The sequence below is a fragment of the Marinobacterium sp. xm-a-152 genome, assembly GCF_013282965.1.
Lineage (GTDB): Bacteria > Pseudomonadota > Gammaproteobacteria > Pseudomonadales > Balneatricaceae > Marinobacterium_E.
Genome location: NZ_WBYI01000009.1, coordinates 57,672 through 114,704 on the forward strand (window position 1 = coordinate 57,672; position 57,033 = coordinate 114,704).

The following is a 57,033-nucleotide window of genomic DNA, read 5'->3' on the forward strand; positions in this document are numbered from 1 at the left end:
GTTACAACAGAAACCTTTGAAGGTACTCACCCTGCCGGCAACGTAGGTACACACATTCACTTCCTTGATCCTGTTCACCGTAACAAGCAGGTATGGTACTTGGGTTACCAAGATGTGATCGCGATCGGTAAGTTATTTACAACGGGTCGTTTGAGCACTGAGCGTTACCTATCTTTAGCGGGTCCCCAAGTTGAGGTGCCTACGCTGCTTAAAACACGTGTTGGTGCGTCACTTGATGAGTTGACGGCTGGTCAGCTTAAAGCTGGCGATAACCGTGTGATCAATGGCTCTGTTTGGAATGGTGCTAAAGCGTCTGGTCCAACCGCTTACCTTGCGCGTTACGCCAACCAGGTAAGCGTTCTTCGTGAAGGCACAGAACGTGAATTCATGGGTTGGGTAGCACCAGGCACAGAGAAATTCTCTGTGATGAACATGTTTGTATCTATGTTCAAGCCGGGTAAAAAGTTTGCCTTTACTACAACAACAAACGGTTCAGAACGTGCCATGGTTCCTACTGGTCAGTTTGAACGTTTGATGCCCCTAGATATTCTTCCAACTCAACTGCTTCGTTCACTGGTTGTCGGCGATATCGCTGTTGCTATGGACCTTGGTTGTCTTGAGCTGGAAGAGGAAGATCTGGCGCTCTGTACTTTTGCCTGCCCAGGTAAATATGAGTACGGCGAGATCCTTCGTGACAACCTTTCTCGTATAGAGAAAGAAGCCTAAGGAGGAGAAGATTATGAGCTTACGTGGTTTTTTTGATTCTTTAGAACCTCACTTCCACAAAGGTGGTAAGTACGAGAACTGGTACGCACTCTACGAAGCGGTAGATACCATTTTCTACACGCCAGGTGCCGTGACTAAGACAGCCTCACACGTTCGTGATGCGGTTGACCTAAAACGTATGATGATCCTGGTTTGGATGTGTACCTTCCCTGCGGTATTTGCTGGCCTGTACAATGTTGGCTTCCAAGCAAACAGCGCAATGGAAGTGCTTGGCCTGACCGAAGCGGAAGGCTGGCGGGGTGCTGTAATTTCTGCTCTTGCAGGTTACGACGCAACAAGCGCCTGGGATAACATCCTACATGGTGCCATGTACTGGCTACCCATCTATGCAACGACCTTTATTGTAGGTGGCTTCTGGGAAGTCCTATTTGCAATGAAGCGTGGCCATGAAGTGAACGAAGGTTTCTTCGTAACTTCGATCCTTTTCTCACTGATTCTTCCTCCGACTGTTCCGCTATGGCAGGTCGCACTGGGCATCAGCTTTGGTGTTGTTATCGGTAAAGAGGTGTTCGGTGGTACTGGTAAAAACTTCCTTAACCCAGCACTGACAGGCCGTGCATTCCTATTCTTTGCTTACCCAGCACAGATGTCAGGTGATGCGATCTGGACCGCAGTTGATGGCTTCTCAGGTGCAACACCGCTTGGTCTAGCCGCTGCCGGTGGTATCGAGGGCGTTCTTGCTGCAAACGTGACTTGGATGGATGCTTTCCTAGGCTCGATTCAAGGTTCAGTGGGTGAAACCTCAACATTGGCGATCATGATTGGTGGTGCAGTGTTGCTGTTTGCTCGTGTTGCCGCGTGGCGAATTGTTGCCGGTGTTTTCCTCGGCATGGTTGCGACCACGTTACTGTTCAATGCGATCGGTTCTGAAACCAATCCAATGTTCAGCGTTCCTTTCTACTGGCATCTTGTTATGGGTGGATTCGCGTTCGGTATGTTCTTTATGGCGACCGACCCAGTTTCTGGCTCAATGACGGATAAAGGTAAGTGGGTTTTTGGTGCTCTAATCGGCGTGATGGTTGTTCTTATCCGCGTGGTTAACCCAGCATTCCCAGAAGGTATGATGCTCGCGATCCTATTCGCGAACCTCTTTGCGCCGCTCATCGATAATTTCGTGGTGCAAGCGAACATCAAACGGAGGATCGCACGTAATGTCGGCTAATAACGATACGATTAGCAAAACGGTTACGGTAACCGTTCTGCTATGTGTAATCTGTTCGGTAGTGGTGTCAGCAGCAGCTGTCATCCTTAAACCCAAACAGGTTGCTAACAAAGATCTTGACCGTAAGACAAACATTCTTGCGGCAGCGGGTCTTCTTCAACCAGGCAAATCGGTTGATGAGCTGTTCGCACAGATCACAACCAAAGTTGTTGATATGGAAACAGGCAAGTTCACTGATGCAGTAGACGGTGCTAAGTTCGATATCCAGAAGGCGGCTAAAGACCCTGCGCTATCAAAATCACTGTCGCGTGAAGATGATAAAGCGTCGATCAAGCGTCAGCCTAACTTCATGCCAGTCTACGTTGTAGAAGGCAATAACGGTGCACTGGATAAGATCATCCTGCCTGTTCACGGATACGGTCTTTGGTCAACGCTGTACGGCTTCCTAGCATTGGAAGGTGATCTAAATACAGTGGTCGGTCTAGGCTTCTACTCACACGCAGAGACTCCGGGTCTTGGTGGTGAGGTGGACAACCCAGCTTGGAAAGCGATCTGGCCGGGCAAAAAAGTCTACGCCAATGACATGCAGAAGCCAGAGCTTCAGCTGATCAAAGGTAAGGTTGATTCATCGACAGTTAACGCTGAGTACAAAGTTGACGGCCTTTCAGGTGCAACGTTGACGGGTAACGGTGTCACTAACCTTGTTCAATTCTGGATGGGCAAAAACGGCTACGCTCCGTTCTTGGCTAACCTTCGTGCAGGAGACGCTTAATCATGGCTAAGTCAAAAGAGATCTTGACGACCCCTATCTTTAAGGACAACCCAATTGCACTGCAAATCTTGGGTGTATGTTCTGCACTAGCGGTTACGTCAAACATGGCAACGGCACTGGTTATGTCGTTGGCTGTTATTGTGGTTACCGCATTCTCGAACATGTTCGTGTCGATTATTCGTAACCATATCCCGGGTAACATCCGTATCATCGTTCAGATGACGATCATTGCATCCTTGGTAATCGTTGTTGACCAGTTCCTGAAAGCCTACGCTTACGATATCTCTAAGCAGCTTTCGGTATTCGTTGGTTTGATCATCACTAACTGTATCGTAATGGGTCGTGCAGAAGCCTTCGCGATGAAGAACCCACCACTACCAAGCTTCTTAGATGGTATTGGTAACGGTCTTGGTTACGGCGCTGTATTGATGTTTGTCGGTTTCTTCCGCGAACTCTTTGGTGCAGGTTCACTGTTCGGTATCGAGATTCTTCCGCTAGTCACTAATGGTGGTTGGTACCAGAGCAACGGTCTATTGTTGCTTCCTCCAAGTGCCTTCTTCCTAATCGGTATCTTCATCTGGATCATCCGCTCTTGGGATCCAAAACAAGTTGAGGCGCCAGATTTTGAAATGGCGGCTAACACTAAAGGAGGTTCTCACTAATGGAACAGATGATCAGTCTTGCCGTTAAGGCGATCTTCGTTGAGAACATGGCGCTCGCATTCTTCTTGGGAATGTGTACCTTCTTGGCGATCTCTAAGAAGGTTCAAACAGCCTTTGGTTTAGGTGTAGCCGTTATCGTTGTATTGGCGATTACGACTCCAGTAAACAACCTGATCTTCAACCTATTGCTTCGTGAAGGGGCATTGGCTTGGGCGGGTTACCCAGAAGTTGACCTTAGCTTCCTAGGTTACATCTCTTACATCGGCGTTATCGCTGCGATCGTTCAGATCCTAGAGATGTTCCTAGATAAATTCGTTCCAGCGCTTTACAACGCGTTGGGTGTCTTCCTACCACTGATCACAGTTAACTGTGCAATCATGGGTGCTGCGCTGTTCATGGTTGAGCGTGACTACACCTTTGGTGAGAGTGTTGTTTACGGCACGAGCGCAGGTATCGGTTGGGCACTTGCGATCACAGCCTTGGCTGGTATTCGTGAGAAGCTGAAGTACTCAGATGTACCAGAGGGTCTACGTGGTCTAGGTATCACCTTCATCACTGTAGGTCTGATGTCACTGGGCTTCATGTCGTTCTCTGGCGTACAGCTGTAAGTGGTCTTCTAGGAGAGGAATGAATTAGCTATGAATGCAGAAATCATCCTAGGCGTGGTGATGTTTACAGTCGTGGTATTAGCACTGGTTGCTATTATCTTGGCTGCCCGCGCTAAGCTGGTTAGCTCCGGCAACGTAACAATTGAAATTAACGGTGATCCTGAAAAGAGCATCACTGTTCCTGCAGGTGGTAAATTGCTGCAGACTCTAGCAGACAAGGGTGTATTCCTTGCCTCTGCTTGTGGTGGTGGCGGTACTTGTGCCCAGTGTAAGTGTGAAGTTCATGAAGGTGGCGGTTCCATGCTACCTACAGAAGAGTCACACTTCACAATGCGTGAAGCAAAAGAGGGCTGGCGTCTAAGCTGTCAGGTGCCTGTTAAACAGGATATGAAGATTCATGTTGAAGATGATGTCTTCGGCGTTAAGAAGTGGACCTGTACGGTTGACTCTAACCCGAACGTTGCTACCTTCATCAAAGAGCTGACGTTGCGTCTGCCTGAAGGCGAGAACGTCGACTTCCGCGCAGGGGGTTACGTTCAGCTAGAGTGTCCACCACACACCGTAAACTACAAAGACTTCGCAATCGAGGAAGAGTATCACCCAGATTGGGATAAGTTCGATATTTGGCGTTACGTCTCTAAAGTCGACGAGACAACGATTCGTGCTTACTCGATGGCGAACTACCCTGAAGAGCGCGGTGTGGTTAAGTTCAATATCCGTATTGCAACGCCACCTCCAGGTCGTGACGATGTGCCACCAGGCATCATGTCATCGTACGTATTTAGCCTGAAACCAGGTGATACTATTGATGTTTACGGACCATTCGGTGAGTTCTTCGCTCGCGAGACTGACAATGAGATGGTCTTCATCGGCGGTGGTGCAGGTATGGCACCAATGCGCTCACACATCTTCGATCAGCTTAAGCGTCTAAACTCTAAGCGTAAGATCTCTTTCTGGTACGGTGCACGCTCTGTTCGTGAAGCCTTCTACACAGAAGAGTTCGATAAGTTGGCTGAAGAGAATGAGAACTTCGAATGGCATCTAGCACTGTCTGATCCACTTCCAGAAGATAACTGGGAAGGTCTGACTGGCTTCATCCATAACGTCCTTCTAGAGAACTACTTGAAGGATCACGAAGCACCAGAAGATTGTGAGTACTACATGTGTGGACCACCCATGATGAACGCAGCGGTGATCGACATGCTACTCAACCTAGGTGTTGAACGTGAGAACATCATGCTTGACGACTTCGGTGGCTAATTGATGATCTCAGGTTTTCAAAGCCTTATTAAATGGCCGGTAGCTATGCTACTGGCCGTTTTTGTTCTGACGGGCTGTAACTTTTTTGAAAATGAGAAGGTGGTTGGCATTGATGGTCAAACCATGGGCACTACCTTCAGTATGCGTTGGGTTGATCTTAACGAAGATCGTATCACTGATATTCGCAATCGTGCCGGTAAGGTTCTAGCAACCGTTAATCAGCAGATGTCTACCTACATTCCTAATAGTGAACTCTCGACCTTTAACAAGCTTCCTGCAGGCAGTGAGATGGAAGTCTCAGACGCGCTGGCAGCGGTTGTCGAGCAGTCATTGACGATCAGTGAGCGATCCGGCGGGGCGTTTGATGTCACTGTGGGACCTTTGGTTAACCTTTGGGGCTTTGGGCCCAATGGCCGTATCGAAAAGGCACCCACCGAGGCAGAGATCGCTTCGTTAAAGGATCGCATTGGTTACCAAAAAGTCGAGGTTTTAAAAGACCCCTCTCGTCTGCGAAAATTAGGACAGCAGCATGTTGATCTCTCTGCCATCGCTAAAGGCTACGGCGTTGATCAACTGGCTGAGATTCTCGAAGCCGAAGGTATTCATAACTATCTGGTTGAGATCGGCGGTGAGCTTCGCGCTAAAGGTTTGAAGCCTGATGGTTCGCATTGGCGCATTGCCATTGAGTCACCGGCATCAATGGAGCGCAGTATCGGACGAATCATTAATGTTAAGGATACTGCGATTGCTACATCCGGTGATTACCGAAACTACTTTGAGGAAGAGGGTGTCCGTTTTTCGCACACCATCAATCCAGAGACAGGAAAACCGATCACCCACCGCCTAGCATCAGTGACCGTACTGACATCGACCTGTGCTGAAGCAGATGCCATAGCGACGACCCTGATGGTGATGGGCGAAACTAAAGGGTTTGAGTTCGCCAAAGAAGAGGGCATTGCAGCCTACTTCTTATATAAGTCAGAGCAGGGTGATACATTTATCGAACAGGCGACAGCAGAGTTTGAAGCCTTTGTTCAAGAAGGGGAGTGAGCCATGGAAATTATGGTGATTACATTTATTGTTCTACTGGTTGTCATCGTTGGTATGTCAGTAGGCGTTATCTTCTCGAATAAGCCAATTAAGGGCTCTTGTGGTGGCATGAGTGCACTTGGCATGGATACCGTTTGTGATATCTGTGGCGGCCGCCCTGAAGATTGTGATGGCGAGCAAGACGCAGTGCAAAAGAAAGAGATTAAAAAAGACGATCTCTCTTACGAAGTTAAGTAGATCGATCGACGATAACGACAAGGAAAGTTGAGGTACTAAATGGCAGCCTACGAATACGATGTAGTGGTAATTGGCTCGGGTCCTGCGGGTGAAGGTGCTGCAATGAATGCAGCTAAAAAAGGTCGCCGTGTTGCGGTGATCGAAGAGCAGTCCACGGTCGGTGGTAACTGTACTCATAAAGGTACCATCCCTTCTAAAGCGCTGCGTCACTCCGTTAAACAGATCATTGAGTTCAACACCAACCCAATGTTCCGTGATATCGGTGAGCCACGTTGGTTCTCATTTCCTAAAGTGTTAAGCCGTGCCGAAAAGGTGATCTCAAACCAGGTTATGCTGCGCACTAACTTCTACGCGCGCAATCGTGTTGATCTCTTCTTTGGTGAAGCCAAATTGTTGTCAAACAATGAAGTCAGTATTGTGGGTAATAACGGCAGCGCTGATACACTCAAAGCTAAAAACATCATCATCGCAACGGGTTCTAGCCCATACTGCCCGCCGGATGTTGATTTTACCCACCCTCGTATCTACAACTCAGACACTGTGCTTAAACTCTGCCATACACCACGTAATATGGTGATCTACGGTGCCGGTGTTATCGGCTGTGAATACGCCTCTATCTTCAGTGGGTTAGGGGTAAAAGTGGATCTGATCGACAATCGCGATCGTCTTCTATCCTTCCTAGATGGCGAGATCTCTGATGCGTTGAGTTACCACTTACGCAACAACGGCGTCATGATTCGTCACAACGAAGAGTATGACAAGATTGAAGGGACTGAAAACGGTGTGGTCATCACCATGAAGTCAGGGAAGGTGCTTCGTACAGATGCTTTCCTATGGTGTAACGGTCGTACCGGCAATACCGCACAACTTGATCTAGATAAGGTCGGGTTGAAAGCGAATGGTCGTGGTCAGTTGGATGTTGATGATCACTACCGTACTGAAGTCGATGGTATCTACGCTGTGGGTGACGTGATCGGCTGGCCTGGATTGGCATCAGCAGCGCTTGATCAAGGGCGTGCCGCTTCAGAAGATATGTTGGATGCCGATGATTTCCGTTTTGTTAGTGAAGTGCCTTCAGGTATCTACACCATTCCAGAGATCAGCTCGATCGGTAAAACCGAAGAGGAGCTGACCTCTGCAGCGGTACCTTACGAAGTGGGCCAAGCCTTCTTCAAAGATACTGCACGTGCTCAGATTTCCGGTGAACCCGTCGGTATGCTGAAAATCTTGTTCCATCGCGAAACTCTGGAGATTCTGGGTATCCACTGTTTTGGTGACCAAGCATCCGAGATCATCCACATCGGCCAAGCGATCATGGCACAAGAGGGTGAAGCGAATACTGTGAAGTACTTTGTAAACACCACCTTCAACTACCCAACCATGGCTGAAGCCTACCGTGTTGCTGCTCTAGCGGGTCTTAATCGTCTAGAGAGTAAATAATCCTTTTACTGATCATTATGAGCGCCTTAGGGCGCTCTTTTTGTTTAAGCCAAAGATCTATAACGGTATAACCAAATTAGCTACAATGGTTCATTACTTCACCGAATGGGTTTGAACCGTGAGCGAGCTGACACCACTGCATGAGTTAAGGTCTAAAATCGAAGAGATCATCGTCGGACAAGAGTCTGTGATCGATCGTCTTCTTATTGCGTTACTCAGTGGCGGGCACGTGCTCCTTGAAGGCCCACCGGGGCTGGCTAAGACAACTCTGGTTCATTCGCTTGCCGCGGGAATGAATGCCCGTTTTCAGCGTGTTCAATTTACACCGGATTTAATGCCGGCGGATTTGACCGGCAGTGAAGTGTTCGATGCCAATAGTGGCAGCTTCCGTTTTATCGAAGGACCTCTGTTTCATGAGGTGTTACTGGCTGATGAGATCAACCGTGCGCCACCTAAGGTGCAATCTGCACTGTTGGAAGCCATGGCTGAGCATCAAATAACAGTGGCCGGTAAAACCTATTCTCTGCCTCCTGTCTTTATGGTGTTGGCGACTCAAAACCCGCTAGAGCAGTCGGGAACCTACCCTCTGCCTGAAGCTCAACTGGATCGTTTCTTATTCAAGATCGTACTGGACTATCCAAGCATCGATGAAGAGATCGAAATCACTCGTCGTGCGCGTGCTGCCCAAGAGGGACACGTCGAGGCCGACATGCAGGCCCTACTGACACCCAGTGAACTTCTTGCCTTAAGAGAGACGTTAAACCATGTCTATATTGAAGAGCGGGTAGAGCGGTTTGCGATAGAGTTGGTCTCTGCCACTCGTCGATTAAATCAATACATCCCAGAGTGGGGTGGTTATGTGAAAGCGGGTGCTTCACCTCGCGCGTCGATTGCACTGATTCAGGCAGCGACCGCAAGAGCACTTCTAAATCAGCGTGATTTTGTGCTTCCTGAAGATATTTATGCGCTTGCCGTTGATGTACTTCGTCATCGCTTGGTACTCAGCTTCTCTGCTAAAGCGGACGGGGTAACCGAAGAATCAGTGATTCATCGTCTTTTAGAGACGCTCCCGGCGGTCTAACAGGTCTGTTGTGAACAGCTTAGTTGACCAACCACTTCTAGGTCCTGATGAGATAGCGCAACTGATTGCCTCTGGTGCTGTCTTGGCTTCACAGGTAGCGGGTCAGATTAATCAACGTCTAAACAGTGGTTCTAATAAAGCAGCTTTATTGGGCAGTGGAACTGAATTTGATGATCTGCGCGTTTTTCAGTTTGGGGATGACCCTAGAAAGATCGATTGGCGTGCTTCTGCTCGATCTCAAGAGAGGTTAGTTAGATCATACCGCAGTGAATTTCAGCAACCTCTTCAGTTGGTCGTTGATCGCAATTCAACCATGCGGTTTGGCACAAAGAAGCGTCTGAAAGTCACTCAAGCTGCTAGATTGTCACTCTGGTTAGCAGGTATTTACCATCAGCAAGATTATGCACTGGGTGCTTTTTTATTAGAGCAGAATTCCAGTGTGTTTAACTCTAGGGTGGGGGACGACTGGCTCAACCTTCTCAGTGAGGCTTTGGTCTCGCCTGCACCGCCTTCGCAGAATTCAGCGATTAACTGGGGTGCTGTATTCACCCAGCTTCTAACTGAGTCTCCTACCGGTGCTAAAGTCATTTTGATTTCAGACTTTAGTTCTTTGAACTCAGAACACCGGGCGCTTTTAACTGAACTATCAGAAAAGAGATCATTGAGCGCGTTCCTCATTTCAGACCCCATGGAGAGAGATCCTAATGCGCTAATAGGTCGTGATTTGATCTGGGGTCCTAAGAGGTTCTGTGTCGATGGCCAAGAGTCCATCGCTCGTATTCATCAAGCCTACTTGAATCGGTTGTTAGAGATTCAGGATCTAATGTCACAATCAGGCATCCCACTGATTGAGGTCTGTAGTTCGCTCGATCAGTTTACCCTGAGCCTGTTAGGTGGTGAGTATCATGAATGAAGCACCGTTAAGGCTGTTCGATATTTTGCCAATGGTTGACCACTCATCCAATCTGGCACTGACGGCTATACTCTCTCTGACAGTACTATTTACCCTATTTATTGCAATTTGGTACCGCTTTTTTACACCGCTGGCAAAGTTGCAGCGCGCACTATCAAATCAGTCAATGACGCCGCGTCAGGGCTGTCATCAATTAGCGGGAATCATGGTCATTGACACTGCCTTACTACAGGAACTGAACAGGTTGCGGTTTCAACCTGTTGAACCGACACTTGATGAAGTTCAAACATTGATCAAGAGGGCGCGACATGTTCTCTGATTGGGGAATGTTACAACCTCTTTGGTTGTTACTAACGCCTCTGATTTTGATTCTCTTTTGGCGTCGAAGAGACTCTGATGCGCCTTGGCCAGACCTACTGCAAAGAGAGAGAGTTCGTTACCCTCTTTATGGCGAACTGACTAATGAACAGCCGGAAGCATCGCAATACCAGCCTCGTCGTGAACGGCTATTGTTGATGTCGATGACATTATTCGTATTGGCTTTGGCGCAACCCGTTGTCTACCGTGACACCATTGAGCTACCAGATCAGAAAGATCCTGTAGACCTAGTGCTATTGGTGGATACTAACATCACGATGGTGCTGAAAGACTATTTTGACGGTCAACAGTCGATTGAAAGAATGAGCCTTACCAAAGAGCTCTTATCAGAGTTCGTTAATGGCTTTCAGGGTAATCGTATTGGCCTAAGTATTATGGGTAACCCTCCCTATCATTGGTTGCCGTTTACCGATGATCGAGACGCCGTGACACAAGCCATTGCTCGTATTAGGGTGACACTCGGCGGGCGTTTAAGCGACATGTCGGCGTCACTCAAGCTGGTCAGTGACAACTATCCAACGGATCTTAATCCTGTCGTTGTGATGGTGACCGACAGCGGTATGCAGTTGGGTGAAACCTCTCCACAAGCTGCTGCGAAAGCCCTAGCTGATGCCGGCTATACTCTCTATGTCATTGCGATAGGCTCGACTGAGCTCTCTCAGGAACAGAAAGCGCGTGCCGGATTTGTCTATGATCCCGTGGACCTCGCTCTGTTGGATGAAGTGGCTAAAGCGGGCGCCGGCAAGATGTTTCACGCTCTGAACATCGATGCTTTTGAAGAGGCTCTGCAAACCATTTCACGTGAGCAGACGACTCAGAATCGATCGATTAATACATTGCCCTTGGTGGAGCCGCTCTACCCCTGGTTTATTCTGTCTGGACTCACGCTGCTGATACTGATCTTTGTTAGGAGGAGCGTCTGATGGTTTATTGGCGCGAACCTCTTCTGCTATGGCTAATGCTATTGCCATTGGCGATTCTCGTTATCTCTACTGTTAGAGAAAAAAGGAGACTGACACAGCTGGTCGATGATGAGCTGCTCCCTTGGGTTCAGCCACCCAGTCGCTCTGGACAGGAGGGGTTAAAGCCGCTCTTATTGTCATCGGTTTGGGCGCTTTTGATCCTCTCATTAGCGGGACCTAGAACCCCCCAATTCATACCAAATGATCTTACATCAGCGCAGGATCGAGTCATTATCCTGTTGGATTATTCAGACTCCATGCGAGCGATAGATGCGCGAGGTATTCAGGGTGTGGTGCCTCGCATAACTGCAGCCACCGAGCTGGCAAACTCTTGGCTGGACCCTGATGTACAGATCGTTGAGACAGGTCTATTAGCTTTTTCTGGCAGTGCACACTGGCTATTAAAACCGACCATGGACAGTCATCTAATCCAACATTTTCTAGCTCAAGGTGATGAGTTTTATCTGCCCACTCTTGGGAGTAACCTAGTTGAGGCATTGTCGGCCATTCGGTCTCTGCCAAGGGGGCCTGATACAAAAAGCCATATAGTGCTTTTAACGGATGGAGATGTGCCTCTGGAAAACAGCGAGAGCATAGAGTCCGCTCTAGTATCGCTGCATGCCTCTATGCCGATGACACTGAATCTAATCGGGTTGGGCGGTGGAGAGCCTACTCAAGTACCCGGTCACCCTTCGGCAAACACTCAAATGAACATCACCTTTCTTAAATCGCTGGCGTCACTGCATCCTGATTTAAGCTACAGGACACCGGAATCCTTGTTAGGGCAGCCCTTGCTAAAGTGGCTCAATATTGAGTCTAGGCGTATCACTCCAGAGAACTACGCCCGAGTTGTCTGGTCTGAGTGGTTTTCGATACCGCTATTGATAGCACTTCTGCTCATAGTCGTTCTCATTCATCGTTCACCAACGAGGTGGTCGAATGGTTAGTCTAAAACGAGCTGCGCTATTCGGTTATGGCTTACTTTTGCTGTTAGTGATGCTGACCTATTGGGTGGTTCCGCAGTTTATTGAACCTTCGAAATATGAATCACAGTTTCAGCAAGCAGAAGCCTGCTATCGTCAGCAAGATTGGGAGTGCGCGCAGCTCAATTTTGCGTCGGCTGTCTGGTCCTCTGAATCGAATATTGATCGTGGGATTGCACTGTTTAACCTGGCGAATACTCACTTCTACCGAGGCGAATACACACAAGCTAAGTTGCTCTACCAAGAGGCAGAAGAGTTTGGGGTGGATGCGAAAAAAATAGCGGTGAACCTAGCCTTTGCGCGTTCACTCGAAGCATCAATGAAGCAGCTGTTATTGGATATTCAAAAGAGTGCCGATAAAGCCGATTGGCATAACGCTTCAGGTAACCTACCGATCGACCTTTTGGATCAGGTGGCCGAAGGTGTCTACCTTGGTGTCAGTCAGGAGCTTCCGGAAAATATACTTAACCTATCGGCCGATCAGGTCAAACCCCTGTTAATGGCCTCCATCGATCAGCATTTAGGCAGGCAGAGCGAGCTGGAGTACCAGCCACGCTGGATCAGAACTGAATCGACCGACTCCGGAACGACTGCAGAGTTATTGAGTCGTGTGATGCGCCTTGAGTTAGATTTACCTAATAGCATCTATCCAACTCCTATCAAAGTGGAGGGGGAACGGCCGTGGTAAAACTGTTATTGATGCTCGTCTTCAGCATCGGGCAGCTTCATGCGGCCAGCTTGTCTATCCTGCCTGAAAAAGCTCAGATCGAGCAGGGCCGCTCTGTGATAGTCAATATCCTCTATGTTGGCCCCACCTCGCCAGATGAGTTGAATGTTAAGCGTTGGCAAACTCAGGTGTTTACAGAAAAAGGTTATCGTAAAGAGAGAGAATTGCCCGATGGGCAGGTAGAAGTAAAGCAGCGCCTTACACTCTTTCCAAGACAATCAGGTCTGCTAACCTTGGGCCCCCTAGCATTGGGTGGGGCTAAATCGCAGCGTTTTAATCTGATGGTGACACCTGCGGTGGTTAATAATGTAGACATTACACCTATCTGGGACACACTGCCGGAACAGATCTGGCAAGGCGAATCCATTGAGAGTTGTGTGAGTATGCCGTTATCTGAGCAACGCAACCGTATTAAGATTGAGTCGCTGGAAATTCCGGGAATCTCTACAGTGCAGACACTATCCAGAACAGGTTTATTTGAGGAGCAGCTCATCGCAAAACGGTGTTGGCGCTTCTCTGCCCAACAGTCTGGAAATTACCTCATTGAGTTACCACCCATTATCCAACGAGGGCGTGGCCGGTGGACTTTCTATCTACCAGCTCAGGTTATTGAAGTCTTACCTCTGCCAAGCTATCTGCCAAACAGCATCAGTATCGGCAAGCCGAATATTGAGGTACAGCAGGGTGAGCTTGGTTGGCGAATCAGTGTCCAGGTGGTTGCAGGGTCTTCGGCGCAAACCTTATGGGGTGTAAGAAGTGCGCTAGCCAGAGCGATGGCTATTTCTACAGATCAAATCATAGATTCTGAGGGTGAATTTTTTGTCCCCTATAAGCGCTGGTCGTTTGGCCAGATTGTCACAGTAAAACTCCCTTTTTTTAATACACTAACGGGGCGATTAGACACAGTTGATCTGCTGCTTAAAGCGCCCTGGAAATTACCAATGACCGCCATTGTGCTCTTATCGTTAGTCGCTGTCGCTATCCTCATTAAAGTGACTCTTTTAGCGGGAGCATTTAGGCAAAGAAGAGCGAGAGTGCAGGCGTTTAAACGTGCGATCTACTCAGCAACGACGGCTGATCAGCTTAGATCACTCGTGTTAGCCTGTGGTTGTGCTGGGGCAGAGCGTAGCGAGCGTTATAAAACCCTTCAACACTGGGCCGATGCGCAAGGTGATCAAGAGGCGACTTGGCTAGCTCACAGCATTAACCAATTGGCTTTTTCTAAAAGCGATCAAGCGCCTCTTGAAGAGATAAAACGAGCATTGATCAATCGATTAACTCTTTAGGTTTACCAATTGATCGCTCTTTTTAGAGTTCGCCTTTGATGACAATGTCATCTTTTGAAACGGAGGCAATGTCACGATGCCCCATAAAGGCCATGGTCAATTCTGCCTCTTCATGGAAAATCTCTAACATCCTTGTCACACCGGCTTTACCCATAGCACCAAGGCCATAGACCATAGGACGGCCGACCAACACGCCTTTAGCACCCAGTGCGCGAGCACGAATCACATCTTGGCCAGAGCGGATGCCACCATCCATCCAGACCTCGATCTGATCACCAACAGCATCAACAATCTCTGGGAGAACACTGATCGATGAGCGAGCACCATCTAACTGACGGCCACCGTGGTTTGAGACGACAATGGCGTCGGCACCTAGCTCGATACATTTCTTCGCATCCTCAGCTTCTAGAATGCCTTTGATGATCAAAGGGCCATCCCAAAGTTCACGGAAGAACTTCAAGTCGTCCCAATCTAGGTTGGGATCAAAGGATCCAGCGGTCCATTTCATTAGATCGTTCATGTCATCAACGCCGGTCGCACAGCCTTGGATGTTGCCAAACTCACGATTTTTAGTCCCCAACATGCCGAATGCCCAGCGTGGACGACGTGAAATATCTAAAATGTTAGGGATAGTCAGGCGGGGAGGTGCGGTCATACCGTTGCGGTGGTCTGCGTGGCGCTTACCTATCATCTGCAGATCCAGTGTAACAACCAGAGCGGAGCAGCCTGCAGCTTTGGCACGTTCGATCAGCTTCTTAGTGAATTCACGATCTTTCTGAACGTAGAGCTGGAACCAGAAAGGTTTGGTGGTTGCTTCGGCTACCTTCTCAATGGAACAGATACTCATGGTAGACAGAGTAAAAGGAACGCCAAAGGCCTCTGCAGCTTGCGCTGCTTTGATCTCACCATCGGCGTGTTGCATACCCAAAAGACCAACAGGTGCCATGGCTACCGGCATGGTGACGTCCTGTCCTACCATTTGAGTCGCTAAGGTCCGGGGTGCAAGATCGCGCGCCACGCGCTGACGAAACAGAATCTTGTTAAAGTCAGAGTCATTCATTGCCAGCGTCTGTTGCGTCCATGATCCAGACTCACAGTAGCCTTGGAACATTTTAGGGACACGTTTGTGGTAAAGACGACGTAGGTCAGATAGTTCGCAAATGATACTCATTGATGGGCTCCTTAACTTTTTTTGCACTCTATCCTGTTGCAGCGTACTCTTGCAGAAAATAAACACCACTTGTCAGACCAGTTATGTCGATCACTTCTTCTCTGTTATCGCTATTGATGGATACCACTCGAGCAGGCGAAACCCTTCCGTCTGAGTCAAGGTTGGCCGCTCACTTTTCAGTATCACGAAGTGCGATCAGGGAGGCTATGTCAGAGTTGCTTGCCGCCGGTCTGCTCATTAAACAGCAGGGACGTCTTACTCGTCTGGTTAACCCCTTAGAGAGTGTGGTTCTTAATTTACCGGTGAAAGCGGAGCCGACATTGAATGACGTTAGGGATGTGCTTGAGTTAAGAGCTTTTATTGAATCTGTGGCCGCTGGATGTTGTGCTGAAAACGCTTCGAAAAAGCAGATTGCAATCATTCGATCTGAGTTCGAGAAGATGCAGCTGCGGAGTCAAAAGAACACGACATTGATTCGTGCAAAAGCGGATCTTCAGTTTCATATGCTGATCGCTAAATACAGCCACAACCTCGTAGTCGCTAGTTTAAGCGAGCTCTTCTACAACCGTTATTTTTCTTCTATTTACAAGGCTTTAGATCTAACACTTAAACGATATGGGCGATATCCTGAGAGGATTAATCCACAGCATCAGCAGATATTCTCGGCTCTTGAACAAGGGGATCGGTTAGCCGCGCAGGAGGCGGCAAGAGAGCATGTGCTTTACACACGCTCTTTGTTAGCGTTCGCCCGTCAATAGACAATTCTTTTATTCCATACTGTTAAGCTTTCTTGTGAACTTTATGAACAAAATGCTGTTTATAAAATTAATAATCCTTATCGCCACAAGCTTTTTCTTAAGAGTGGATTTTTTTAAATTCCCGTTAACTGTTCATCAAACTGCGATGTCAGTGTTCATAACAAGGAGAAGAAAATGAAACTAGCAAAAATTAAATTTCTAGCAGCAGGCGTTGCAATGAGCGTTGCCTCTTCTGCAATGGCGGCTGAGTGTATTGCACCTGCTAACCCAGGCGGTGGTTGGGACTTCACTTGTCGTCAAATCGGCAAAATCATGCATGACATCGGTGCCGTTAAAGATCCCGTTCAAGTCACTAACATGGCCGGTGCAGGCGGTGGTCTAGCGTACGCGCACGTGGTTAACGAGCGTAACGACGACGGTGATCTTATTGTTGCTGCTTCAACAGCTACTGCAACGCGTCTAGCTCAAAACGCTTACTCAGGTATGACGTCTGATCAGGTTCGTTTCCTAGGTGCTATCGGTGCTGACCCTGGCGTTATCGTGGTTGCTAAAGACTCGCCATACCAGACTCTGAATGAGCTTCTTGATGATGTTATTGCGAACCCAGGTAAGCACGCATTTGCCGGTGGATCAGCTGCAGGCGGTTACGATCACCTTAAAGTCCTAATGGCATTGAAACGTAAAGGTTTCACGGATATCCGTAAGGTTAAGTACATTGCTGTTGATGGTGACGCTGATGCGATCACTCAGACAGTTGGTGGCTTTACGTCAGCAATGACAGGTGACATCTCAGGTGTTGTAAGCTTCATCAAAAACGGCGACGTTCGCGTACTGGCTTCATTCACTGACGAGCGTATCGAAATTCCAGGTCTAGATGCTGTGATTCCAACGGCTAAAGAGCAGGGTATCGATGTTGTCGCGGTTAACTGGCGTGGTCTGTACACTCCAAAAGGTGCGTCTGAAGCTTCTTACAAGCAGTGGTCTGATGCGCTAGCTCAGGTTGCAGCCTCTAAAGAGTGGGCGGACGCTATGGAAGCAAACGGTCTTGTTAAGTTCACGAAAGTGGGCCCAGACTTCCAGAACTACCTAAACGGTGTGATGCAGGAAGTACAAGATATGTCTAAAGAGCTTGGTGTAATCAAGTAATGACAGATCGCATAACGGGGTTGATCGTCGTTGTGCTGGCGCTCGCGTATTTCGCGGGCGCCACTCAACTGCAAGAGCCTTTTTTCTCTGATCCTCTCGGCCCAAAAGCCTTCCCGATGATGATTGCGTCGGTAGCGGTAATCTGTGGTCTTGTGATGATCATGAAACCGGATCAAGAGCCAGAGTGGCCAGGTTTAACAACCTTTATGCACATTGGCTTTGCAGTTGTAGCGCTGGTTTTCTATGCCTACACACTTAAACCGCTGGGTTTCTTAGTTTCAACCGCGATAGCCGGTACCGCTGTATCCTATCTGATTGAAGCTAGAGCAAAAAATGCTGTGGTGACTGGAGTGCTTTTCTCAGGAGCGCTGTTCCTGATCTTTAAGTTCATCTTCGGTTTAAGTCTTTTCGCGCTACCGCGCTGGTTGATGGGGTAGGGTATGGATATCTTTGCAAATTTGGCCATTGGTTTTGATGTGGCGCTCTCGCCATTTACCCTGGCCCTTGCTATAGCAGGCTGTATCCTTGGAACGATGATCGGCTCTCTGCCGGGTCTAGGTCCATCGAACGGTGTTGCGATACTAATTCCTTTAACATTCTCATTTGGTCTAGATGCAACTCAGGCACTGGTGTTAATGACGAGTGTTTACTACGGCGCCATGTACGGCGGTCGTATCTCTTCGATTCTTCTGAATATCCCGGGTGATGAGCCGGCTATGATGACCTGTCTTGATGGGTATCCAATGGCCAAAGCAGGTCGCGCCGGAGATGCGTTGGTACTCTCAGGTGTCGCTTCGTTTGTCGGTGCACTGTTGGCGACCATTGGTTTAATGCTGCTTGCGCCGTTGTTGGCTCGTGTGGCTTACCAGTTCGGCCCGGCCGAGTACTTTGCGCTCTACATGCTGGCCTTTGCCACCTTAGGTGGTATCGGTTCTAACAACCAGGCTAAGGCAGCATTAGCCGTCTGTATCGGTCTGGGAATCGCGACTATTGGTGTGGATGCTTCAACGGGTATGACTCGCTTTACCGGCGATAACATGCACCTGTTTGATGGTATCGACTTCTTGGTAGCCATCGTTGGTCTTTTTGCGGTCTCTGAAGTACTGGTGTTTATTGAGTCACACGGTAAAGACTCTGCCATAGGCGTGAAACTAGAGAAAGTACGTATTCCTTGGGCTGACATTGCTCGCACTAAATGGACCATGCTAAAGGCAACAGTGATCGGCTTTATTGCAGGTCTATTGCCGGGTGCAGGTGCTTCCTTGGGTAGTTTCTTGGCGTATATGCAAGAGAAGTCATCGGTACGTGACAACTCGCAGTTCGGTAAAGGTGATCCACGTGGTATCGCTGCACCAGAGGCCGGTAACAATGCGGCGGCAGGGGGTGCGTTAGTACCTATGTTGACGCTAGGTGTTCCGGGTTCAGGTACAACAGCCGTTCTGCTAGCACTGTTGATGACGTTGAATATCACCCCAGGTCCCACGTTGTTTAACGATCGACCTGAGGTGGTTTGGGGTTTGATCGCCTCACTACTGATTGCCAACGTTGTACTGTTGGTGCTTAACGTCCCAATGGTGAAGATGTTCAGCCGAGTGCTACAGGTATCCCCTGCGATTCTGCTGCCAGGTGTGACCCTGGTTGCCTTTGTCGGTATCTACTCACTGACCGGTAGCTACTTCGATCTACTATTGATGATTGGCTTTGGTGTGCTGGGTTACCTGCTTCGCAAGATGGACATTCCTTCAGTACCGGTGATTCTGGGTATCCTGTTGGGTGGTCACATGGAAGTGAACCTGCGCCGTGCGATGGTGCTTTCTGATGGTGACTGGACCTATCTGTTCAGCAGTAACATCTCAGTCGGTCTATGGATTGCTGCTGTTCTTGGCTTCCTAGCGCCGTTCATCTTCCGTGGCAAATTGAAACCACCTACGCAGAGTAGCTAACCACGACAGGTTGGTAGATGCTCTAATAAAAAACGCTGATAAGACTCAGCGTTTTTTTGTTTATAGCCCTTTGTAGCGCCGTTCAGGTCGGCCGACCGTGCCATAGTTAATATCGGCATTGAGTCGCTCTTGTCCCACTAGATATTCCAAATAGCGTCTCGCGGTGGTGCGGCTAGAGCCAATGCGCTCGCCTACCTGTTCTGCACTTAAAGAGTCATGACTCTCCCTGAACACCGCAACGATTTTATCCAGTGTAATCTGGTCGATCCCCTTGGGTAGAGCTTCAAGTTTAAGGCTGCTGTTTTTGCTCTCTCTGTGACGCGAGAGCAGTTGATCAACATCTTGCTGAGACAGCTCGTTAGCTTGATTGGTAAGGGTGGTTTTATGTGATCTGTACTGGTTTAAGGCGCCAGAGAGTCGATCAAAAACTAAGGGTTTCAGAACATAGTCAAACACACCCAGGCGCAGAGCCTCGGATAGGCTATCGACCTCTTTAGCGGCTGTAATCATGATGACGTCGGTTTGTGAGTCCCCTGAACGCAGGGTTTTAAGAAGATCTAAACCGCTTCCGTCAGGGAAGTGGATGTCTAACAGCACAAGATCCGGCTGGAAAACGTCGAGCATATCTTGTGCGTCTCGGGTTGAGTGGCTAATGCCTATGACGTCAAAGCCATCGATGCGCTCCACAAAACGTCGTTGAATTTCAGCAATCTGTGGATCATCTTCAGCGATCAGTATTTTCAATGTATCAGACATCCTTGCCACTCCTTGGTAGATAGAGGGTAAAACGGCTTCCGCCTGAGTGTGAGGCCTCAACAGTAATGTGGCCACCTAGGGCCTCTATGGTCTCTTGCACTAAAAATAGTCCTATGCCGCGACCTTCGCCTTTGCTGCTGACGCCTGAGGTAAATAGGTTGTTGATCTTGTTGGGATCAATACCCTCACCGTCATCTTCGACCTCAATAATGATATCCGAGCCCATATCGGTCATTGATAGACGTACCTCTTCGGAGTGGGCCGAAAGTGAGGCATCAAAAGCGTTATCAATGAGGTTGCCGATTAACGTCACCATCTGCTGTGATTCAATATGAGACGGAAGTTGGTGAAGCTGTGAACCCTCATCAATCTCAAGTGTCAGCCCTAGTTCATTCGCGCGATTGAATTTTCCGAGTATACAGCCTGCTACGACCGGATCTGCCACCGACTCTTTTAGCCAGGTTAATAGCTCCTGGTGCTCCTTAGTCTCCTGCCCAATAAGATCGAGCGCTTCCTGCTTGGCATCTAAGCTGATAAGACCTGCAATGGTGTGCAGTTTATTGGCGTATTCATGTGCTTGTGAACGAAGTGCTTCAGCATACTGGCGAATGCGGGTTAGCTTTCGGCTCACCTCCGTCAACTCATCTTTCGGGCGGAAGCTGGCAACCACACCCACCACCTGGTCCTCTTTAACGATGGGTAATCGGTTAATGATCAGCTGTCGGCCGTTGACGAGAGTCTCTCGGTCGTACTCGGCTTCACCGGTCTCAAGCAGCATGGGCATTCTTGAATCGGGAAGCACCTCACTGAGTGGGCGTCCTGAAACATCTTGATCATCAATCCCCAGTGTTCTCAAGGCTGCTCGGTTAAAGGTGGTGATTTCACCTTTTGAGTTAATGGAGATGATCCCTTCTCGAACCGACTCTAGCGTGGCGTTTCGCTCTAGGAATAGGGCAGCGATCTCGTGAGGTTCAAGGTCAAAAATGGCAGACCTAAAACGGCGTGCAATCCACATGGCCAACATAATCGATACCAAGAGTAGGGCAAAGGTGCCTACGATGACGGTGCCTTGATAGTTAAAGATGGTCTGGTCGATGGTTTTGGTTAAATAACCGACCGAAACCACGCCGACGATCTTACCCTGATCATCCAGCACCGGTGTCTTGCCTCGGATTGACTCCCCAAGGCTGCCAACGGCTTTAGAGATGTAGCTCTCACCGAGTTCCAGTGCGCGATAGTTATCACCACCCACCATCGGTTTGCCGATGCGTTCTGGTTTTGGGTGAACGAGACGTATGCCGTCAATGTCGCCAATAGAGATGAAACTGGCGTCGGTTGCTAATCTGAGGTCCGCTACAATGGCTTGGACAGCGTCACTATCACTGCGACTGACAGCGTCGCGAATAGAGGGGGTTTGAGAGATCATTGACGAGAGCTGCAGGGCGCGTTGACCGATCTGATCTTCGAGTGAATCCGCTAGATATCTTAGGGTGAAAATTCCCAACACAATCGCCTGCGTCAGGATCAATAGACTGACCAGTAGTGTTAAGCGGGTGCTGATTTTAAGGCGAGGTGCTTTCATCCCTGTGCTCTTATCATTTTTGTTGTCGCAATGATGCCACGATGCTTGATAAAAATCAGTCACTTCGTGGCTAACCATTGGGTTTTAAGCCGGATCAGGGTGGAGACTGGTTGGTTAGATCTGTATAATACTGCCCTTCAATTGAAACGCGCTTCGACTGAGTCGTTCGCACATAACTTACGTGGCCTGTCGTATGGGTCACCACTGAGCACTAGGATCTATAAATGCCTGTTATTACTCTTCCTGATTCAAGTAAACGTGAATTCGATCAGCCACTGTCTGTCTTTGATCTGGCGTCTGATATCGGCCCAGGTCTAGCGAAAGCTACCCTTGCTGGTCGAGTGAATGGTGAATTGGTTGATACCTCTTTTGTCATCGAGGCGGATGCAGACGTCTCTCTTATCACGGCGCGCGATGAAGAGGGTGTCGATATCATTCGTCACTCAACTGCGCACTTGATGGCGATGGCCGTTCAAGATCTTTTTCCTGGTGCTCAAGTGACGATTGGTCCAACGATCGATGACGGTTTCTACTACGATTTTGCTTATGAGCGTCCATTTACGCCAGAAGATCTAGAGAAGATCGAAAAGCGCATGGCGGAACTGGCTAAGTCGAATCTTCCTGTTGAGCGCTCAGTTATGAGCCGTCCTGACGCAGTGAAAATGTTTGAAGCGATGGGCGAGAAGTACAAGGTTGAGATCATTGAATCGATTCCTGGTGAAGAGGATCTCTCGTTCTACAAGCAGGGTGATTTCATCGATCTATGTCGTGGCCCACACGTGCCTAATACGGGCCACCTAAAAGTTTTCAAACTGATGAAAGTGGCTGGCGCTTACTGGCGCGGTGACGTTAAAAACGAGCAGCTAACTCGTATCTACGGCACAGCTTGGGGTGACAAGAAAGACCTTAAAGCCTACTTGCACCGCCTTGAAGAGGCAGAGAAGCGTGACCACCGTAAACTCGGTAAGCAGTTGAATCTGTTCCATCTTCAGGAAGAAGCACCAGGTATGGTGTTTTGGCATCCGAATGGCTGGACTCTTTGGCAGGCAGTGGAACAGTACATGCGTGAACAGCAGCGCAAACGTGGCTACCAAGAGATCAAGACACCGCAGGTGGTTGAACGTACTCTGTGGGAAAAATCAGGTCACTGGGATAAGTTCCAAGAGCAGATGTTCACGACCCACTCTGAGAGCCGTGACTTTGCCGTTAAGCCGATGAACTGCCCATGTCACATTCAAGTATTCAACCAGGGATTGCGTTCATACCGTGACCTACCTTTGCGTATGGCTGAATTTGGCTCGTGTCACCGCAATGAGCCATCTGGTGCACTGCACGGTATCATGCGTGTTCGTGGCTTCGTTCAAGATGATGGTCACACTTTCTGTGCTGAGGACTCTATTCAATCTGAGGTGGCTGAATTCATCGACTTCCTTCATGAGGTCTACACTGATTTTGGATTCAGCGACATTATCTACAAGCTCTCTACTCGCCCTGAGCAGCGCGTAGGTTCTGATGAAGTATGGGATAAAGCCGAAAAGGCGTTGGCTGACGCATTGGATGCAGCGGGTCTGGATTGGGAAGAGCTTCCTGGTGAAGGTGCCTTCTACGGTCCTAAGATTGAATTCTCACTACGTGACTGTCTGGGTCGTGTTTGGCAGTGTGGAACGATTCAGGTCGACTTCTCGATGCCGGGTCGACTCGATGCTCAGTTTGTTAACGAGAAGGGCGATCGTGAAACACCGGTTATGTTGCACCGTGCGATTCTAGGTTCGTTTGAGCGATTTATCGGTATTTTGATTGAGCACTACGCGGGGGCGCTGCCGACTTGGTTGTCTCCAGTGCAGGTTGCCGTCATGAATATCACCGATAAACAGTCAGATTTTGTCAATGAAGTGGTGTCTAAGCTGCAAAATAGCGGCATTAGAGCAATTTCGGACTTGAGAAATGAGAAGATCGGCTTTAAAATCCGCGAGCGCACTCTACAGAAAATCCCTTATCTTCTAGTAATCGGCGATAAAGAAGTTGAATCTGGCAGCGTTGCTGTACGCACACGCACAGGTGAAGATATGGGTGTATTTAGTGTTGAAGACTTTGCTAACTTGTTGATTCAAGAGAATAATCGCAAAGGTCGCAGCGAATAAAAACGCTTTAGGAGAAACTAGCTATCAAGCGTGATAACAAGCGCGGTCAAAAGAATTTGCCGCCAATTAATGAAAATATTCGAGCTCGTGAGTGTCGTTTAATCGGCGCTGACGGAGAGCAGGTTGGTGTTGTAAGCCTTAATGAAGCGCTTCGTGCGGCTGAAGAGGCAGGATTGGATCTAGTACAGATCTCCGATTCCGACCCAATCGTCTGTAAGGTGATGGACTACGGTAAACACCTTTACGACCAGAAAAAACGTGCAAATGAGGCTAAGAAGAAACAGACTCAGATGCAGGTTAAAGAGATTAAGTTCCGTCCAGGGACTGATGTGGGGGATTATCAGGTAAAACTACGCAACCTGATACGTTTCCTAGAAGGTGGAGATAAGACCAAGATTACGATTCGCTTCCGCGGTCGTGAGATGGCGCACCAGGAGCTCGGAATGGAGCTTCTTAATCGAGTTGAAACGGATTTGGCAGACTACGGTACTGTTGAAGCTCGTCCTAAACTTGAAGGTCGTCAGATGGTCATGGTCATAGCTCCTAAGAAAAAGTAGTTGGTTCCAAACTAAGACCTGCCGTGCCATCCAGTATGGTGTTGCAGGTTTTGTTCGTTCCAACAGATAACTAACGAATGCGTGGAGAAAGTAAATGCCAAAGATTAAATCTGTCCGCGGTGCGGCAAAGCGTTTCAAGAAGACTGCTAATGGCTTCAAGCACAAGCAAGCCTTCAAAAGTCACATTCTGACCAAGAAGACTACTAAGCGTAAGCGTCAGCTACGCCCAATGCTTCAGGTACATGCAGCTGACCAGGCTCTGGTTAAGCGCATGCTTCCATACATTTAATTGGTTACGAATAGGATTAAGAAGGAGTTACCATGCCTCGCGTAAAACGTGGTGTACAAGCTCGTGCACGTCATAAAAAAGTATTGAAACAGGCTAAAGGTTACTACGGCGCTCGTAGTCGTGTATTCCGCGTAGCCAAACAAGCTGTCATCAAAGCGGGTCAGTACGCTTACCGTGACCGCCGTCAGCGCAAACGTCAGTTCCGTGCTCTGTGGATTGCTCGTATTAACGCAGCAGCTCGCATCAATGGTTTGTCGTACAGCCGTCTGATCGCTGGCCTTAAAAAGGCTAACGTTGAGATCGACCGTAAGGTACTGGCTGATCTGGCAGTGCATCAGCAAACAGCGTTTACCGCTGTTGTTGAAAAAGCAAAAGCAGCACTAGCCTAAGACAATCGTCACCCTAGGGTGATGAATTGATCGACTCAGATAGGGGAAGGGTGCTCGCTCTTCCCCTATTTTTGTATTTGGACCCAGAGAGTGGAGCCGTAAATGGAAAATCTTGACGCCCTGTTGGCGGAAGGAAAAGCCGCTGCTGAAGCAGCGAGCGATGTAAAAACTTTAGACGAAGTTCGTGTTCAGTACCTAGGTAAGAAGGGGCACCTTACCCAGCTATTGAAAGGGCTTGGTAAACTATCTAACGAAGAGCGTCCTGCTGCAGGTGCACGCATCAACGTGGCCAAAGAGGCGCTGTCCGATGTGCTGAATGCGCGTAAGAGCCTACTCGAAAATGCTGCACTTGAAGCGAAGTTGGCTGCAGAGAAGGTGGATGTCACGCTTCCTGGTCGTCAGCCAGAGTTGGGTGGCCTGCACCCAGTGACAAAAACGATGGATCGTATTGAAGCTTTCTTCAGTCGCATCGGTTACTCGGTAGAAGAGGGGCCTGAGATCGAAGATGATTACCACAACTTCGAAGCGCTCAACATTCCATCGCACCACCCAGCGCGTGCGATGCACGATACCTTCTATTTTGACGCTCACCGTCTGTTAAGAACCCACACTTCTCCAGTACAGGTTCGTACGATGGAGGCGCAGAAGCCGCCTATTCGTATTATCTGTCCAGGTCGTGTCTACCGTTGTGACTATGACCAGACCCACTCACCAATGTTCCATCAGGTTGAAGGTTTGATCATCGATAAGAACATCAGCTTTGCAGATCTTAAAGGTACGCTTGAACAGTTCTTACGTGAATTCTTTGAAGAGGATGTGCGTGTGCGTTTCCGTCCTTCCTACTTCCCATTTACTGAGCCTTCTATTGAAGTCGATATCGATCGCGGTGATGGTAAATGGCTAGAAGTACTAGGCTGTGGCATGGTTCATCCAAAAGTACTTGAGATGTCGGGTATCGACTCTGAAGAGTACACCGGATTTGCCTTTGGTATGGGGGTTGAGCGTTTCGCAATGCTGCGTTATGGCGTTGACGATCTACGACTATTCTTTGAAAACGATCTGCGCTTCCTAAGCCAGTTCAACTAATTCAGCCGATAGCAGACGAGAGTATTTAACTATGAAATTCAGTGAACAGTGGTTACGTGAACTGGTTCAGCCTGCCATCGATACGCAGGGTTTAGCGGATCAACTCAGCCTAGCAGGTTTAGAAGTTGATGAGATTGAGTCGGTTGCCAAAGAGTTTTCCGGTGTGGTTGTGGGTGAAGTTCTGAGTGCCGAGCAGCACCCAGATGCCGATAAACTGCGCGTATGTCAGGTAAGCGACGGTAGTGAGACCTTCCAAGTGGTGTGTGGTGCCCCCAACGCCCGTGCTGGAATCAAGACCGCTTTTGCAACGGTCGGTGCCGTTCTACCGGGTAACTTTAAGATTAAGAAAGCCAAGCTACGTGGTGTTGAATCCATGGGTATGCTCTGTGCTGAAGATGAGCTAGGCCTATCGGATGATCATGGCGGCATCATGGAGCTTCCAGCCGATGCTCCAGTCGGTCAGAGTGTCCGTGACTACCTTAATCTTGAAGATATGATCATCGATGTCGATTTGACGCCTAACCGTGGTGACTGCCTAGGTATGGTCGGTATGGCTCGTGAAGTGGGTGTATTGAATAAAGCCGCTGTGGCTGAGATCGATTGCTCTGCTGTTGCAGCAACCATTGGTGATAACGTTTCGATCGAGTTAGAAGCCGCTTCAGCTTGCCCTCGCTACTTGGGTCGTGTCATTCGTGGCATCGATATCAATGCACAGACGCCACGTTGGATGGTTGAGCGTTTAGAGCGTTCTGGCGTTCGCTCTATCGATCCTGTTGTCGATGTTACCAACTATGTGTTGCTTGAGTTAGGGCAGCCAATGCACGCTTTTGATCTGAATAAGATTGAAGGTGGTATTCGTGTTCGCATGGCCGAGCAGGGCGAAGCGCTAACACTGCTTGATGGCAGTGAGATTAAGCTGAACGCTGATACGCTAGTGATTGCCGATCACAATAAAGCAATTGCGATGGCGGGCATCATGGGGGGCGGTAACTCTGAAGTCTCTGAAGAGAGTAAAGATATTCTGCTTGAGTGTGCCTACTTTGACCCTATCGCGATTGCAGGTCGCGCACGAAACTATGGTCTACATACGGATGCATCCCACCGTTACGAACGTGGTGTTGATTGGCAGTTACAGGCGCGTGCTATTGAGCGTGCGACAGCCTTGCTGATTGATATTGTCGGTGGTGAGGTTGGTCCGGTTATCCAGGCTGTATCTGAAACGAACTTGCCGAAGCCGGTCGCACTTGAACTGCGTCACCAGCGTGTCACTGATATGTTGGCACTTGAAATTCCAGCGGCAGAGATCGAAGAGATCCTAACGCGTCTAGGTCTTCAGTTGCGTGCTAATGGCGATGGCTCATGGATGGTTGCGGTTCCTAGCTACCGTTTTGATATCAGCATCGAAGTTGATCTGATTGAAGAGATTGCACGCGTTTACGGCTACAACAATCTGCCGTCTAACACACCCCGTGCCGAGCTTCCTCTGCCCTCAATCAAAGAGTCGAAACTAACGGCAAGCACCCTGCGTCGTCATTTGGTCTCTCGTGGATACCAAGAGGCGATTACCTACAGCTTCATCGAAGCGGGTCTAGCAAAACAGTTTGACGATCAGAATGAAGCGGTAACGCTTGCTAACCCTATCTCTGCTGAAATGGCGGTTATGCGTACCACTATCTGGCCAGGTCTCTCTAAAGCAGTTGCTTATAACCAAGCGCGTCAACAGAGTCGAGTGCGTCTGTTCGAGATTGGTCAGTGTTTTATTGCCAATGGTGATGAGCTTGAACAAGAGAACAGCCTAGCGGGTATTATTTCGGGTAACCGTTCACCCGAGTCATGGATGGGTAAGAGCGACAAGGTCGATTTCTTTGATATCAAAGGTGATCTGGAATCCTTGTTTTCTTTGGGTGGCGATGCGAGCCAGTTTAAGCTGGTTGCCGATACTCACCATGCCCTTCACCCAGGTCAGTCAGCTCGCATTGAGAAGGCGGGCGTGACAGTGGGTTGGGTTGGTGCGATGCACCCAAGCTTACAGAAGAGCTTAGATCTTGCAGGTCCAGTCTATCTATTCGAGATGAAGCTATCATCTCTGTTGGAAGGGCGTCTACCTCGTTTTGCATCCCTCTCTAAATTCCCAGAGTCACGTCGTGATTTAGCGATGGTGATCGGTGCAGAGGTGAGCTTTGACTCGGTTCGTTCTATTGCGCAGTCAGAGGGCGGTGAGTTCCTAAAAGAGGTCATCCTATTTGACGTATATACCGGCCAAGGTATTGAAGATGGACAAAAAAGTCTTGCTCTTGGCTTGACCTGGCAGCACCCATCGCGCACTCTTAACGAAGAAGAGATCAATGCATCAGTGCAAGCGGTCGTTGAAAAACTGACCTCTGATCTAGGTGCAGTATTGCGAGATTAAGCCTAATAAAGGGGTTTGGTATGAGTGCGTTAACCAAAGCGGATATGGCAGAGCGTCTTTTTGAAGAACTCGGTCTAAACAAACGCGAAGCGAAAGAGATGGTTGAATCGATGTTCGATGAGATCAAAGAGAGTCTTTCGCATAACGAGCATGTCAAACTCTCGGGTTTTGGTAATTTTGATCTACGCGATAAGCGACAGCGTCCTGGACGTAACCCTAAGACGGGTGAAGAGGTGCCTATCTCTGCCCGTCGAGTGGTAACCTTCCGTCCGGGGCAAAAGCTTAAAGAGCGAGTAGAGCTGCATTCAGCTAAGCAACAATAATGTCGAGCGATCTTCCTACCATCCCAACCAAGCGTTACTTTACGATTGGTGAAGTCAGCAAGTTGTGTGATCTAAAGCCTCATGTGCTTCGCTACTGGGAGCAAGAGTTCGAACAAATTGAGCCGGTTAAACGCAGTAATCGCCGCTACTATCAGCACCAAGACATTCTTCTGATTCGTGAAATCAAGGGCCTTCTCTACGAACAAGGCCTTACTATTGCTGGAGCAAAACAGTATCTGACAGCAGGTAATACACACGATGATCAAGGGCGGTATAAGCAGTTGATTCGCCAATCGATTACCGAGCTGGAAGATATTCTTAAATCGATGAGAATTAACGCCAACTAGGCTTTAAACCCGAAAGCGCATCCTGTAACATGCGCGCCAAGTTTCCGGAATGTAGCGCAGCCTGGTAGCGCACCTGCATGGGGTGCAGGGGGTCGGAGGTTCGAATCCTCTCATTCCGACCATACAAACACAAAGGGCCACCCGTTAGGGTGGCCCTTTGTGTTTCTGGTGACTGGCTTTAGCCTGTCATCCGCTGTTGGCTTAAATGGACCCTCTGGAAAACGCTCATAAAGCCGATGACAGACTGAAGTCAGTCACGTCGCAGGCGATCAAAGCGCGGCCCCGAAGGGGCGAAATACAGGGGTGTATTTCGTAATCCTCTCATCTCAAATTCGCGACTTTTCGCTGTGCTCAAAATCGCTCCAACAGGGGGCCCTTTGTGTTTTCCGGTGACTGGCTTTAGCCTGTCATCCGCTGTCCGGTTAATTGGGTTGTCTGGAAAACGCTCATAGAGCCGATGACAGACTGAAGTCAGTCACGGGGGCTTCGGGACAAGCTGATGAGTTGTTCTTCTAGCACCTTACGCACCTCATCACTTATATCGTCCAACAGGCGTCTATTGATCTCGACAGACAGCCACTTAGCGGATCCCTCCTTGAAGGCGATCTCAAAGTGTTCAGACGCTTTGTTGACGTCTTTAGCAACGACTCTTCCAGTGAGGTAGTAGTAGCCTAGATTCCAGTGCGCGAAGGCGTGTTTTTTGGAAGCTGCGCCTTGGTATAGCTTAAACGCTCTCTCCCAATCGATCTCGGTACCTTCCCCGTTTTCGACCATCTGCGCTAAGTTGAACTGTGCGTTGGGTCCGCCTTTTTCAGCGGCTTGTGAGATGAGCTGATAGGCCAGTGCTGTCTGTTTCGGTACGCCAGGGTGTCCCTCCCGGTACATCTTTCCCAATCGAAAGGTTGCACCATTAAAGCCGGCCTCCGAGGCGCGTTTGAAATAGGATTCAGCCTTAACAGGATCTTGTTCCAGCCCTTTACCAAACAGATACATATAACCAAACAGAAAATTGCCTCTGGGGTCTTCATTGAGCTGAAGATCACGAGCACCGGCGATAGCTTCTGAATACTGTTCACTGAACAGTGCTTGCCAGGTCTCCCTGAAACTGGCGGCTTGAAGAGGAGTGGTGAGAAGCAGAAATGCAACAGCGATCAGTTTCATCATTAGCTTAGCTCCCAGAACGCTTCAATCAATGGGTTTTTTAAGCTACGTGTTAGTGTAAATAGTCCGATCTCATAGGGTTTTAGAGCGGGTTGTACATCCAGTATTCTGATTCGCTCGACCAGTGGACTGTTATCCAAAACAATTTTGGGCACGACACCAATGCCGAACCCCAAGCTCACCATGCTGACGATCGCCTCGTTACCTGCAACCTGAGCATAGATATTGGGTGTGATGCCTTGCTCGTTTAACCAGTCGTCGACCCGACTTCGAGCAACGCCCGCTTCAGAGAGAATCATAGGGGTGCTCTGCCAATCCTCAACGCTTTGTGGTGAGCTGTTGGGTAAGTTGGGTTGTGCCTCTGCCGGTGCAATAAATACTAAGGGAGATTGGGTAATCGGTTTAAATGAGAGGCTTTTGCTCAGGTTGTCGGGTTGAGCGGCAATGGTGATCTCCTCTATACCCTCTTGGATACGTGCAATGGCGCGATCAGGGTCCCCTGTATGAAGCTTAATCTCGATATGCGGATGTACTTGGCGAAAGCGGTTTAACAATTCGTACAGGAAGCTGTAACTAGCTGTTACCGAGCAGTAGATACTGATCTCACCGCTGAGCTGTCCTGTTTTGTCCGTCAATTCGCTGCGAATAATATTCCACTGACTGTAAGTTTCGCGGGCGTACTGTAGAAAGCGTTGCCCCTCTTGGGTAAGAACTACAGTCCGATTATCACGTTTGAACAGTTCTACGCCCAGCTCCTCTTCGAGTTGGCGAATGTTTCGAGAGAGGGCTGATAGACTGACATGGCACTCTTCACTGGCCCGTCCAAAGTGCAGAGTGTCGGCCAATGCTAAAAACTGTTTCAGATTCTTTAAATTCATGGGGGTAGTCTATCTAAATTGTCTATTGTTGCGCAAATCGGGATGTTGTGTTGCAAATATATCAATTTAAGAAACTATTGGTTTTGCTTATAATCTGCCCACTTTGATTAGAACTCTAGTCAGTTGTCCGTGTCGTTCAACGACGCACCTCCCAATTAAATTAGGATCTGTTTAGCATGGCTAACTACTTCAATACACTGCCACTACGTGAGCAGCTAGCGGAACTGGCAAAGTGCCGTTTCATGGATATGTCTGAATTTGCTGATGGCGTTGAAGCGCTTAAAGGCAAAAAAATGGTTGTAATAGGTTGTGGTGCGCAAGGCCTTAACCAGGGTCTTAACCTACGCGACTCAGGCCTAGATGTCTCTTACGCTCTGCGTCCTGAAGCGATTGCTGAAAAGCGTCAGTCATGGAAAAACGCAACGGACAACGGTTTCACTGTTGGTACTTACGAAGAGCTTATTCCTACTGCAGACGTCGTACTTAACCTAACTCCAGATAAGCAGCACACAGCCGTTGTTAACGCGGTGATGCCTCTGATGAAAGAGGGCGCTTGCCTATCTTACTCACACGGTTTCAACATCGTTGAAGAGGGTATGCAGATCCGTGACGACCTAACCGTTATCATGGTTGCACCTAAGTGTCCTGGTTCAGAAGTACGTGCTGAGTACGTGCGTGGCTTCGGTGTACCTACACTGATCGCGGTTCACGAAGATAACGATCCTAAGGGTGAAGGTCTAGCACTGGCTAAAGCTTACGCTGTAGGTACTGGCGGTCACAAAGCGGGCGTTCTAATGTCATCGTTCATCGCAGAAGTTAAGTCTGACCTTATGGGTGAACAGACTATCCTTTGTGGTATGTTGCAGACTGGTTCGATCCTATGTTTCGACAAGATGGTTGAAGAGGGTATCGACGCTGGTTACGCATCTAAGTTGATTCAGTACGGTTGGGAAACCATCACTGAAGCACTTAAGTACGGCGGCGTTACCAACATGCTAGACCGTCTATCTAACCCAGCTAAGATCAAGTGTTTCGACCTTGCTGAAGAGCTAAAAGTGATCATGCGTCCGCTTTACAACAAGCACCAGGATGACATCATCGACGGCACTTTCTCACGTGTCATGATGGAGGATTGGGCGAACGATGACGCTAATCTTCTTAAATGGCGTGCAGAGACTGCAGAGACTAACTTCGAGAAGACTCCAGCAGGCGACGTAGAGATCTCTGAGCAAGAGTACTTCGACAAAGGCATCCTTATGGTTGCTATGGTCAAAGCAGGTGTTGAGCTTGCATTCGAAACAATGACGGCTGCTGGTATCATCGCTGAGTCTGCGTACTACGAGTCACTTCACGAGACTCCACTAATCGCAAACACTATCGCTCGTAAGAAGCTTTACGAAATGAACGCAACAATCTCTGATACTGCAGAGTACGGCTGTTACCTATACAACCACGCGTGTGTTCCGCTACTAGCTGACTTCATGAAGGGCATCAAGTCTGACGTTATCGGTAAAGGCCTAGATCTTGACGACAACGGCGTAGATAACGCTCGTCTAATCGAAGTTAACGCTGCACTACGCGCTCACCCAGTTGAAGCGATCGGTACAGTTCTTCGTGGCCACATGGCTGACATGAAGAAGATCGTTTAATTTTAGATAAAATTTAAACGACTCAAAGCCGAGTGCCTCGCAAGGAGTACTCGGCTTTATGCTTTTTATAAACTCTATTTGTTGATTAGGAATCCCCATGTCGACATCCATTCACATTGAAAACCTTGACGTAAACTTTGATGAACGCTTTGACCTTAAAGGGGTCGATTGGACCATTGAGCCCAATCAGCATTGGGTCATCACCGGTACCAATGGTTCTGGTAAGTCGGCGCTTGCAGCGGTGTTAGCAGGGTTTGGTGATGCATTGAATGGATCCATAGAGGGAGTCCCAAACAGAGTTGGACTCGTCTCATTCGAAGCACAGGCTGAATTGATCAAGCAGGAGCTGAAAAAGGACGACGCGGATATTTTAGATGTCATCTCAGAAGGAACACCCGTTCGAGAGATGATCTTTGAACACTGTGAAGATCAACTATTAGCGGCTGAATTAGTCGAGCAGTTCGGTCTGTCACCCCTGTTGGATAGAGCATTCCGCAAGCTCTCGACCGGTGAGAGCCGAAAGATGATGTTGGTGCGTGCGTTGGCCAACAACCCTGAACTGTTGATCTTAGATGAACCCTTTGATGGGTTAGATGCTGATACGCTTGCGATGCTGCAGAAGCATTTAGCAAGCATCATTGATACCACGCCGATGATACTGGTGTTAAACCGCTTCGATGAGATGCCCGATTTTATTACGCATGTCGCTTACATGGAGAAAGTGGGTAATGATGCCGGCCGTCTGGCGTTTCAGGTCGATCGCAGCGATGAATCGGCTTATGCAGAGCTATACCAACTGCTTCACTTGAAAACGACAGATCTAGAGGTTCCACCGGCGGATCCTGATAACCCGCTTCCAGAACTGAATCCGAATGATCCACTGGTCAAACTGACCGATATCTCGATCAAATACAGTGATGCAGTAATTGTTGAGGGCTTCAACTGGACGATAAATCCTGGCCAACATTGGCAACTGAGCGGTCCAAACGGCAGTGGTAAAACAGGTGTGCTCTCATTGATTACTGGCGATCACCCGCAGTGTTACGTCAACGACATCTTTGTGTTCGGTTTTCAGCGCGGTAACGGCGAGAGTATCTGGCAGATTAAGCAGTTTATTGGTTATGTGTCGACCGCACTGCAATGGGAGTATCGTGTCAGCATCAGTTGTAAAAATGTCATTATCTCGGGCTTCTTTGACAGCATTGGTATGTACACCAAATCAACCGATAATCAGAAGATGATTGCCGATCAGTGGCTTGCACTGCTGTGTATGCAGGATCGCGCCGATGTGCCGTTCAACAAGCTCTCTTACGGTGATCAGCGACTCTTGTTGATTGCGCGCGCCATGGTAAAACATCCACCGCTATTAATTCTGGATGAGCCCTGTCTAGGGCTAGATGATATGAACCGACAGTTGGTATTGGCTCTGATTGAGAAGATCTGTGAGGGTAACGAGACGACCGTCTTGTATGTAAACCACCACGCTGAAGATCAAATCAAAGGGATAGAGCACTTTATGGCGATGCAGAAACGCCAATCCTAATCCGTTAACGAACCACCCATAGTGCAATGAGTAGTGCGGTTGGAATAAGATTTTTAGTAGTTATTGACGGTCCAATATACCTGTGTACGCAATGTTTCTTAAGAGTGGGGATTAAATGAAATATCCAGAAGCCCGCGAATGCGCTGTAACAAAGCTTGTGATGATAGTCCTTTCTTACACACCACGGTAGCACCAGCACTGTAGGCAATTCTCTCCATTGCTGCATCAGCGTGTGAAGACAGAACAAAGACAGGTATTTTATATTCACTCAAATCATGGCGAATATAACGGGTAATCTCGATACCGTTCATTGCATACATGACAATGTCGACAACCACTAAATCTGGCAATTGACCGGTGTCACTCAATTTTTGAAGCGCCTGTTCGCCACTGTTTGCGATACTCACTTCAGCCAGTGTATCTAGGGCTCCACTGATGAAATCTTGAGAAAATTCATCGTCTTCAACTATAAGTATTCTTGGCTTTCGGGTGTCATCTGTCATTGTTCTATCTACTTTATCCTATAGATTTATCCTAGCACTGATTGAATCAGTTCAATACAGCACAGATCATGTTTCTGGTATAAATAGTAAAAATTTAGAATATGAGTCTCTTCTAATGAGTAATCAGATTAGTGTTTTTAGTACCCCTGATATAAAGGATCTACCTGAGGATATCCGTGATCTTATTTTAACGGTTCAGGAAAAGTCCGGTTTTGTTCCTAATGTTTTTCTGGCATTGGCTAGGAGGCCAGACGAGTTCCGTGCGTTCATTGCTTATCACGATGCGCTTATGGAGCGGGAATCGGGGCTGACAAAGGCTGAGCGTGAGATGATTGTGGTAGCCACTAGTAGTCTTAATCAGTGCCAATACTGTGTTGTTGCGCACGGCGCAATTTTGAGAATACGTGCGAAAAATCCATTGATTGCCGATCAGATAGTCGCTAATTACCGTAAAGCAGATATTACTGAACGCCAGCGCGCTATGTTGGACTTTGCCATGAAGGTAGCTCAATCAGCTAATGAGGTCGGTGAGGCAGACTTTGATAGGCTGCATGCTCAGGGGTTCAGTGATGATGATATTTGGGATATCACTTCAATCACAGGGTTGTTTGGCTTCTCTAATCGCATGGCCAATGTCATGAGTTTGCGCCCTAATGATGAATTTTACAGTTTAGGTCGCTAGTAAGGATTGTTATGAAAAAACAGGTAATTGCTTCACTATTTGCTGGCTCTTTAGCCTTTGTTTCAACCGGTGTATGGGCAGAAGATTGTAAGGTTAAAACCTATGTTTCTGCGAGTGAAGAGCTTTCCGAACATGTGGCAGATCTATATGGATTCGAACGTAAGCCCTCATTGGGCTACTTGACGATCACTTGCGTTGATCCTGTGACCTTCGGTTCTTATCAATTTGAGGATCCAAAGGTAAGAGTGTCAGGATCAACAGGAGACGTGGTATTGGAGATGCGTGAGTTTTATGAAGGGATGCGCATCATGTACACGGCTAATTTTCCGTTCACGCATGGTGAGGTGACTCGGTTTAGTGTTGTAACTGATCTCAAAGAGACAGACGCTCAACTCAATCATCAGTTTGAGCAGCGTCTGTTTAATCGCTAACTATTAGCTTAAAGGGACGATCAACACAGGTATTACACTGTGGCTCATGACTTTGCGTGACGTTGAGCCCAATAACATGTGCTGAAGGGTCGCATGGGTCCGTACACCCATGACAATCATATCCGCATTGATCTTGTCAGCTGTATCGATGATGACTTGCCAAGGTGTGCCTTGATCGACGCAGGTGGCAATGTCGCTCGGATTAATGGACCCTTCTGGAACCTCGTCCTCGCAAAACGCTTTGATGCGTTGTTCCACTTTTTCCATCAAACGGGCAGAGCCACTTCTCTCTAACTCATTAAGCTCATCACGATCGATGACATTTTGTAGAACAGCAGCTGCGCCGTCACTGATCTTCTCTACGGCGTGCAAGTAGGTGAGTTTGGCATCGTACAGCTCGGCGAGTTTAACAGCGTGTCGAAACGCAGGGCGTGAGCCATCATTAATGTCTGATGCGTAAAGAATATTGTTTACGGCAGGTAGCATAACACTCTCCAGATTGGGTCTAATGCCTGTACTTTAGAGAGTGTTTAGTAGGGTGTCAGAAAAAGAACATCTTTGTCTGATTTAGAGCAATTTTAAATCGGGATTTTGTCAATTCCATCCGCCACGGTGTCGATTGACTCGTCAATTGGGTCACCGACCACGGGTACAACAGAGATGATTGCCCCACCAACGCGCATAGGTACCGTCACGACTTTAGTAAGTACACAGCCTTGAAGAGTCAGGGCTGCAAGGGATAAGGTAATGAGCTTAATATTCATGCGAGCACTATACCTTAAAAATGCCTATAAAAGTGGCTATGTTCGCAGAGTGCTTAAAGAAAAAATGAACGGTGATAAGAGGTAGTAAATGGTGCCGGCACCAAGAGTCGAACTCGGGACCTACTGATTACAAGTCAGTTGCTCTACCAACTGAGCTATACCGGCACAAAGAGATGGTCGGAGTAGTAGGATTCGAACCTACGACCCTCTGCTCCCAAAGCAGATGCGCTACCAGGCTGCGCTATACTCCGACGAGGAGTGAGAAAAAGTGGTCGGAGTAGTAGGATTCGAACCTACGACCCTCTGCTCCCAAAGCAGATGCGCTACCAGGCTGCGCTATACTCCGACTTTTTCTCTTGTTGAGTAAAGTTGGCTCCTCGAGCTGGACTCGAACCAGCGACCAATAGATTAACAGTCTACTGCTCTACCAACTGAGCTATCGAGGAACTGTTTGCTCAACTGAGGGCGCATATACTAATTACGGGGCGGACCTTCGTCAAGCGCTCATTTGAACTTTTTCCTACTATTTCTTCAGGTATAATCTTTCGAATAAATAATAAGTTAGCTGACACCTCTGTTAGTCCACAAAGAGTACAAAAAATGACCAGAATTCCAGGAAAAGATGCCCCGCTTGAAGAGTCGATCGAGCGCATGAGTCAGGGGCTGAAGGATCTTGGTTTTGACATAGAGGAGGTGAGTTGGCTCAATCCTGTGCCTCACGTCTGGTCACTGCATATTCGTGATCGTCACTGCCCACTATTATTTACTAACGGTAAAGGGTCTACTCCTGAAGCTTGTCTTGCCAGTGCGCTGGGCGAGTTCTATGAACGATTGAGTACTAATTACTTTTTTGCCGATTACTTTTTCGGTCAAGACATTTCCGATCGTGAGTTTGTTCACTATCCCAATGAGCGCTGGTTCCCAGCCTCTGCCGGTCAGTGGCCAGAAGGCCTGCTGGATCAAAACAGCCGAAATCACTACGACCCTGATGAGGAGCTCAGTGCCGATATGTTGGTAGACCTAAACTCGGGTCGAGCTGATAGGGGTGTGTGCGCTTTACCCTTTGTTCGTCAGTCGGATAAACAGACAGTCTGGTTTCCAGTCAATGTGTTGGAGAATCTCTATGTCTCCAATGGTATGGCTGCCGGCAATAATCTCTTTGAAGCGCGCGTTCAAGCGCTGTCTGAGATTTTTGAGCGTCATATAAAGAACACCATTATCTCCAGCGGTATTACACTGCCGCGCATTCCGGCTAAGGTGATTGCACAATATCCTCGCATCGAAGCATCCATCAAAGCACTGCGTGTTCAAGGATTTTTGGTTGATGTGCGTGACGCCTCTCTTGGGGGAAAATACCCTCTGGTAAATGTCACGCTCTTTAATCGCAATGATGGTGGCTGTTTCGCTTCATTTGGTGCTCACCCTAAGTTTGAAATTGCACTGGAGCGAACCGTCACTGAGTTGTTGCAGGGTAGGGCTTTGGACTCTCTGAACGATTTCCCGCACCCAACCTTTGATATTGATGAGGCGGCAGAGCCTCAAAACTTGGAGACGCACTTTATCGACTCCAGTGGGGTTGTCGCATGGGATATGTTCGCCGATGAGCCTGATTACCCCTTTACCGAGTGGAATATAGAGGGAAGTTCTGAGGATGAGTTTGACGAGCTCTGTCGAATCATTCATGGCGTAGATTTACAGATCTATATTGCTGACTATCAACACCTTGGGCTCGATTGTTGCAGGATTTTGGTCCCAGGGATGTCAGAGATCTATCCTGTTGATGAGTTAATTTGGCGAAACAACAATCTAGCTGCGCCTCTGCGATCACGACTGTTATCGCCCGCTCAACTTGATCAGGAGATGGCGTTGGATCTGTTGGAAGAGTTAGAGCAGGGTGGATTTGATGATCAACAGCGTCTTGCTAAGCTGTTAGGGGTCGCAACGGACTCTGATTCGCCCTGGGATCGTGTTCGCATTGGGGATATTAAGTTCAAGCTCGCGCTTAAGTCTGGCGAGTTAGAGTTAGCCCTAGAGCAAGTTGACTGGATGTTAAACTTTGGTCACCTAACAGACGATGAGATTAAATTGCACCGCTGTCTTTCTGAATTGATACGATTAGAGATAGATTCCAATCGTGAACGAGAACAGTATGAACGCCCATTGGTTGCGCTCTATGGTGAAGCGCTATACCAAGAAGCTCTGGCTAATATTGCTGGAGAGAAGCTGTTCGATGCTCTGTCCGGGCTTGATGAGACACTCTCTAACCTAAACACTCATCACTCTCTGCTAACAGTCTATAAGCGTTTGCATGATGTGAAGTCAGGTTCTTATGAAAAACGGTATTAAGACAATAGGGACAGTCAGCACAGTTGCGGTCGCAGAGGCTCTATTTAGATGCTAGTTTTAATTTGTGATTGTCCCTTGGCTGTCTAGTTCGATTCCTATTATTAGCAGCACAATTCAGCACCCGCAGTGGGTGCTTTTTTTTTCCACAAAAAAGGCCAGCATCCGCTGACCTTTTATCCTATGGGCAGTTAACCCTTATCGACCATTAACCTGCGATCAGTGAGCCTACAAAAATTAGGGCGGGTGAAATCGCGATCAGTAGAAAGACTAGATCCAGTGCCCATACAGTTGCCGGTGTGTGATCTTTTGAAATAGCAGCCATTTGCTTGCTCCTTCTGTTTGTTTGGTTAACTGTAGATTACGCCTTTCTAATATAGCCGCATTGATATGTGTCAAAAGATTCATTTGTCTTCAATTTGTAACAAAACGCTGAAATAATTCTGTCATCTTATGAAGGAGTATTTTATGCGCGTTGGTATCAATGGGTTTGGTCGAATGGGCCGTCTGACAGCTCGTGTACTGTTTGATAGTGCGGATGTGGAGATTGTTCAGATCAATGATCCCGCTGGGGATGCGGCAACCTTGGCTCACCTTATGAATTTCGATTCCGTTCATGGACGTTGGAGCAGAGAGGCACTTCCCGTTGATGGTGGCATGCAGGTGGCAGATCAGTTCATTGCCGTTAGCTCGCACAAGACCATTGATGAGACCAACTGGAGTGGCTGTGACCTGGTCATAGAGGCGTCAGGGAAGTTCAAATCAAAAGAGGCACTCCAGCCCTACCTTGATCAAGGGGTTAAGCGTGTCGTCGTCACTGCGCCGGTCAAGCAAGAGGGTGTGCTGGACTGTGTCATGGGGGTGAATGATGACCTATTTGACCCTGAGCAGCATCGAATTGTGACAGCCGCCTCTTGTACTACCAACTGTCTAGCACCTGCGGTGAAGGTAATTCATGAGAATTTAGGTATTAAACACGGTTCTATGACGACCATTCATGATATTACCAATACCCAGACTATTATTGATGCTCCGCACAAAGATCTGCGTCGTGCTCGCTCTTGTGGTACCAGTTTGATTCCCACCACAACCGGTTCGGCGACGGCAATTACGCATATATTCCCAGACCTAAAAGGTAAGTTGAACGGCCACGCGATACGTGTACCTCTAACCAATGCATCGATTACAGACTGTGTCTTTGAGGTCAACAGAGCGACCAGTGTTGAAGAGGTTAATCATTTGCTTAAATCCGCATCAGAGAGCTATTTAGCAGGCATTTTGGGCTATGAAGAGCGTCCACTGGTTTCGATCGATTACAAGACGGATCCTCGTTCAAGTGTCGTCGATGCGCTCTCGACCATGGTGGTTAACGACACTCATGTGAAACTCTACCTCTGGTATGACAATGAGTGGGGCTACGCGAACCGTACGGCCGAACTGGCCCTTAAAGTCGGTCTGGCGAAGTAAGTAGGGGATAGTTGGAGCGGTCTTAAAAAGGCCGCGACGCCAATCCAGGTCCAGTGACTGACTTTAGTCTGTCATCTGCACTATCATTTGGCACTATTTTGTAGAGCGGAAGACAGGCTGAAAGCCAGTCACCGAGTTTAAGTAGTCCGACCCTAATTGAGTTGCGTAATCTCTTTAACTACTTTAAGGAGGCTGCGTGACTCAAATCGCCATTTTTCCCATTCCCGACTGTGTCACCTTTCCTGGCACAGTGTTTCCGTTGCATGTATTTGAACCTCGTTACCGACAGATGATCAATCACTGTTTGGAGACAGGTATGCCGGTAGCGATTTGTCACACACAAAAAGAGATCAGTCCTGCCAAATCGGGATTGCCTCTGAAAGAGGCGTTGCAGACAAACCAAGCAACCTATCGACCCTACACAGTGTTTAGTGCTGGTCAGTGCGAGCTGATTAAGCAGTTAGATGATGGGCGTCTAGTGGTGGATGTCCATATCGATCAGCGATACCGTTTGGGTCAATCACTGCAGCAGATTCCCTACTCGGTGTATGAGTGTCAACCAATGGCTGATCGTGAGATGACTGAAGATGAGTTATCAGAAGCGATTGAGCTGGTTGATAAGGTGCGCCATCGTGTACTGGCAATGGTGCAAGGTGATAGCCGAGCGGCCAATAAATTGAGAGACATTCTCAATCAAGAGGAGTGGTTAACAAAATCGCCACAAGCGTTCAGTTTTGAGCTGTTTGGATTAATTCGATTTGATGCTCACTATTTGCAGCAAGCACTGGAGATGGAGAGTGCGGTGGAGCGACTCAGATTCACACTGGATTTAATGAATCGCTGACCTAGGGAATCTGCGAATAAGTTTCGCATCTTCTCTGCGGGACTTGTTCGCAGGTTTCTTACTCCCAAACTTCTCGGATAGGCTCTCCGAAATCGTCGTAAATGACTTTGCGTTTAGGTTTACTCAGTTTTCTAGCTAATTTAGGGCGCTCTTTGATTAGGCGTCTTGCATCGATGGTCTGCAACACACCCTCGCAGGGGGTTCTCGACTCGCGCGGTTTGCCGTCATTAAAGACGGGGCGTATCAGTCCTCCGTGCGGAACTCCACTCTGACCCTGAGGAATCTCTTTAACCTCGCCACCAGAGCGCAGAAAATCCTGAACTTGCTGTTCAAGCTCGGCGCGGATCTGGGCTTTGGTCTTTTTGTCGAACATGATTCCATCCAAATAGGTCAGCCGAGTATTGTAAGGCTTTGCGCAGTGGTTGGCGATATCTATTGAGTGGCTGGTCTGGCGGATGACAGGCTGAAAGCCAGTCACCGCAGCTCCGAAGCCAAGTCGCTAAACCAGTGACTGGCTTTAGCCTGTCATCTGCCCTTGATGCTACACCCAACTGTCTTGGCAATTTTGTTAAGGCGTTGCGTCAGACAACTCCGAGTTGCTGTGCTGTTTCAAAAACTCGTTGGAGAGTTCAAACGTGACTTTGCGGCGTTGAATAGGGCAGTTGAATGCCAATTTGACAGCAAATAACTGCATGCCTGCTAGGTTTTTGTTGTCACTTCCGTAGCGTGGATCACCCATAACAGGGTGGTCGATCTGATTGAGATGACGTCGGATCTGGTGTGTTCGCCCGGTCAGTATCTCTACATAGAGATCCGAATAGTCACGATCGGAGTTGTAGTGCAGTCGGGTGAATTTGGTATGGGCCGGTTTGCCATCCAGTTTATTGATGATTTCACCGGACTCGGGTGCCTGCCCTGAGACAAGACAGCGGTAAAATTTTTCAACCTTACGGTTTTGGAATTCGCGCGAGATGGCGCCTGCAACACCCTGTTTATGAGCGATCACGATCAGACCTGCCGTTTCACGATCCAAACGGTGTATTAAAAACGAAGCGCGTTTCGGTTCAAGTGTTTGCTCGGCTAAACGAGTAATGGCAAGGTGATCACACCAGTCATTTCCCTGTGCAACCATACCGGCTGGTTTGAACCAGACAGAGTAACCTTGAGCATCCACCAAACATTGCGCGCCTTCTGGTTTACGGCCTAAGAGTTCAGAATCGTAAAAGAGAGAGATCCGATCGTTTTTTTGCAGAATCTCCTTGGCCTTACGCAGGCGCTTACGACCTTTTTGGCCACGCTTCAGCCAGCAGGCACCTTTACTCAGTGCGTCCTTAATTTTCTGTTTGGAGATTGCGGTCTCTTGCGCCAGAAAGTCGGTGACATTGCTGCCGGCTTGTTCAGTGGTGATGGATTTTTCGAACTCTATTTTCATAAAAATTCGGCACCCGAAGGTGCCGTTATCTCGTCTTGTTGAATCAGTCTTTTACGACATCGATGTAGTAGTGGTCGACGCCGTTTATGTTCTCTCGCACTAGTCCGTGACAGTCTGTTTCGAAGCCAGGGAACTGGGCGTTAAATTCGCGAACAAACTTCAAGTAGTCAACGATGGTTGAGTTAAAGCGCTCACCCGGTATAAGCAGTGGTATGCCCGGTGGGTAAGGTGTCACGAGCATGGCGGTGGTTCGACCCTCTAGTTCATCGATTGAGACACGTTCAACTTCACGGTGCGCCATCTTCGACCAGGCATCTGCCGGTGTCATAGCAGGCTCAATCTTAGAGAGGTACATCTCTGTCGTGATTTTTGCGACATTGTACTTGCGGTAGATGTCGTGCAGTGAGTGACAAAGATCACGCAGACCAATGCGCTGATATTCAGGGTGCTGTGCGACAAATTCAGGCATAACCCGCCACATGGGTAGGTTGTTATCAAAGTCATCTTTGAACTGCTGAAGTTCAGTCACCATGGAGTTCCAGCGGCCCTTAGTGATGCCGATGGTGAACATGATGAAGAATGAGTAGAGTCCCGTTTTTTCAATGATAATGCCGTGCTCTGCAAGGTATTTGCTCACAATCGCCGCGGGAATGCCGTGCTCATCAAACTCACCATGGATGTTCAATCCCGGTGTGATAATGGTCGCCTTAATTGGGTCGAGCATGTTAAAGCCAGACTCAATCTTGCCAAAGCCGTGCCAAGTGTCTTCTTCATGGATGACCCAAGCATCACGATCGCCAAGACCTTCATCATCCCACTTCTGAGGCCCCCAAACCTTGAACCACCAGTCGTTCTCACCAAACTCTTTTTCAACCTTAACCATGGCGCGACGGAAGTCGATCGCTTCATACAAGGACTCCTCGACCAGTGCTGTACCACCGGGAGGCTCCATCATCGCAGCGGCAACATCACAAGAGGCGATGATCGCATACTGAGGGCTGGTCGATGAGTGCATCAGGTAGGACTCGTTGAATCGGAAGGTATCCAGCTTACGGTTCTTAGCGTCCTGTACTAGGATCTGAGAGGCCTGTGACAAACCTGCCAACAGTTTGTGCGTTGACTGTGTTGCAAACACCAGGGTGTCGTCAGAGCGTTCACGGCTCTCTGTGCCGCCAATCGCGTGCATGTGGTTGTAAAACTTGTGGAATGCTGCGTGAGGCAGCCAAGCTTCGTCAAAGTGCAGCGTATCAATGGTGTCGCCCAGCATCGCTTTGATCGTCTCTACGTTGTAGAGAATGCCATCATAGGTCGATTGCGTCAGTGTCAGTACGCGAGGTTTTTTGTTCAGTGCTTCACGAGCAAAGGGGTTCTCTTCGATCTTGCGACGAATCGTCTCGGGATCAAACTCACTCTTTGGAATCGGTCCGATAATGCCGTAGTGGTTACGAGTTGGCATTAGGAAGACCGGTATCGCACCACACATGATGATCGAATGCAGAATCGATTTATGACAGTTACGATCCACTACCACAATATCGCCAGGGGCAACGGTTGAATGCCAGACTACTTTGTTCGACGTCGAGGTACCGTTAGTGACAAAGAAGAGATGATCAGCGCCAAATATGCGCGCAGCACTCTGCTCTGAATCTGAAACAGGGCCTGTGTGGTCCAGAAGCTGTCCAAGCTCTTCAACCGCATTACAGACATCGGCACGCAGCATGTTCTCCCCGAAGAATTGGTGGAACATCTGCCCAACCGGACTTTTCAAAAAGGCAACACCGCCCGAGTGTCCTGGGCAGTGCCAAGAGTATGAAGAGTCGCTTGCGTAGTTCATCAACGCATTGAAGAAGGGCGGTGCTAGTGATTCGAGGTACTTTTTCGCTTCACGAATAATGTGGCGTGCAACGAACTCGGCAGTGTCTTCGAACATATGGATGAAGCCGTGAAGCTCACGCAAAATATCATTCGTCACATGACGAGAGGTACGAGTTTCACCGTACAAGAAGATTGGGATCTCGTTATTACGCTTGCGAACTTCGCTAATAAAGTCGCGGATGTTATTCAGTACTTCGTCGGACAGATCATCCGTTTCACCCGAATCAAACTCCTCATCATCGACAGAGATGATGAAGCAGCTGGCGCGGCTCGCCTGTTGAGCAAATGCTGTAAGATCGCCGTAGCTGGTTAAGCCGACAACCTCCATACCCTCTTTTTCAATAGCGGCTGCAAGGTCACGAATGCCTGAGCCAGAGATGTTTTCAGAACGGAAATCTTCGTCAATGATGACGACAGGGAAACGAAATTTCATCCACAACGCCTTTAAGGTGGTGAAACGAATCCGCTTCGGTGAGATAGGTCACTCTGCGGTACTGATGGGCCATGTTGGCCCGCTTTAAAGCAGATAATAACAAGCTTTCATGTTAGGTAAAACAGTTCTTGTGGCAGGGTGGTTGAGGGCTGTTTTTTGACTCAAGGGTTAAAGATTTTTCTTTTACGCCAAAGTCTCATCTAAGAGGCCTATACAGCACTCCTTTTTTTGTTAGAATCGATGGTTATTCGATTTGCTGCCTATTGAATGGGCAGCCCTCAAATGGTGGATTTTTAGTGCTTTTCAATAAGCTACCAGACGATATATTTGCGCCGCTCTCTGGGCAGAATAGACAGGTTTACCAGTCTGTTCTTCTTGAATTGGCCGATCTCTTCTTTGATGAAGATCTTATAGACCCCTTTATTGCCAAAGATTTAGTCCGTTCAACCATCGAAAATGCCGTTGTTAAGCTTGGTGTTCGTCGCTGGGTGGCTGAGTCTGAAGAGGAGGCGGAGCTGCCTACCTCTAGCGCAGATTACACAAACCGTATCTACCGACGCCTAGTGCAAACGGGCTGGTTAGAGGAAGAGCAGAAGATCTATCGCACCTATGTGTTGCTCTCTCCTTCGGTCAGTTACCTGTTGCGTAACCTGGTTTCGATCGCGCGTTTGGAAAAACGCAGTTACGGTGGCACCGTTCTTAACGTGCTGTCGTCTCTGGAATCGGCCATCAATGATCCGGTGGGTCGTGGTATTACCCTATCGGAAGCGGCAGACACAGCAGCCGAGTTCAGTGCACACCTGACCGATATGATGTTGGGTCTGCGCGAACTTAAAATATCATTGGCTGAGTCGCATAACCCGCAAGAGATTGTCCGTGGCTTCTTTGATCGTTTCGTTGAGCACATTCTTGTTTCTGACTATAAGACGTTGAAAACAAAGAACAACCCCTTCCGTTTTAGACGTCAAATTCTCTCTTTATTGCGTGATCTTCAGTTCGATACGCTGAAGGTAGAGATGCTGACTGAGCACTATCAGATGCAGTATGAAATCGAATCTGAAACTGCGGAAGCGATGGTGCACCAGCACATCAATCGCATCATCCGGATCTTCGAGTCGGTCGACCAGCGTCTGGCGATCATTGATGATTTCCGTTACCAGCTAGAGAAACGGGTAGCCGACACAGTTCGTTACATGGACAAGACAACGCCGGGTATGGCGGCTCGACTGTCGCGTGTCATTGCCAAATTGGCGGAGAAAGATGGTCGGGAGATACCACCGGTTCAGTCGCTTGATCAGTATGGCTTTATCTCGCCTTCGTCCATTCGCTCGCCAGTGCGTCGACGTGTTGAGACAGCGCCTAGAGTCATTACCCAACAGCAGATCGATCCTAAGGTTCTTTACATGCGTCAGCTCTTCAAAGAGTGGAAGGCACGCCGTGAGGTGAAAGTGGATCGAATTGAGGCCTACCTAGATCGTCACTTTTTAAATGGTGAAACCCTGGTCTCGGCGTCTGAATTTACCATTGATTCAATCGAAGATTACATCTGCTTCAGCTATGTGCGACACCTAAATTCGTTAGGTAAGAAAGCGCGTAAGACAGCTGAACGCTACCAAATAGAATTTGATGAAGAGTACGTGCGCGTTGCCGATATGGTGGAGTGCCGTGGTTTCAAAATACACAGGAACAACGCCTGATGCTTGGTGATTTACAAAAAGCGCTGACGCGCAATGAAAAGAGTACAGAAGCCGATTTCGTTCGCGCTGCAAACTCACTACTGACAAACCAGTTCCTCTATGCGGATCGCCCTGCACAGCGTGATACTTATTTCCTTATTTCGCAGAATATGGAGTACTTCCGTAACCTGTTCGCGGCACTGGGTTGGTCTCTGGTCTATCAACCTGATGAAGCCTATTTGGGTGTGCTACCCCAGGGTGAAGAGCGAGTCATGCGATTGAAGCTCGATGAGTCTCTGTTGATGCTCTGTATGCGTCAAATGTATGAACAGAAACTGGAAAATTTCGAAGTAGAGAGCGGTAAGGCGTACACCACGTCTGATGATCTGTTGAGCACTTACGAGAGTTTAACCGGTAAAGAGATCCCTAATGAGACGCGTCTAAAAGAGATCCTGTCGCTCTTCTCACGTCACGGTTTGATTGAACGCGGCAAGGCGAATGAGACCGACCCTAAAAACATTCCAATCGGCATCTACCCCACCATTCGTCAAGTGGTGGTCGAAGATTACATCCGACAGCTTGAGGCGCTCTGTGACATCGAAAGCGCTGATGCGGCCTTGATGGATGATATTGCTGACACTCCAGAGGAGTCGATCGAAGAGGTGAGTGAGCCAGCTGATGAGTCAGTGGAGTCAGAAGAGAAGGGTGCAGTAGAGGAGTCTGACGATGAAACAGCTTAATCGCATCGTTCTAGTTAACTGGTATGTATTGGGTGCTCAAGAGATCCCGATCAAAGGTAATGTCGCGATTGTAGGTCCTAACGGCTCAGGTAAATCGTCACTACTGGACGCCATGCAGACCATTTTGATGGGTGGCCATAAGCGCCACTTAAGTTTTAACGCCTCGGCGGGTGAAAAGTCTGAGCGTTCACTGCGCACCTACTGTCTCGGTTTTATGGATGATGGTGGTAAAAGCAACAGTGCCCGTGAAGATTCTATCAGCTATCTGGCGATGAGCTTCTTTGATACTGAGACGGCACAAGAGAGCTGTATTGGTGTTGCGATCAGTGCATCAACCGCCAGCCCAGATGAAGAGGTTTTGGGTCGCTTTATTCTGCCTAACTTCTCTGTTTCGCTGGATGACTTTAGTCGAAAAGAGGGCGGTGGTCGTATGCCGCGTCCTTGGAATGAAGTTCGTGAAAGCCTGCTTAAACAGTGTCCGGATATGACGCTAGAGAAGCGTGCAAGCCGCTACATTCGTGAGGTTGTGACCCACTTGAGTCACGATCCAGCGATGCCGAATGACGATGACAAATTCATCAAGAACTTCAAAAACGCTCTTAAATTTGTACCCATTGATAGTCCGACTCGATTCGTTCGCGAGTTTGTCTTGGATGAGAACGTAGTGCATGTCGGAGCCTTCCGTAAATCGCTGGATGAGTATCGAGCGATGGAGGAGAAGACGCGTGATGTGGCTAACCGTATTGATGAACTGGTTAAAGTACAAGAGCTCTGCCAGGGTATCAGTCGTAACATCAAAAACGCCGTCGAGTACGAGTGGGTTGTTCACGAGTCACGTTTTGAAAGCGCCGACCTTCGTAAAGAGGAGGCTGAAGAGCGTCTAGAGAAGTGGCAAGAGCAAGAGGCGGAAGTTGAGCGAGAGCTAACCAATATTGGTGCTGATCTCAATCAGGTTATGCAGGATCTTGCCAACGCACGTGCAGCGCTAAACAACACCGATGCTGCGCATCAGATTAACGCGATGGAATCTTCTATACGCGTTGGTCAACACGAACTCAATGTCATCGAAGAGCGCATTCAGAAGGCCTACTCGCTGATGCGCACAGCGGTGAGCTTTAATCAGAATCGTGAGTTCTTGCCTGAAGAGTTTGCAGCACTGGTGGATCAAGCATCAGAGATCTGGCGCTCGGGTGAAAACCTAATGGCAGACGCTTGGCCTTCAGATCCTGTCAGCGTCGATAACACGCTAAACGCAATGCGTAAGTCGATTGAGAACGTTCGTCGTAAAGTGTCGCGTCGTTATGAAGAGTCAGTTATCCGTATTTCTGAACTGCGCGCTCAGATACAGAACCAGAAGAGTGCCGTAGAACAGCTTCAGCAGGGGCGCGCCCCCGTTCGTCGTAACACGGCTGAATTGATGGAGCTGTTGAGTGAGTACGGTATCGACTCAACACCCATTTGTGAGTTGGTTGATATTACCGATGACAAGTGGCGCATTGCAATTGAGTCCTTCTTAGGTGCTCGCCGCGAAGCATTGGTCGTCGATCCTGATCGTGTCAAAGAGGCGATTACACTCTACCGCCGTAAAGGGCGTCACCTGAAAGGCTGTCGTATCATCAACACCACTAAATCGGGTGACTGGTTACACCGCACTAAGCCAGGTTCTCTGGCTCAGTTTATCGAGTCTGACTCTGACGATGCCCGCGCATTTATGAATCGCGCACTGGGCGGTGTCATGGCGGTTGAGACGGAAGCGGAGCTTTTGAAACAGGAGCGTGCGTTGACCTATGACTGCATGTTGCAGACTGAGGGTTCAACCACATCGATTAATGAACTGACACCGATTATGGGTATTCGTCGTCGTGGTGATCAACTTGAACTGCAGGGTAAGCAGGTCGATCAGCTGGTCAACGAGTTCACGTTGCTGGGTCGTCAGCACGAATCGCTAGAGAAACTGCGCGACGCGTTAATAAGCCTTGATGGCGGTCTGTCTCAAGTGAACGAGCCTCTGTTTGATTTGACAGAACAGCGTAAGAAACTGACGCATCAGATTGAAGGGTACCAGCAGACTATTGTCGATCTCCGTAACCATGACGATACCGGTATTCAGCAGCGCATTGCCGATCTGGCGGCTAAGCAGAAAGAGACCGAGTCCACTCAAGCTGCGTTGATGGATAAACTGCAAAAAGCCCGTACAGGCCTGATCCGTGATACTGCTCAGCTAGAGGTGCTAGAGACCGATCTAACAGAGCATGCTGAAGCGCGTGCAGCCTGTGAAGCGAAGAATGAGTTCGACGCTCAGTCTGCGCAGGAGAAACGCGACTACCTCGATGAGAGCTGTGATGGTGAGTTGGAACGCATCATCTTCGAAGCGGCCAAGAAAGCTCAGTCTGAACTGGCTCTGCATGAGAAGAAAAAGAACGGTGTCCGTGATGCCGTTGCACAGTATAAAGCGCGTCACCACGGTGGCGGTTTGACTCACCATGAGTTGGATAAGGTTGGACCAGACTCCAGTCATGAAGATCTCGAGGGTTACGTTAACGAGACCGTTGAGGCACTCCGTGAATCTGAATTGGCAGAGTACACAGAGAAGGCCGAGCGAGCTCGTCTAGAGGCTGAGTCTGCTTTCCGTTCTGACTTCGTGGCCCATCTGAATGACCAGATCAATAAGATTCGTGATCTGATCCGTGAGCTAAACTCGCACTTGAAGAACCGTCCTTTCCATAAAGAGATGTACAGCTTTGAGATGTCACCTAACCCTGAGTTGAAAGACATTCTTGAGTTGGTTGAGGCCTATACACAGCTCGATTCTGCCAATGTGGGCTCGTTGTTTGATATGAAGTTTGATGACAATGCGCAGCACAAGGATGCTCTAGAACGAATTCACGAAGTACTTAAAGATGAAGGCGAGAGCAGTCTGCTTCAGGACTACCGTAACTTCTACAACTTCGAGTTGGTGGTTAAAGATCTTGACGGCAATCGTAAGACAACCCTGTCGCAGCGTATCAAGACCGGTTCCGGTGGTGAGCACCAGGTACCGTTCTACGTCGCGATGGCGGCCGCCTTGGGTGCGACCTACCGCCTAAAAGAGGGTAGTGATGGTAAGCCTGTTGGTGGCTTCAGCCTGTCGGTATTCGATGAGGCGTTCAACAAGCTGGATTCAGAGAACACCGTTACCTCGCTTGGCTTCATGAGTGATTTGGGTCTCCAAACCATTATTGCTGCGCCGGATGAGAAGTACTCTCTGCTCAGTACTTGCATGGATACCATCATTAACGTCTGTCGTGACGGTCGTGTGGTCGACATTGATGTCGAGTTCCCAACGGATCTTGGTAAAGCGCTATTGGCGTCTGATCACCCTTACAAGGTAATGGCAGAAGAGGAAGCGGCGGAGCTTTAACAAATAGCGTCGCGGCCTCAATGAGACCGCTCCAACAGGTATTAATCGAGGCCTCTTAAGATCGCTCCAACAACTTAAGTGTCGGAACCTTATCGAAGATGAGGCGATCGATTGCCCGAAAAGGGGACTGGCCCAGGTCAGACCCCTTTTTTTTGTTCCTTTTCCACTCAGCGAAATCTACTAGTGCTCCCTTTGTGCAACTGCGGTATAGTCAGGTTATATGGTTATAAGTAAATCTATGTATTGGAGAGTCTATGCGTTTGATCAACCGCTCGGGTATTAGCATTAAACCCAAGGCTCCTTTTCATGAGTGGCTTTTGGCGGGCTCAGAAGAGCCGGTTCCTTCACTAGAGGAGCTGCGCAGTGAAGCCAACCTCTACCTCTTTGATGAGGTCGATTCTGATGAGGATTTCACCTCAGAGATTGAACAGCACTGGTTGACGATCTTTGAGAACGAACTCTCTGCCTGGGATGAGTTTCAGGATTTTTGGCCCAAACCGCTCTCGCTTGATCTCTTTAAGAGTTGGTTTGACATCGATTTACAACTGATGAGTTTTGATTTGAGCGATCAGCCCCTGATGCGGGCTAATCTGGATATAGAGTAAGGAGTCTCTGATGGTTGTCGCACAGCAGCAACACGGATTGGAATGGCATGAAGACCGTGATTGGCTCTATGACGAGCTGCACTCGCGCCCGTTCCAGCGCATTTCAGGGGATGCCAGTATTACCCACATTGCGGTGCTGGCAAACCAACAGGAGCGTGCCATTCAGAGTCAGCACATCCAGCGCTTGCTAGATACCCTCAACATCGAACACGACGGAGTGGATCAGGCGTGTAATATCTACACAGCGGGCGATCTGCGCATCCGTTGGGAGCAGCATCTCGAGTTTACGTCACTGACCATCACCGATTCACGTGAAGGGGTAGCGTCGACACAACCCTTTTTCACAACGGCGTTGGATCGACTGCCAGACGGCTGGTTAAGTAACTACCCAGGTAAAGCGGTAGCCGCTTTTCATATGCGCATTCAGAACATTCAGGGTGATGAACTACCAGAGCCCAAAGATGTTCGCTCTCAGCTCGATGATATGCAGATGATCGGCAGTCTGCCACAGAATGGTGCAGCACAAATCTGGACGACATTTAGAACGCACAGCGACAACTTTGGCCGTTTCCTAATCTTCAATAACAGCATGTCGAAAGGGCAGATGGGCCGAATGGTGCAGCGTGTAATTGAAGTTGAGACCTACCGTTTGTTAGCGCTGCTCGGTCTTCGCGAAGCGCGTAAGCTGTCACCGGTTGTTGCTGATATGGATAATCGAATGGCCGATCTGACGCGTCGCCTGTCAACGGGTGATAACTCAGATGACAGTCAGCTTTTGACAGAGCTCATCAACCTATCGGCCGATATTGAAGCTGAACGTGCGAGAACCACCTTCCGTTTCAATGCTAGCCGCTCATACCATGATGTTATGGCGGCACGATTGGATGAATTGCGTGAGGATGAGGTCTCTGGTCACCTGACCTTGAAAGAGTTTTTGATCCGTAGATTGACGCCTGCTGTGCGTGGCTGTGAGACCATGCACAATCGACTCGACGACCTATCGCGTCGTGTAAACCGCGCAGCCGATATGATGCGTACCCGAGTTGAGATGGCGATTGAGAACCAGAACCAAGAGCTACTGAGCTCCATGGATCGTCGATCCAAGATACAGCTAATGATGCAGCATACGGTAGAGGGTCTGTCGGTTGCTGCGATCAGCTACTACGCAGTTGGCCTAGTGAAGTACCTCATTGATGCGGTACACGGTGCCGGTGTCGAATTCGATAAGAGTCTTGCGACTGGTGTCTCTGTCCCACTGGTGATTGGTGCGGTATGGTTCATTACTCGTAAAATTCAAAACCGATTTAAGAAACTCGCTGAAGTGAAAACCGAATCAACAGCGAAAGGGGATCAGTAAGTTGTCAGTAGAAGATCAGATCCAAACCCGTCTCAATGAAGGTCTTAATCTTGTTCACATGGAGTTAGAGAACGAGAGCCACATGCACGGTGGTAACCGTTTGGATACTCACTTCAAACTCGTCGCTGTCAGCGATGACTTTGAAGGTAAACGCCTAATACAGCGTCACCAAACCATTTTTGGCCTGCTGTCAGATCTTATGCAAAACCCCATTCATGCACTCTCAATGCATCTATACACCCAAGCAGAGTGGGCCGAAAAGTCCGGTTTAGTGCCTGCCAGTCCTAAGTGTATGGGTGGTTCAAAGCAGGATAAGTAGTGTTTCGGTGACAGGCCTTCAGCCTGTCATCCGCAGGTAAGCTTTACCACCTTTCTGGAAAACGCTGGGAAAGTGGATGTCAGGCTAAAGCCAGACACCGGTGCTAATAGCTAAATTCACATTAAGACCTATCACGGCCTTTTCTAGACCGCTCCAACAATGTGCCTGACTCAAATCTCGTGCCAATCGTCCACGTCCGATCGAGAGTGAGTACGATGATTTTTCACGGTTAAGAGTTCAATCGGCTGAGGCCGGGATGGCCGAAGTCTGCAACGGAGGCAGGAGCCGACTTATTGCCATGGAAGGCATGTATTCCGTTAATGCAGGAGCAATTAACGGTTTGCAGTGTCCTATTGGACTTCAGTGAAAAATCATTGAACGGAGCGTGCCGCAGGCCGAGTGAGCGTGGTCAGTTTTTGCTTACTTTTTGCTGACCAAAAAGTAAGGCTGGCCGCCTTTAGGCGAGTAGAATGTTTTAAAGTAGAGGTGACAGGCTGAAAGCCAGTCACCACCTAAAGGGCAGGTTACTTCGTAACCTCAGCAAACAGATCAAAATACTCTGGGAAGGTTTTGCTGGTACAGCCCGGGTCATTGATGATGATCTCGCTGTTGCCGAACGAGGCGAGTGAGAAGCACATGGCCATGCGGTGATCATCGTAGGTATCGATCGCGGCGCTCTGGATTTCGGCTGGTGGTGTAATCTCGATGAAATCTTCGCCTTCCACCACTTCCGCACCCACTTTACGAAGCTCGGTTGCCATTGCGGCTAGGCGATCGGTCTCTTTGACGCGCCAGTTGTAGACGTTGCGAATGGCCGTAGGGCCTTTTGCGAACAGGGCGGTTGTGGCAATCGTCATTGCAGCATCGGGAATGGCGTTCAGATCCAGGTCTACACCGTTCAGTTCGCCTTTAGAGACCTCTACCCAAGTTGGGCCATAAGTGACCTTAGCACCCATCTTACCGAGCACTTCAGCGAAGGCTTTGTCGCCTTGTACCGATTCAGAACCGACGCCGTAGACGCGAATCGTACCGCCAGCAATAGCCGCTGCAGCTAGGAAGTAGGAGGCTGATGAAGCATCACCTTCAACCATCACTTCGCCGGGCGAGTGGTAAGTCTGTCCGGCTTTAACGACAAAGCTCTGGTAGTTGTTGTTCTCGACCTCAACACCAAACAGCTTCATCGAGTGCAGGGTGATATCGATGTAAGGCTTAGAGACCAGCTCACCATCAACAACGATCTCTAAATCCTGCTGTGCCATCGGTGCGGCCATCAGTAGGGCAGTCAAAAACTGGCTCGAGATGTTGCCTCGAATCGATACACGTCCGCCTTTCAATTGTTGAGCGTTAATCTTTAGCGGCGGGTAGCCTTCATCTTTTAAGTACTCGATATCAGCACCAATTTGACGAAGAGCATCAACCAAATCTTCGATAGGGCGCTCGTACATGCGAGGTTCACCGGTCAGTGTGAACTCACCTAAACCTAGGCAAAGTGCGGCGGTTAGTGGGCGCATTGCAGTACCGGCGTTGCCCAGGAACATCTCAGCACTTTGCTGCTTGAAAGGACCTGCCACACCGGTGACAACGCACGAGCGACGATCATCAGCTAGCTCATAAGAGACACCCAACGTTTTTAGTGCATTCAGCATATGGGTAACGTCTGCGCTGTCTAGCAGGTTGGTTACCTTGGTTTCACCTTCCGCCAGTGCAGCTAGAAGAAGAATTCGGTTTGATAGGCTTTTTGAGCCTGGCAGTTGAACGTCACCGTTTGCAAAATCGCGAGGTTGGAGTGAAAGAGTTTCCATAATCTTAAAAGTGTAGTTGATCGCCAAAAAAGGATCGAAAAAGGTACAGGTAAACGCCTGTTAAGTCCATTGTTCAGAGAGATTCGTTTTAATTGATTTCAATCAATGGACGATGGAGAAGAGTAGGGCATATTAGAACCATCAACACTGTATGGAATTAGGAGTAAAAAATGATCGGAGAACACCACGATCTAGTTCATGAACTTCCAGAGTACCGCGAACGTATTCATGAGCTTAAAACATCAAACAACCACTTCTCTCGTCTGTTTGATGAGTACCACGAAATTACTAAGCAGGCTGAGCTTGCTGCAGCTGAAGTTGAACCGACCACGACCAGTCGTGAAGAGGAACTTAAAAAGCGTCGTCTTGAACTGAAAGATGAGCTTTTCAAAATGCTTCAGGGTTAACCCTTTTCATTGTCCTTTCGTTGCTTGAACGTTACCCGTCTTTTTAGGCGGGTTTTTTTTGCTTCAATTTTTTGTTGGAGCGATCTTAAAAAGGTCGCGATATTCTGAACTGCTATTTGTCCAGGTTTCTCATAGCAATAAAAAACCCGCACTAGGCGGGTTTTTTAATGGGGTAGGCTGTTATGCCCAATCACCTGGGTAGTCAGCGAAACCTGGGTTGTCAGAGACACCCACCACTTTAGGGTTGTTCACCTTAGGTAGTTTGATCACCATGTTCTCATCGCGTTCTGCTTTTAGGTAGTCAGCAATGATATCCCAGAGTAGTCGACCCTCTGGTGTGCGGTTAACAGTTGCCCAACCAGAGACGCTGTAGTTCTTGTCATCAGCAATCACTTCACCGTTGTCTAGGCGTACTTCAGAGATACGCTGGCCAAGTGGTTTGGTTGGATCGATGGTGTAGTCAAGACCACCCACGCGAACCATGTCGCCACCTGATTGTAGGTATGGATCTGGATCGAATAGGTTGTCGGCAACGCCTTCAAGCATCTCTTTGATCGCTTTACCAGTCATCTCTTGAACGTAAGTTTCAGAGTAGGTTGTTGCACACTGGCTCATGACATCTTCCATTGTGATCCACTCACCCTCTAGAGTAGTGGTACCCCAACGAACGCCTGCTGATAGTGCGATGTCTGCCTTGTACTCCCAACGAAGTGCGTTACAGATAACTTGGTCCCAAGTGCCCATGAAGTTACCGCGACGGTAAAGAGTACGATCCGCTTTAGCCAGTTTCTCTTGAAGAATCTCTTCGAAGGTTTTGCCGACACGGATTGGGTTGTTCTGCCACTTCTTGTTACGCGCTTCGATGATGTTCTCATCGTAACGACCTTGGCGCATCTGGTTGATGTACGCTTCCATCTCACCGTCAGCTTCAAGCCAATCAGAGATAACAGGTAGCTGTTTGTAAGTCATGTTGGTGATCTGGCCATCTTCGATCGAGAAGTCCATACAGCCGACAAACTTACCGTTTGAACCTGCGTTGGTTACCCAACATTCGCCACCGTCAACGTTCTTAACTTTGATCGGTTGTGGAACACCATCGTGAGTGTGACCGCCGAATACAGCATTCAGGCCAGGAACACGTTCAGCCATCTTGATGTCGACGTCCATACCGTTGTGCGATACAAGAACAACCGCGTCTGGCTGCTCCTCTTCACGGATCTGCTGAACAAGCTCGATCATCTCTGGTTCACGAAGACCGAAAGACCAGTCTGGGAAGAACTCTTTAGGGTTGGCGTTTGAGGTACGTGGGAAGGCTTGGCCTACTACAGCGATACGCTTGCCGTTGATCTCTTTAATCACGTATGGCTGGAACGCATGACCCGTATCTTCGTCGTACAGACCACGGCCATCGAAACGCTCAACCATTTCGTAGTACTCATCACCAAACAGTGAGTCTTCTAGTACTTTAACGTTCTGACCGATGAAGTCACCTTTGAACAGAGCAACGTTCGAAAGAA

At 48.6% G+C, this 57,033-nt stretch carries 55 protein-coding genes and 5 tRNA genes (2 of these 60 running past the window's edge); 43 read left to right on the top strand and 17 right to left on the bottom strand.

Annotation, left to right across the window (positions count from 1 at the left end):
• From XMA152_RS09790 to XMA152_RS09865, 16 genes are all read left to right on the top strand, one after another.
• A protein-coding gene (locus XMA152_RS09790) for a Na(+)-translocating NADH-quinone reductase subunit A (protein WP_173482079.1) crosses the window boundary here: on the top strand, positions 1-726 show its 3' portion. It extends 615 nt beyond the left edge of the window; only the last 726 of its 1,341 coding nucleotides appear in the window; its start codon lies beyond the left edge, outside the window; its stop codon occupies positions 724-726.
• Positions 727-739: 13 nt separating this feature from the next.
• Positions 740-1,948, top strand: coding sequence for an NADH:ubiquinone reductase (Na(+)-transporting) subunit B (locus tag XMA152_RS09795; RefSeq protein ID WP_173482078.1), 1,209 nt, complete (start codon positions 740-742; stop codon positions 1,946-1,948).
• Positions 1,938-2,720: a Na(+)-translocating NADH-quinone reductase subunit C gene (locus tag XMA152_RS09800; protein WP_173483483.1), complete on the top strand. Its 783-nt coding sequence runs from the start codon at positions 1,938-1,940 to the stop codon at positions 2,718-2,720. The genes XMA152_RS09795 and XMA152_RS09800 overlap by 11 nt, the downstream gene beginning before the upstream one ends.
• Positions 2,721-2,722: 2 nt before the next feature.
• Positions 2,723-3,382: an NADH:ubiquinone reductase (Na(+)-transporting) subunit D gene (locus tag XMA152_RS09805; RefSeq protein WP_173482076.1), complete on the top strand. Its 660-nt coding sequence runs from the start codon at positions 2,723-2,725 to the stop codon at positions 3,380-3,382.
• Positions 3,382-3,990, top strand: a complete 609-nt coding sequence (nqrE, locus tag XMA152_RS09810) for an NADH:ubiquinone reductase (Na(+)-transporting) subunit E (RefSeq protein ID WP_173483484.1) — start codon at positions 3,382-3,384, stop codon at positions 3,988-3,990. Before XMA152_RS09805 ends, nqrE begins: the two co-directional genes overlap by 1 nt.
• A 30-nt stretch (positions 3,991-4,020) precedes the next feature.
• A complete protein-coding gene (gene nqrF, locus XMA152_RS09815) occupies positions 4,021-5,250 on the top strand; it encodes an NADH:ubiquinone reductase (Na(+)-transporting) subunit F (RefSeq protein WP_173483485.1) in 1,230 nt (409 codons plus the stop codon).
• A 3-nt stretch (positions 5,251-5,253) separates the two neighbouring features.
• Complete coding sequence (locus XMA152_RS09820; RefSeq protein WP_173483486.1) at positions 5,254-6,300, top strand: FAD:protein FMN transferase; 1,047 nt, start codon at positions 5,254-5,256, stop codon at positions 6,298-6,300.
• A 3-nt stretch (positions 6,301-6,303) separates the two neighbouring features.
• Positions 6,304-6,537 carry a (Na+)-NQR maturation NqrM gene (nqrM, locus tag XMA152_RS09825; RefSeq protein ID WP_173483487.1) on the top strand — a complete coding sequence of 78 codons (234 nt, stop codon included), beginning with the start codon at positions 6,304-6,306 and terminating at the stop codon, positions 6,535-6,537.
• Between the two features lie 39 nt (positions 6,538-6,576).
• On the top strand, positions 6,577-7,977 hold the full coding sequence (sthA, locus tag XMA152_RS09830; protein WP_173483488.1) for a Si-specific NAD(P)(+) transhydrogenase: 1,401 nt from the start codon (positions 6,577-6,579) through the stop codon (positions 7,975-7,977).
• A gap of 118 nt (positions 7,978-8,095) precedes the next feature.
• Complete coding sequence (locus tag XMA152_RS09835) at positions 8,096-9,058, top strand: MoxR family ATPase (RefSeq protein ID WP_173483489.1); 963 nt, start codon at positions 8,096-8,098, stop codon at positions 9,056-9,058.
• Positions 9,059-9,068: 10 nt separating this feature from the next.
• A complete protein-coding gene (locus XMA152_RS09840) occupies positions 9,069-9,971 on the top strand; it encodes a DUF58 domain-containing protein (RefSeq protein WP_173483490.1) in 903 nt (300 codons plus the stop codon).
• Positions 9,964-10,290: a hypothetical protein gene (locus XMA152_RS09845; protein ID WP_173483491.1), complete on the top strand. Its 327-nt coding sequence runs from the start codon at positions 9,964-9,966 to the stop codon at positions 10,288-10,290. Before XMA152_RS09840 ends, XMA152_RS09845 begins: the two co-directional genes overlap by 8 nt.
• The gene (locus XMA152_RS09850) at positions 10,280-11,272 is read left to right on the top strand and encodes a VWA domain-containing protein (protein WP_173483492.1); all 993 of its coding nucleotides are present in this window, start codon (positions 10,280-10,282) and stop codon (positions 11,270-11,272) included. Before XMA152_RS09845 ends, XMA152_RS09850 begins: the two co-directional genes overlap by 11 nt.
• Complete coding sequence (locus tag XMA152_RS09855; protein WP_173483493.1) at positions 11,272-12,258, top strand: VWA domain-containing protein; 987 nt, start codon at positions 11,272-11,274, stop codon at positions 12,256-12,258. The genes XMA152_RS09850 and XMA152_RS09855 overlap by 1 nt, the downstream gene beginning before the upstream one ends.
• Positions 12,251-12,982 carry a hypothetical protein gene (locus XMA152_RS09860; RefSeq protein ID WP_173483494.1) on the top strand — a complete coding sequence of 244 codons (732 nt, stop codon included), beginning with the start codon at positions 12,251-12,253 and terminating at the stop codon, positions 12,980-12,982. Before XMA152_RS09855 ends, XMA152_RS09860 begins: the two co-directional genes overlap by 8 nt.
• Positions 12,976-14,307, top strand: a complete 1,332-nt coding sequence (locus tag XMA152_RS09865) for a hypothetical protein (RefSeq protein WP_173483495.1) — start codon at positions 12,976-12,978, stop codon at positions 14,305-14,307. Before XMA152_RS09860 ends, XMA152_RS09865 begins: the two co-directional genes overlap by 7 nt.
• A 22-nt stretch (positions 14,308-14,329) precedes the next feature.
• Here the strand turns inward: XMA152_RS09865 and XMA152_RS09870 are convergent, their stop codons facing one another.
• Complete coding sequence (locus XMA152_RS09870) at positions 14,330-15,478, bottom strand: alpha-hydroxy acid oxidase (protein ID WP_173483496.1); 1,149 nt, start codon at positions 15,476-15,478, stop codon at positions 14,330-14,332.
• Between the two features lie 83 nt (positions 15,479-15,561).
• Between XMA152_RS09870 and XMA152_RS09875 the strand changes: the two genes are divergently transcribed.
• From XMA152_RS09875 to XMA152_RS09890, 4 genes are all read left to right on the top strand, one after another.
• The gene (locus XMA152_RS09875) at positions 15,562-16,236 is read left to right on the top strand and encodes a FadR/GntR family transcriptional regulator (RefSeq protein WP_173483497.1); all 675 of its coding nucleotides are present in this window, start codon (positions 15,562-15,564) and stop codon (positions 16,234-16,236) included.
• Between the two features lie 174 nt (positions 16,237-16,410).
• Positions 16,411-17,382, top strand: coding sequence for a tripartite tricarboxylate transporter substrate binding protein (locus tag XMA152_RS09880; protein ID WP_217363566.1), 972 nt, complete (start codon positions 16,411-16,413; stop codon positions 17,380-17,382).
• On the top strand, positions 17,382-17,819 hold the full coding sequence (locus tag XMA152_RS09885; protein WP_173482061.1) for a tripartite tricarboxylate transporter TctB family protein: 438 nt from the start codon (positions 17,382-17,384) through the stop codon (positions 17,817-17,819). Before XMA152_RS09880 ends, XMA152_RS09885 begins: the two co-directional genes overlap by 1 nt.
• 3 nt (positions 17,820-17,822) lie before the next feature.
• Entirely contained in the window at positions 17,823-19,325 is a 1,503-nt protein-coding gene (locus tag XMA152_RS09890) for a tripartite tricarboxylate transporter permease (protein ID WP_173482060.1), read from the top strand.
• A gap of 60 nt (positions 19,326-19,385) precedes the next feature.
• Here the strand turns inward: XMA152_RS09890 and XMA152_RS09895 are convergent, their stop codons facing one another.
• Entirely contained in the window at positions 19,386-20,081 is a 696-nt protein-coding gene (locus XMA152_RS09895; protein ID WP_173482059.1) for a response regulator, read from the bottom strand.
• Entirely contained in the window at positions 20,074-21,663 is a 1,590-nt protein-coding gene (locus tag XMA152_RS09900) for a sensor histidine kinase (RefSeq protein ID WP_173483498.1), read from the bottom strand. The genes XMA152_RS09895 and XMA152_RS09900 overlap by 8 nt, the downstream gene beginning before the upstream one ends.
• A 224-nt stretch (positions 21,664-21,887) precedes the next feature.
• On the opposite strand from XMA152_RS09900, the gene thrS reads away from it, so the two are divergent.
• From thrS to XMA152_RS09945, 9 genes are all read left to right on the top strand, one after another.
• Positions 21,888-23,804, top strand: a complete 1,917-nt coding sequence (gene thrS, locus XMA152_RS09905; protein ID WP_173483499.1) for a threonine--tRNA ligase — start codon at positions 21,888-21,890, stop codon at positions 23,802-23,804.
• A gap of 56 nt (positions 23,805-23,860) precedes the next feature.
• Positions 23,861-24,361 (top strand): translation initiation factor IF-3, encoded by a 501-nt coding sequence (gene infC, locus XMA152_RS09910; protein ID WP_173482056.1) that lies wholly within the window; start codon positions 23,861-23,863, stop codon positions 24,359-24,361.
• A 94-nt stretch (positions 24,362-24,455) separates the two neighbouring features.
• On the top strand, positions 24,456-24,650 hold the full coding sequence (gene rpmI, locus XMA152_RS09915) for a 50S ribosomal protein L35 (RefSeq protein ID WP_173482055.1): 195 nt from the start codon (positions 24,456-24,458) through the stop codon (positions 24,648-24,650).
• 32 nt (positions 24,651-24,682) lie between these two features.
• Positions 24,683-25,039 carry a 50S ribosomal protein L20 gene (gene rplT / locus XMA152_RS09920; RefSeq protein ID WP_173482054.1) on the top strand — a complete coding sequence of 119 codons (357 nt, stop codon included), beginning with the start codon at positions 24,683-24,685 and terminating at the stop codon, positions 25,037-25,039.
• A 102-nt stretch (positions 25,040-25,141) separates the two neighbouring features.
• A complete protein-coding gene (gene pheS / locus XMA152_RS09925) occupies positions 25,142-26,125 on the top strand; it encodes a phenylalanine--tRNA ligase subunit alpha (protein ID WP_173483500.1) in 984 nt (327 codons plus the stop codon).
• Between the two features lie 31 nt (positions 26,126-26,156).
• On the top strand, positions 26,157-28,535 hold the full coding sequence (gene pheT, locus XMA152_RS09930; protein WP_173483501.1) for a phenylalanine--tRNA ligase subunit beta: 2,379 nt from the start codon (positions 26,157-26,159) through the stop codon (positions 28,533-28,535).
• A 20-nt stretch (positions 28,536-28,555) separates the two neighbouring features.
• Entirely contained in the window at positions 28,556-28,858 is a 303-nt protein-coding gene (gene ihfA, locus XMA152_RS09935) for an integration host factor subunit alpha (protein WP_173482051.1), read from the top strand.
• Entirely contained in the window at positions 28,858-29,205 is a 348-nt protein-coding gene (locus XMA152_RS09940) for a MerR family transcriptional regulator (RefSeq protein WP_173482050.1), read from the top strand. The genes ihfA and XMA152_RS09940 overlap by 1 nt, the downstream gene beginning before the upstream one ends.
• A gap of 45 nt (positions 29,206-29,250) precedes the next feature.
• Positions 29,251-29,327: transfer RNA gene (locus XMA152_RS09945), tRNA-Pro, on the top strand.
• 349 nt (positions 29,328-29,676) lie between these two features.
• On the opposite strand, the gene XMA152_RS09950 is transcribed toward XMA152_RS09945, so the two are convergent.
• Both XMA152_RS09950 and ilvY read right to left on the bottom strand, forming a co-directional pair.
• Complete coding sequence (locus tag XMA152_RS09950) at positions 29,677-30,369, bottom strand: tetratricopeptide repeat protein (protein WP_173483502.1); 693 nt, start codon at positions 30,367-30,369, stop codon at positions 29,677-29,679.
• A complete protein-coding gene (ilvY, locus tag XMA152_RS09955) occupies positions 30,369-31,244 on the bottom strand; it encodes an HTH-type transcriptional activator IlvY (protein ID WP_173481120.1) in 876 nt (291 codons plus the stop codon). The genes XMA152_RS09950 and ilvY overlap by 1 nt, the downstream gene beginning before the upstream one ends.
• A 176-nt stretch (positions 31,245-31,420) precedes the next feature.
• On the opposite strand from ilvY, the gene ilvC reads away from it, so the two are divergent.
• Together ilvC and modF are read left to right on the top strand one after the other, a co-directional pair.
• Positions 31,421-32,893, top strand: a complete 1,473-nt coding sequence (gene ilvC, locus XMA152_RS09960; protein ID WP_173483503.1) for a ketol-acid reductoisomerase — start codon at positions 31,421-31,423, stop codon at positions 32,891-32,893.
• A 97-nt stretch (positions 32,894-32,990) separates the two neighbouring features.
• The gene (gene modF, locus XMA152_RS09965; RefSeq protein WP_173483504.1) at positions 32,991-34,436 is read left to right on the top strand and encodes a molybdate ABC transporter ATP-binding protein ModF; all 1,446 of its coding nucleotides are present in this window, start codon (positions 32,991-32,993) and stop codon (positions 34,434-34,436) included.
• A 98-nt stretch (positions 34,437-34,534) separates the two neighbouring features.
• Here the strand turns inward: modF and XMA152_RS09970 are convergent, their stop codons facing one another.
• Positions 34,535-34,939 carry a response regulator gene (locus XMA152_RS09970; RefSeq protein WP_173483505.1) on the bottom strand — a complete coding sequence of 135 codons (405 nt, stop codon included), beginning with the start codon at positions 34,937-34,939 and terminating at the stop codon, positions 34,535-34,537.
• 115 nt (positions 34,940-35,054) lie between these two features.
• On the opposite strand from XMA152_RS09970, the gene XMA152_RS09975 reads away from it, so the two are divergent.
• Positions 35,055-35,621, top strand: coding sequence for a peroxidase-related enzyme (locus XMA152_RS09975; protein WP_173483506.1), 567 nt, complete (start codon positions 35,055-35,057; stop codon positions 35,619-35,621).
• An 11-nt stretch (positions 35,622-35,632) separates the two neighbouring features.
• Positions 35,633-36,052, top strand: coding sequence for a DUF4426 domain-containing protein (locus tag XMA152_RS09980; protein WP_173481115.1), 420 nt, complete (start codon positions 35,633-35,635; stop codon positions 36,050-36,052).
• Between the two features lie 3 nt (positions 36,053-36,055).
• Here the strand turns inward: XMA152_RS09980 and XMA152_RS09985 are convergent, their stop codons facing one another.
• The 6 genes from XMA152_RS09985 to XMA152_RS10010 form a co-directional block, all read right to left on the bottom strand.
• Complete coding sequence (locus XMA152_RS09985) at positions 36,056-36,538, bottom strand: universal stress protein (protein WP_173481114.1); 483 nt, start codon at positions 36,536-36,538, stop codon at positions 36,056-36,058.
• A 92-nt stretch (positions 36,539-36,630) separates the two neighbouring features.
• On the bottom strand, positions 36,631-36,816 hold the full coding sequence (locus tag XMA152_RS09990) for a DUF6726 family protein (RefSeq protein ID WP_173481113.1): 186 nt from the start codon (positions 36,814-36,816) through the stop codon (positions 36,631-36,633).
• A gap of 89 nt (positions 36,817-36,905) precedes the next feature.
• A tRNA-Thr gene (locus XMA152_RS09995) sits at positions 36,906-36,981 on the bottom strand.
• 9 nt (positions 36,982-36,990) lie between these two features.
• Positions 36,991-37,067: transfer RNA gene (locus XMA152_RS10000), tRNA-Pro, on the bottom strand.
• Positions 37,068-37,085: 18 nt separating this feature from the next.
• Positions 37,086-37,162, bottom strand: a tRNA-Pro gene (locus tag XMA152_RS10005).
• Between the two features lie 24 nt (positions 37,163-37,186).
• Positions 37,187-37,262: transfer RNA gene (locus XMA152_RS10010), tRNA-Asn, on the bottom strand.
• A 154-nt stretch (positions 37,263-37,416) separates the two neighbouring features.
• On the opposite strand from XMA152_RS10010, the gene ycaO reads away from it, so the two are divergent.
• From ycaO to XMA152_RS10025, 3 genes are all read left to right on the top strand, one after another.
• Positions 37,417-39,162, top strand: a complete 1,746-nt coding sequence (gene ycaO, locus XMA152_RS10015) for a 30S ribosomal protein S12 methylthiotransferase accessory factor YcaO (RefSeq protein WP_173483507.1) — start codon at positions 37,417-37,419, stop codon at positions 39,160-39,162.
• Positions 39,163-39,627: 465 nt separating this feature from the next.
• Positions 39,628-40,626 carry an ArsJ-associated glyceraldehyde-3-phosphate dehydrogenase gene (locus tag XMA152_RS10020; protein WP_173483508.1) on the top strand — a complete coding sequence of 333 codons (999 nt, stop codon included), beginning with the start codon at positions 39,628-39,630 and terminating at the stop codon, positions 40,624-40,626.
• A gap of 196 nt (positions 40,627-40,822) precedes the next feature.
• On the top strand, positions 40,823-41,470 hold the full coding sequence (locus XMA152_RS10025; protein ID WP_173481110.1) for an LON peptidase substrate-binding domain-containing protein: 648 nt from the start codon (positions 40,823-40,825) through the stop codon (positions 41,468-41,470).
• A 58-nt stretch (positions 41,471-41,528) separates the two neighbouring features.
• Here the strand turns inward: XMA152_RS10025 and XMA152_RS10030 are convergent, their stop codons facing one another.
• The 3 genes from XMA152_RS10030 to XMA152_RS10040 all read right to left on the bottom strand — a co-directional run bounded on the left by XMA152_RS10030 (position 41,529) and on the right by XMA152_RS10040 (position 45,210).
• Positions 41,529-41,843, bottom strand: coding sequence for a hypothetical protein (locus XMA152_RS10030; RefSeq protein WP_173483509.1), 315 nt, complete (start codon positions 41,841-41,843; stop codon positions 41,529-41,531).
• Between the two features lie 195 nt (positions 41,844-42,038).
• Positions 42,039-42,902, bottom strand: a complete 864-nt coding sequence (locus tag XMA152_RS10035; RefSeq protein ID WP_173481108.1) for an RluA family pseudouridine synthase — start codon at positions 42,900-42,902, stop codon at positions 42,039-42,041.
• 43 nt (positions 42,903-42,945) lie between these two features.
• The gene (locus XMA152_RS10040) at positions 42,946-45,210 is read right to left on the bottom strand and encodes an Orn/Lys/Arg decarboxylase N-terminal domain-containing protein (RefSeq protein WP_173481107.1); all 2,265 of its coding nucleotides are present in this window, start codon (positions 45,208-45,210) and stop codon (positions 42,946-42,948) included.
• A gap of 296 nt (positions 45,211-45,506) precedes the next feature.
• On the opposite strand from XMA152_RS10040, the gene XMA152_RS10045 reads away from it, so the two are divergent.
• From XMA152_RS10045 to XMA152_RS10070, 6 genes are all read left to right on the top strand, one after another.
• Positions 45,507-46,907: a Wadjet anti-phage system protein JetA family protein gene (locus tag XMA152_RS10045; protein ID WP_173483510.1), complete on the top strand. Its 1,401-nt coding sequence runs from the start codon at positions 45,507-45,509 to the stop codon at positions 46,905-46,907.
• Positions 46,907-47,626, top strand: a complete 720-nt coding sequence (locus tag XMA152_RS10050) for a DUF4194 domain-containing protein (protein ID WP_173481105.1) — start codon at positions 46,907-46,909, stop codon at positions 47,624-47,626. Before XMA152_RS10045 ends, XMA152_RS10050 begins: the two co-directional genes overlap by 1 nt.
• Positions 47,613-51,026, top strand: a complete 3,414-nt coding sequence (locus XMA152_RS10055) for an SbcC/MukB-like Walker B domain-containing protein (protein WP_173481104.1) — start codon at positions 47,613-47,615, stop codon at positions 51,024-51,026. Before XMA152_RS10050 ends, XMA152_RS10055 begins: the two co-directional genes overlap by 14 nt.
• Before the next feature lie 254 nt (positions 51,027-51,280).
• Positions 51,281-51,631: a hypothetical protein gene (locus tag XMA152_RS10060; protein WP_173481103.1), complete on the top strand. Its 351-nt coding sequence runs from the start codon at positions 51,281-51,283 to the stop codon at positions 51,629-51,631.
• Positions 51,632-51,641: 10 nt separating this feature from the next.
• Positions 51,642-52,988 (top strand): DUF3422 family protein, encoded by a 1,347-nt coding sequence (locus XMA152_RS10065; protein ID WP_173481102.1) that lies wholly within the window; start codon positions 51,642-51,644, stop codon positions 52,986-52,988.
• Position 52,989: 1 nt separating this feature from the next.
• Entirely contained in the window at positions 52,990-53,307 is a 318-nt protein-coding gene (locus XMA152_RS10070; RefSeq protein WP_173481101.1) for a BolA family transcriptional regulator, read from the top strand.
• A gap of 524 nt (positions 53,308-53,831) precedes the next feature.
• Here XMA152_RS10070 and aroA read toward each other — a convergent pair.
• Positions 53,832-55,109 (bottom strand): 3-phosphoshikimate 1-carboxyvinyltransferase, encoded by a 1,278-nt coding sequence (gene aroA, locus XMA152_RS10075; protein ID WP_173483511.1) that lies wholly within the window; start codon positions 55,107-55,109, stop codon positions 53,832-53,834.
• Between the two features lie 170 nt (positions 55,110-55,279).
• Between aroA and XMA152_RS10080 the strand changes: the two genes are divergently transcribed.
• Positions 55,280-55,516: a YdcH family protein gene (locus tag XMA152_RS10080; protein WP_173481099.1), complete on the top strand. Its 237-nt coding sequence runs from the start codon at positions 55,280-55,282 to the stop codon at positions 55,514-55,516.
• Between the two features lie 180 nt (positions 55,517-55,696).
• On the opposite strand, the gene XMA152_RS10085 is transcribed toward XMA152_RS10080, so the two are convergent.
• On the bottom strand, positions 55,697-57,033 hold the 3' portion of the coding sequence (locus XMA152_RS10085) for a 5'-nucleotidase C-terminal domain-containing protein (RefSeq protein WP_217362054.1). The gene runs 565 nt beyond the window's last position; the window shows 1,337 of its 1,902 coding nt (coding positions 566-1,902); its start codon lies off the right edge, out of view — the gene reads right to left on this strand; its stop codon occupies positions 55,697-55,699.

Excerpts from the sequence above, each read along its gene's own strand:
- XMA152_RS09795 (WP_173482078.1), top strand. The coding sequence starts at position 740 with ATGAGCTTACGTGGTTTTTTTGATTCTTTAGAACCTCACTTCCACAAA.
- XMA152_RS09800 (WP_173483483.1), top strand. The coding sequence starts at position 1,938 with ATGTCGGCTAATAACGATACGATTAGCAAAACGGTTACGGTAACCGTT.
- XMA152_RS09805 (WP_173482076.1), top strand. The coding sequence starts at position 2,723 with ATGGCTAAGTCAAAAGAGATCTTGACGACCCCTATCTTTAAGGACAAC.
- nqrE (WP_173483484.1), top strand. The coding sequence starts at position 3,382 with ATGGAACAGATGATCAGTCTTGCCGTTAAGGCGATCTTCGTTGAGAAC.
- nqrF (WP_173483485.1), top strand. The coding sequence starts at position 4,021 with ATGAATGCAGAAATCATCCTAGGCGTGGTGATGTTTACAGTCGTGGTA.
- XMA152_RS09820 (WP_173483486.1), top strand. The coding sequence starts at position 5,254 with ATGATCTCAGGTTTTCAAAGCCTTATTAAATGGCCGGTAGCTATGCTA.
- nqrM (WP_173483487.1), top strand. The coding sequence starts at position 6,304 with ATGGAAATTATGGTGATTACATTTATTGTTCTACTGGTTGTCATCGTT.
- sthA (WP_173483488.1), top strand. The coding sequence starts at position 6,577 with ATGGCAGCCTACGAATACGATGTAGTGGTAATTGGCTCGGGTCCTGCG.
- XMA152_RS09845 (WP_173483491.1), top strand. The coding sequence starts at position 9,964 with ATGAATGAAGCACCGTTAAGGCTGTTCGATATTTTGCCAATGGTTGAC.
- XMA152_RS09850 (WP_173483492.1), top strand. The coding sequence starts at position 10,280 with ATGTTCTCTGATTGGGGAATGTTACAACCTCTTTGGTTGTTACTAACG.
- XMA152_RS09855 (WP_173483493.1), top strand. The coding sequence starts at position 11,272 with ATGGTTTATTGGCGCGAACCTCTTCTGCTATGGCTAATGCTATTGCCA.
- XMA152_RS09860 (WP_173483494.1), top strand. The coding sequence starts at position 12,251 with ATGGTTAGTCTAAAACGAGCTGCGCTATTCGGTTATGGCTTACTTTTG.
- XMA152_RS09870 (WP_173483496.1), bottom strand. The coding sequence starts at position 15,478 with ATGAGTATCATTTGCGAACTATCTGACCTACGTCGTCTTTACCACAAA.
- XMA152_RS09875 (WP_173483497.1), top strand. The coding sequence starts at position 15,562 with ATGTCGATCACTTCTTCTCTGTTATCGCTATTGATGGATACCACTCGA.
- XMA152_RS09880 (WP_217363566.1), top strand. The coding sequence starts at position 16,411 with ATGAAACTAGCAAAAATTAAATTTCTAGCAGCAGGCGTTGCAATGAGC.
- XMA152_RS09885 (WP_173482061.1), top strand. The coding sequence starts at position 17,382 with ATGACAGATCGCATAACGGGGTTGATCGTCGTTGTGCTGGCGCTCGCG.
- XMA152_RS09890 (WP_173482060.1), top strand. The coding sequence starts at position 17,823 with ATGGATATCTTTGCAAATTTGGCCATTGGTTTTGATGTGGCGCTCTCG.
- XMA152_RS09895 (WP_173482059.1), bottom strand. The coding sequence starts at position 20,081 with ATGTCTGATACATTGAAAATACTGATCGCTGAAGATGATCCACAGATT.
- XMA152_RS09900 (WP_173483498.1), bottom strand. The coding sequence starts at position 21,663 with ATGAAAGCACCTCGCCTTAAAATCAGCACCCGCTTAACACTACTGGTC.
- thrS (WP_173483499.1), top strand. The coding sequence starts at position 21,888 with ATGCCTGTTATTACTCTTCCTGATTCAAGTAAACGTGAATTCGATCAG.
- rpmI (WP_173482055.1), top strand. The coding sequence starts at position 24,456 with ATGCCAAAGATTAAATCTGTCCGCGGTGCGGCAAAGCGTTTCAAGAAG.
- rplT (WP_173482054.1), top strand. The coding sequence starts at position 24,683 with ATGCCTCGCGTAAAACGTGGTGTACAAGCTCGTGCACGTCATAAAAAA.
- pheS (WP_173483500.1), top strand. The coding sequence starts at position 25,142 with ATGGAAAATCTTGACGCCCTGTTGGCGGAAGGAAAAGCCGCTGCTGAA.
- pheT (WP_173483501.1), top strand. The coding sequence starts at position 26,157 with ATGAAATTCAGTGAACAGTGGTTACGTGAACTGGTTCAGCCTGCCATC.
- ihfA (WP_173482051.1), top strand. The coding sequence starts at position 28,556 with ATGAGTGCGTTAACCAAAGCGGATATGGCAGAGCGTCTTTTTGAAGAA.
- XMA152_RS09940 (WP_173482050.1), top strand. The coding sequence starts at position 28,858 with ATGTCGAGCGATCTTCCTACCATCCCAACCAAGCGTTACTTTACGATT.
- XMA152_RS09950 (WP_173483502.1), bottom strand. The coding sequence starts at position 30,369 with ATGATGAAACTGATCGCTGTTGCATTTCTGCTTCTCACCACTCCTCTT.
- ilvY (WP_173481120.1), bottom strand. The coding sequence starts at position 31,244 with ATGAATTTAAAGAATCTGAAACAGTTTTTAGCATTGGCCGACACTCTG.
- ilvC (WP_173483503.1), top strand. The coding sequence starts at position 31,421 with ATGGCTAACTACTTCAATACACTGCCACTACGTGAGCAGCTAGCGGAA.
- modF (WP_173483504.1), top strand. The coding sequence starts at position 32,991 with ATGTCGACATCCATTCACATTGAAAACCTTGACGTAAACTTTGATGAA.
- XMA152_RS09970 (WP_173483505.1), bottom strand. The coding sequence starts at position 34,939 with ATGACAGATGACACCCGAAAGCCAAGAATACTTATAGTTGAAGACGAT.
- XMA152_RS09975 (WP_173483506.1), top strand. The coding sequence starts at position 35,055 with ATGAGTAATCAGATTAGTGTTTTTAGTACCCCTGATATAAAGGATCTA.
- XMA152_RS09980 (WP_173481115.1), top strand. The coding sequence starts at position 35,633 with ATGAAAAAACAGGTAATTGCTTCACTATTTGCTGGCTCTTTAGCCTTT.
- XMA152_RS09985 (WP_173481114.1), bottom strand. The coding sequence starts at position 36,538 with ATGCTACCTGCCGTAAACAATATTCTTTACGCATCAGACATTAATGAT.
- XMA152_RS09990 (WP_173481113.1), bottom strand. The coding sequence starts at position 36,816 with ATGAATATTAAGCTCATTACCTTATCCCTTGCAGCCCTGACTCTTCAA.
- ycaO (WP_173483507.1), top strand. The coding sequence starts at position 37,417 with ATGACCAGAATTCCAGGAAAAGATGCCCCGCTTGAAGAGTCGATCGAG.
- XMA152_RS10020 (WP_173483508.1), top strand. The coding sequence starts at position 39,628 with ATGCGCGTTGGTATCAATGGGTTTGGTCGAATGGGCCGTCTGACAGCT.
- XMA152_RS10030 (WP_173483509.1), bottom strand. The coding sequence starts at position 41,843 with ATGTTCGACAAAAAGACCAAAGCCCAGATCCGCGCCGAGCTTGAACAG.
- XMA152_RS10035 (WP_173481108.1), bottom strand. The coding sequence starts at position 42,902 with ATGAAAATAGAGTTCGAAAAATCCATCACCACTGAACAAGCCGGCAGC.
- XMA152_RS10040 (WP_173481107.1), bottom strand. The coding sequence starts at position 45,210 with ATGAAATTTCGTTTCCCTGTCGTCATCATTGACGAAGATTTCCGTTCT.
- XMA152_RS10050 (WP_173481105.1), top strand. The coding sequence starts at position 46,907 with ATGCTTGGTGATTTACAAAAAGCGCTGACGCGCAATGAAAAGAGTACA.
- XMA152_RS10055 (WP_173481104.1), top strand. The coding sequence starts at position 47,613 with ATGAAACAGCTTAATCGCATCGTTCTAGTTAACTGGTATGTATTGGGT.
- XMA152_RS10060 (WP_173481103.1), top strand. The coding sequence starts at position 51,281 with ATGCGTTTGATCAACCGCTCGGGTATTAGCATTAAACCCAAGGCTCCT.
- XMA152_RS10065 (WP_173481102.1), top strand. The coding sequence starts at position 51,642 with ATGGTTGTCGCACAGCAGCAACACGGATTGGAATGGCATGAAGACCGT.
- aroA (WP_173483511.1), bottom strand. The coding sequence starts at position 55,109 with ATGGAAACTCTTTCACTCCAACCTCGCGATTTTGCAAACGGTGACGTT.
- XMA152_RS10080 (WP_173481099.1), top strand. The coding sequence starts at position 55,280 with ATGATCGGAGAACACCACGATCTAGTTCATGAACTTCCAGAGTACCGC.